The sequence below is a fragment of the Planosporangium thailandense genome, from assembly GCF_011947195.1.
Lineage (GTDB): Bacteria > Actinomycetota > Actinomycetes > Mycobacteriales > Micromonosporaceae > Planosporangium > Planosporangium thailandense.
Window position 1 is genome coordinate 1 of sequence record NZ_JAATVY010000002.1, and the last position, 56,556, is coordinate 56,556.

The window sequence follows — 56,556 nt, forward strand, 5'->3', positions numbered from 1 at the left end:
ATGCCGCCGTTGACGGTAGCGGGCGAACTCCAACTCCCGCCAGCCCAGGTTGATGTATGTGGATAAATTCCGGCACTTCGGACGGTTACCAGGTAGCGGAATCCGACCCACCTAGGAGCCGGCGGCCTGCTGCGCATCCTCCGGATCCAGGGCCGGCCCGACCGGCAGCAGCGCGACCAGCTCGGCCGGCATCGCGGCCGGGGTGACTCCGTCGTAACCGAATTTGGCCAGCACGTCCCGGCTGCCCAGCGGATACCGGACACCGAGGTCGGAGATGATGCTCAGCGCACCGCTCGGGTCACCCGGCGACGCGACGGCCGTCACGAGCGCGCCGCGACCCGCGACCACGACCTGGTCGGCCAGGAGCACGCCGCTGCCGGTACGTGTCGGCGTCGTCGCCGCGCCGCTCTGGTCGGGCAGCCTGGGATCGACCAGGACCTTGCTGACGCCCTTGGCGTCCGGGATCGACGCGCACACCGAGCCGGCGGTCCGGATCTCCGGGGCCACCGTGAACGGCGGGGCGGAGGAGAGCCCCGTATGGGACTGGACCGCCGAGCTGTAGTCGGGCAGTTCGGTGTCGAGGCCCTGCGGGCCCTTGGGCGTCTCCGGGTCGGCGAGGAGCAGCTTCGCCTGCGCGTCGGTGATCTCGGCGAGCCCGTCGGCGAGCGCGACGGCGTACCGGACCGCCTGGCCGTTGTTCCTGAGGTGGTACACCTGGCCCACCTTCGCGCCGGGCAGCGCCGGCGACTTCCCACCGCGCCCCGGGATCGACGGCGGCCGCAGGTCGGGACCGGACGGCAGCACGTTGATCAGGGCGGGCGAGACCGGCAGGACCGGCTTCGCGCTCCAGAAGAACGCCTTTGCCACCAGCTCGGGCTGTACGAGCTGGTAGCGGTGGTTGTCGTACACGAGATAGCGCCGGCTGTCCGGAGTGGAGACCAGCAGCCCGTCAGGTGAGTTCCCGCCGCGGGCGGGCGCCAGCGCCTGGCCCCCGTCGACCGCCCCGCCGACGTACAGCACCGACCGTGGGCTCGCGGCACCGGTGTTCCCCGCCGCGTCCGACGCCTTCTGCGAACACAGCGTCCACGGCGGCCGGGCGAGGTGATGCTGGTCGGGCAGCGAGTCCGGCGCGCCCTGGATCCCCATGGGCGCGCCGAGCTGGGCCCGGTCGATCGCGGAACGTGACCAGGTGACGACGGTGGGACGGGCGGCGTCGGCGAGCAGGAGCGCGGAGGTGTAGTTGATGACCGGATGGAGCTTCTGGTCGCCTTTGTAGTAGACGTACCGCGCGCCGGAATCCTTCTCGATGATCACCTGGCCTGCCTTGCGCCAGTCGCCGCCGCCTCCCGCGTACACCCCGTACAGGGCCGCACCGGCCAGCGCGAGCGCCGCGACGATCGCGCCCGCCATGGTCGCCCCGGCAACCCGGCGAAAGGGCGACTGTGCGGGGTCGGTCTCCCGCATGACGAGTGCCGCAACGACGCGCTGCACCGAGAACTGGTAGGAGTGCAGCTGATCCTGGCGCGATGGCATCGATCCTCCCCGTAGGCTCGCCCCCTCTGACAGACGGCCGAGCCATACGATAAGCGCCCGGGTGAGATGGCGGGAGGTCGCACGGTGTCGATGGGTGCCGGCCTTCGTGCGCCCCGCCGTCATGGCACCCTGTTCGGGCTGGGTGGCGGCCAACTGGTGGCGGTCGAGATCGCGGCCGCGCTGGTGCTCGCCACGGTTGGCGCGGCGCCCTGGCTGCTGGCCGCCGCTCCGGTGGCGCTCGTCATTCTGGTGGCGGCCCTCGGCCGGTTCAGGGAGCACTGGATCTACGAGTGGCTGACCCTCGGCACGCGTTATCTGGGCCGCCGACGTGTCCTGGCGCCGGGTGCCGACGCCCGGGCCCTACTCGCTCTGGTCCGCCCGGACGCGATCGTGACCAGCATCGACGCCGATGGCGCCAGAACGGGGGTCATCGAGGACGCGTACGGCCTGACCGCCGTGCTCGAACTCGGCGACCCGGCTGCCCTGCTCGGCGAGGCCGCACCGCTGGCCCCGCCGCCGGCGGAGCTACTGCACCCGCCGAACGCCGACCAGCCGCGGGTACGGCTGCAACTGCTCCTCTCCGCGCTTCCGGCTCCGGGGCCGCACACCGGACCGGGCTCGCCGTCCACCTCCTACCGGCAGCTCACCGAGGGCCGCGTACCCGCCTCGCAACGGGCGTTCCTGGCCGTCCAGGTCCGTCGCGTCGGCGGCTTCGGCGAGGCCGATCTGCGCCGCGCGCTGTCGAGCGCGGTCCGTCGGGTATGCCGCCGGTTCGCGCACGACGGCCTGCCGTGCCGGGCCCTCAACCCGGAGGCCGCGCTGCGGGCGCTCGGCGAACTGGCCCATCTCGGCGGGGCCGACGGGCTGCGGGAGGAGTGGGCGGCGGTGGGCACGGGTGGCCTGCGTCAGGTGAGCTTGCTGCTGCGCCGGTGGCCGGACGTCGGCGGTGATCCGGGACGTTCGCTGCTGGCCCACGTGCTGGCCCTGCCGGGCGCGGCGACGGCCGTCTCGCTGGCCGTCGAGCGGCCGGACGCCGACGAGGTACGGGTCGAGCTGGTCGTTCGGCTCGCCTCCCCCGGACCGCAGAGCCAGGCGGTCGCGCTGGCCGCCCTCCGGCGACTGCTGAGAGCATCCGGTACGCGGGCCCGACGGCTGGACGGAACGCAGCTCGCCGGCCTCGCCGCGACCCTCCCCCTCGGCGGCGCGGTCGATCCGGCCACCGGCTTCCTGGCCGATCTGTTGGACCGGTCAGCAGGCGCGGCGGTCGCCGACGGCGTGGGGCTGCGGACCTCGCCTCAGCTGCTCGCCGGCCTGGAGCTGCCGCCGTGCGGCGACGGACTGGCGATGGGTGTCAACCGGCACGGCGAGCCCACTCCCGTCCGCCTGTTCCGGTCGGAGCCCACCCGGGTGGCCCTGTTCGGATTGCGCTACGCGCAACTGCTGGCGCTACGGGCCCTGGCGCTCGGTGCCCGGGTCGTGGTGTGGACCGGCCGGCCGCAGGCCTGGGAAGCGTTCGCGCGCGGTGTGAGCGGGTCCGGCGACGCCCTGGCGGTCCTGCCCACGAACCGGGCGCTCGAGCTGGGGCCGGCGAGCCCGCTGCTGCCCCAGCTGGTCATTGTGGATGCCGGCGGGACGGACAGCGTCGGCGCTGCCGTCAGGTAGGGCTCCTGGCGCGCCGTGATGCTGCTGCGAGACGAGCTCACACCGCAGGACGCCGACGTCCTGGCCCGCGCCGACGTGGCGCTGCTGCCGCCGCTGTCGGCGCCGGAGGCCGAGGTCGCGGCCCGCGCGCTGGGGCGGGACCAGCTGGCGGACCACCTGCCCCGGATACGCCCGGACCTGATCGGCGTCGTCGCGGGCAGGCAGGCGCTTCGATGGACTCAGCTGTCGGTGACGGCGATCGAGCATCAGTTGATCGGTCCGATCAGCCGCTGAGCAGGAGGATGTGTCGGTGTCGGCACCGCGCCGCTGGCGCGGACATGCGACGATCACCGGCATGGGCATCCTCATCCGGCTCGCCGTCAGCGCGGCGGCGCTGTGGGTCTCGACACTGCTCCTCAAGGGCATCACCCTCGGCCAGGTCAGCACGGTGAAGAAGATCGGCGTCCTGCTCGCGGTCGCGGCGATCTTCGGCTTGATCAACGCCGTTCTGCGACCGATCATCAAGACGGTCGGCTGCGGGGTGTACGTGCTCACCCTGGGCCTGGCCGCCCTCGTGGTCAACGGGCTGTTGTTCCTGCTCACAAGCTGGATCGCCGGCCGGCTCGGCCTGCCGTTCCACGTTGACAGGTTCTGGCCGACGGCGGTGGTGGGCGCGCTGCTCGTCAGCGTCATCAGCTGGGTGCTCAACCTCGTCATCCCCGACGGCCGCGAGGACTGACTCACAGCCTTGTCATTACCGATTTTGATTCGCGCCCCTTACCGATACGGTTGACGCGTGAATCAGGTGCGCCGGGGCTACATCTTCGGATTTCTCGCATATGCGGCCTGGGGCTTCTTCCCGCTGTACTGGAAGCTCCTCAAGCCGGCCGGTGCGCTTGAGATCCTGGCGCACCGGGTCGTGTGGTCGGCGGTGTTCGTCACGCTCCTGCTGGTGGCGATGCGCAACTGGCGCTTCGTCGCGGTGCTCGCCCGTCGCCCGCGTACGCTCGCCGGCATCGCCGGGGCCGCCGTGTTCATCGCGATCAACTGGGGGATGTACATCTACGGCGTGAACTCCTCCCACGTGGTGGAGACGTCGCTCGGCTACTTCATCAACCCGCTCGTCACCGTGCTGCTCGGCGTCGTCGTGCTACGCGAACGGCTCCGGCCGACGCAGTGGATCGCCATCGCCGTCGGCGCCGTCGCCGTGATCGTCCTGACCGTCGACTACGGCCGGCCACCGTGGATCGCGCTGACGCTCGCAGCCAGCTTCGCCCTTTACGGGCTGATGAAGAAGAGCCTGGCGCTGCCCGCGGCGGAGGGGCTGTTCCTGGAGTCGTTGACGCTCACCGTCCCGGCACTGGTCTACCTGGGCTGGCTGGTGAGCCGCGACCGCTCGACGTTCGGGCACGTGTCGGCGCTCCAGACCACCATGCTGGTCCTCGCGGGCGCGGTCACCGCGATCCCGCTGCTGCTGTTCGCCGGGGCCGCCAACCGGATCCCGCTGACCGGGCTGGGCCTGCTGCAGTACCTGACCCCGATCCTGCAGCTCGGCTGCGGCGTGTTGGTCTTCCACGAACCGATGCCGCCGGCCCAGCTGGCCGGGTTCGCCCTGGTGTGGCTGGCGCTCGTCGTGTTCACCTGGGACGGGATCCGCCACGCCCGGCGCACCCGCAAGCGGGCCGGCGCGGATACCGAGACGGCGGCGGAGGCGGTCGCCACGACGGCAACCACCTCCTGACGCCGTCAGGCCTGCTCGTACACGAGCAGGGACGTGTTGTCCCCCTTGCTGATCTCGACCTTGCCGATGTCGGACGGGGCGTACCGGGTGGCGGCCGAGAGCGTGACGTCGTCGCCGTGCGCGGCCGTCCACGTTGACACCTGCTCCGGCTCTCCGCCGCTCTTCGGGTACACGACCATCTTCAGCCACCACCGGTGGCCGGGGGTGCCGCCGCTGTAGGCGCAGTGCATCCGGATCTCGGTGCCGCCGACGAACGGGGTGAGCCCCACCTGGGCGGTGATGGGCACCGAGTCCGCCACCGGTCGCATGGCGGCCATCTGCGCCGGGCGCGGCTCGGAGGCCACGCCGAACACCCTGGCCCCGACCAGCACTCCGAGCGCCAGGCAGGCGGCCGCGGCCAGGCCGGCGGTGACGGCCCGCCAGCGCTGTCGCCTGCGCTGGGTACCCCGCTGCTGCGAACGGCTGCCGGAGTACGCGGGAGCCCGTTCAGCGGGGTTGGAGCGGGGCACCGACGGCAACGGGCGCACCGGTGCGGGCCTGTCGTAACGGGTACCTACGGGCATCTCGGCCGGGTGCGGGCCGACGGTGCGCCCGATCGCCTCGACCTCGGCGGGCTCGAGCTGAGCGAGCATGTCGGGCAGGCCGGCGAAGTCGGCCACCTCCCGCCGGCAGACCGCGCAGATCTCGAGATGCCGCTCGTACGCCGCGTGGTCTGCGGGGTCGAGAATGCCGAGGACGTATGCGCCTGACTCGATCACCTGGTCACACGTCACGACGTCACTCCCAGTTCTTCGAGAATGAGCTTGAGCGAGCGCAGCGCGTAGTACGTACGGGACTTGACGGTGCCGGGAGGCACGCCCAGGCGGCTCGCCGCCTCGTTGACCGACCGCCCCTGGTAGTAGCACTCCACGAGGACCTCCCGATGCTGCGGTGAGAGGCGGGCCAGCGCCTCCGACACGATCCACGAGTCGACCGCACGGTCGGTCTCGTCCGTTGTCGGCAGCTCCGGTGGCGCGTCGGTGATGACCTCACCGACCCGCGCCGACCGCCGCCGCCAGTTGTCTATCGCCAGGTTGCGGGCCGTGGTGAACAACCAGGCCCGCACCGAGCCGCGCGTGGGATCGAGCGCTTCGGGATGCTGCCATGCTCGCAGCAGCGTCTCCTGCACCAGATCCTCCGCACGCTGTCGGTCTCCCCCATTCAGGCGGAGAGCGTGCGCGTACAACGCCTCGCCATGCTCAGCGTGCAGCGCGCGTAGCTGATCGGCGTCCTCGTCGCCCACGCCAGGCATCCTTCCACCCTCGTCTTCAAGCACGTAGGTAGCGCCGGATCGGTTCAACGTGGAGTAAAAGTTCTCCACGCCTTCCCTTAAGCTTCCGAGCGCACTCGGTCGCAAGGAGTCTTCCAGGTCTCGCCGATCTTCGGCAGTGATGGCGATCGCTGGCGTGCGCGAGGCGGAACTCGCCCCGATCCTTGCGCGAGACGGAAGGCGCCCCGGTCCTTGCGCGGGGTGGACGCCGCTCTAGTCCTTGAGCACCTCGGCTACGGCGGCGGCGGTCGCGAGCAGGCGCGTACGCACGATGCGGGCGGACGTCATCAACTCCCCGGCGGGCAGGGTGCACTGGAGCACCACCCTGCGCTCCGGGTCCCGGTCGCTGACGGCGAGCACGGCCGCACAGGCCAGACCGTTGCGGTACTGGTTGATCTCGATCTGCATTCCGCGCCGCTCACCGGCCGTCAGGTCGGCCTCGAACGCCTCGGGCGAGGTGATCGTCTGCGGGGTGTAGGCCGGCATGCCGGCCTCCTTGAGGAACCTGGCGCGCTGCTCGCTGCTCAGCGTCGCGAGCAGCGCCTTCCCCATGGCGAGGGCGTGCGCGCCGTCGTCGAATCCCGGGATGAGGTCGTCGACGTACGGTGAGCGCGGCCCTTCGGCCGCGGCCGTGATGGTCGGCCGGTTGCCGACGAACCTGGCCAGGTGGTGGCTGTAGCCGGTCTCGGCGGCCGCCCGCCGGAGCGCCTCGCTCACCGCGGCCGGCCCGCGGAACGCCACGACCAGTTCCCGGAACCGGTCGGCGACCTCCAGGCCCACCACGTACGTGCCATCCTCACGCCGGATCACGTACCCCTCGTACGCGAGGGTGCGTACAAGGTGGTAGGTCGTCGCGACGGTGAGCTGACAGCGACGTGCCACCTGCTTGACAGTGAGCCCTCGTTCGGACTGGCCGACCGCCTCGAGGACCCGCAGCGCGCGCGACACGCTGCGGATCAGATCCGAGGGCTCCGCCTGTGGATCTCGCACCGCTCCGCCTCCCCAGCCGCAGCAGCAACAGGATTTACACCATATGAAATTGGTCAGCGCACCGGAAACCTTTCGGCCGACAAAAGGGTGAGGTACAGGGACCTAAAGGGCCAGAAAGTTCCGCAACCAGGTGACAGAGCAGCCAATACTCAAAGCGACACGTCAGGAACACCGTGTGCACATCTGCGAAATCGCCTTCACGGCCGCAGCCGTTTAGGTAACGGCGATCTCGCTCGTGAGTGACCCTCGTCAGCCGCCAGTATGCGTCACGATCGCTTGCACTGCGCGGCGTTCAACCGCGCCGGCGCCCGGCCGCAGACGCGAAGCTGGCCGGACCACGGCGGTCCGGCCAGCTTCGATGTGGACATCGTGGACGGCTACGGGCCAGTGCAACCCGACCGTTCCACAGTGGATCAGCCCGTGCGCTCCACGATGAAGTCGCACAGCGACTCGAGGGCTCGGCGCGCCGGCTCGTCCGGCAGCACCGCCAGCGACGAACGGGCGCGATCGGCGTACGCGCGGACCGTGTCGCGGGCCTGCGCGAACGCGGGAGACTCCCGCAGCAGTCGCAGCGCCTCCGCGTGCAACGCGTCGTCGGTGATCGGGCCGGTCGCCAGGATCTCGCGCAGCCGGACGGACGGCCCGTCCCGGTCGGTGGACGCCAGCGCGTACAGCACCGGAAGCGTCGGCACGCCTTCCCGCAGGTCGGTGCCTGGTGTCTTACCCGACTGCTCCGACTCCGAGGCGATGTCGAGCAGGTCGTCGGAGAGCTGGAAGGCGACGCCGATGGTCTCGCCGTACTCCGCCAGGGCCTCGACCTGCTCCGGCGTCACGCCGCCGAACATTCCGCCGAACCGGGCGCTGGTCGCGATCAGCGAGCCGGTCTTCTGCGCGATGACGCGCAGGTGGTGGCGGAGCTTGTCCTCCCCGCCGTGCGGGCCCGAAGTCTCGGCGATCTGGCCGTGCACCAGCCGGGAGAACGTCTCCGCCTGGATGAGCACCGCCTCCGGGCCGAGCTCCGCCGCCACGCTGGCCGCCCGGGAGAACAGGTAGTCCCCGACGAGGATCGCCAGGGCGTTGCCCCAGCGGGAGTTGACCGACGGCGCGCCCCGGCGTACCGGCGCCTCGTCCATGACGTCGTCGTGGTACAGCGAAGCGAGGTGCGTCAGCTCGACGACGATCGCCGCCTTGACCACCTCTGGCGAGGTCGGGTCGCCGAAATGGGCGGCGAGCGCCACCAGCAGCGGCCGGAACCGCTTGCCGCCGGCCTCGACCAGGTGCCGCGCGGCGGTCGACACCAGCGGATCCGCGCTGACCACCGCTTGGCGGAGCTCGCCCTCGACAGCCTCCAGGACACGGCCGACGCCGGCCTCCAGGCCGGCGTCGGCGAAATCAACGCCGATAGACGTTCGTGCCGTCCGTTCGGTTTCCGTACCCGCCACGCCCATCACGATCCCACACCACTCCCCGTACCCCGTGCTCGCACTCAGCGAATGAACTCGGCCGCTTTTGTCGTGATTGGGAGCAGCAACGTCGGCGCAACACCCAGCACCAGCGTCGCGAGAGTACCGATCATGAGCGCCGCGGACGTCAACGCGCCCGGGATGGACACGGTCGGCGTCGTCTCAGCCGGCTCCGACAGCCACATCAGCACGACCACCCGCAGGTACGGGAAGGCCAGGATCGCGCTCGACAGGACACCGGCGATCACCAGCCACGCCTGTCCGCCGCTGATGCCCGCCGCGAACACGCCGAACTTCGCGGTGAAGCCGCTGGTGAGCGGGATGCCGGCGAAGGCGAGCAGGAGGAACGTGAACACGCTGGCAAGCAGCGGGGAGCGCTTGCCGAGCCCGGCCCACCGCGACAGGTGCGTCGCCTCGCCGTCGGCGTCACGGACGAGGGTGACGACCCCGAACGCGGCGAGCACGGTGAAGCCGTAGGCGACCAGGTAGAACAGCGAGCTGGACAGGCCGTCCTTGTTCAGCGCCACGGCGCCGATCAGCAGGTACCCGGCGTTCGCGATGGACGAGTAGGCCAGCAGCCGCTTGATGTCGGTCTGCGTGACCGCCAGGATCGCGCCCACGAGCATCGTCAGGACCGCGATCGTGCCGATCACCGGCTGGAAGTCCCACTGCGCCCGCTGGAACGCCACGTACAGCACCCGCAGCAGCCCACCGAACGCGGCGACCTTCGTGCACGCGGCCATGAGCGCCGTCACCGGCGTCGGCGCGCCCTGGTAGACGTCCGGCGTCCACAGGTGGAACGGCACCGCGGCCGCCTTGAACAGCAGGCCGATCGCGAGCATCGCGATGCCGACGTACAGCAGGACCGGGCTCATCGACGAGCCGATGATCGCCTGGTCGATGCTCTTGAAGTCGACCCGGCCGGCGAAGCCGTAGATCATCGCGATGCCGAACAGGAAGAACGCCGAGGCGAACGAGCCGAGAAGGAAGTACTTCATCGCCGCCTCCTGGCTGAGCAGGCGCCGGCGGCGGGCCAGCGCGCACAGCAGGTACAGCGGCAGCGAGAAGACCTCGAGGGCGACGAACATCGTCAGCAGGTCGTTGGCGGTGGTGAAAAGCATCATGCCGCCGAGGGCGAACAGCGTCAGCGGGAAGACCTCGCTGGCGCCCTCCGCCGTGGCGGCCTGCGCCCGGTCGGCCTCGGTGTTGGCGGTCACCGCCGCCTGCGCCACGAACGGCCCACCGCGCTCCAGCGTGCGCTCACCGATGAGCAGCAGCGCCACGATGCCGAGGACCAGGATCGAACCCTGCAGGAACAGCGACGGGCCGTCGACCGCGATGGCGCCGCCCGCGGTGAGGGTCCGCTTGCTCGCCGTCCAGATCACCACGACCAGCGCGGCGACCAGGCCCATCAGGGTCAGCGGCAGCTGGATGCGGGCCCGGCGGAAACGCCGGAACACGGCCTCCACGAGCACGCCCAGGCACGCGACACCGAACAGGATCAGCATCGGCGCGAGAGCCGCGTAGTCGATCGGCGGGAGTTGGAACGGCTGGTCCTGCCCTGGCGTCTGGGCCAGCGGTACGAGCGCGTGAACCGGGCTCACTTGCCCGCCTCCTTGTTTACTGCGACCGCGGTCGGAGCCGGGTCGCTCTTACCGACATCGGAGAGCGTGGCCTTGACCGCCGGGTTGATGACGTCGAGCACCGGCTTCGGATAGAAGCCGAGAACCAGGATCAGCGCGATCAGCGGGGTGACCACCACGGCCTCCCGCGCCGACAGCCGCCGCTTCATGCCCTCGACCTGCTCGAGAGCGGGGTTCGGGGTGCCCTGGATGGTGCGCTGGTACATCCACAGCACGTACCCGGCGGCAAGGATGATGCCGAGCGTGGCGATGACGGCCACCGTCTTGTTGACGGTGAACGTGCCGACCAGCACCAGGAACTCGGACACGAACGGCGAGGTGCCGGGCAGGGCGAGCGAGGCCATGCCGGCGAAGAAGAACACCCCGGCGAGGACCGGCGCGTACCGGCCGGCGCCGCCGAAGTCGCCGATGAGGGCGCTGCCCCGCCGGGCCACGAGCATGCCGACGACGAGGAACAGCAGGCCGGTGGCGAGGCCGTGGTTGAACATGTACAGCACCGCTCCGCTGGCCGCCTGCGTGGTGAACGCGAAGATGCCGATGCCGATGAAGCCGAAGTGGGCGATCGACGTGTAGCTGACCAGGCGCTTCAGGTCCTTCTGGCCGATCGCGAGCAGGGCGGCGTAGACGACGCCGACCAGCGCGAGCGCCATGCCGAGCGGCGCGAAGTACTTCGAGGCGTTCGGGAACAGCGGCAGGCAGTACCGCAGGATGCCGAAGGTTCCGACCTTGTCCATGACGCCGACGAGCAGGGCCGCCGCACCGGCGGGCGCCGCGCCACCGGCGTCCGGCAGCCAGGTGTGGAATGGGAAGAACGGCGCCTTGATCGCGAACGCGAGGAAGAAGCCGAGGAACAGCCACCGCTCGGTGCCGGTCGCGAACGTCGCGTGCCGCAGGGCCTGCCAGTCGAACGTGTGACCGCCGACGACCCACAGCCCCACCACGGCGGCGAGCATGAACAGGCCGCCCGCCAGCGAGTACAGGAAGAACTTCACCGCCGCGTACTGCCGCTGCTGGCCGCCGTAGGAGCCGATGAGGAAGTACATCGGCACGAGCATGACCTCGAAGAACACGTAGAACAGGAAGACGTCGGCGGCCGCGAAGACGCCGATCATCGTGCTCTCCAGGAACAGGATCAGCGCGAAGTACAGCGGGACGGACCGGCGGCTGCCCTCCGCGTCGTGCCAGGAGGCCAGGATCACCAGCGGTACGAGCAGCGCGATCAGCGCGAGCATGACCAGCGCGATGCCGTCGGTGGCGAACGTGAAGCGCACGCCCCACGTGGGGATCCACGGGTACGACTCGCGGAACTGCATCTGCGGGCCGCCGGCCTTGAAGGCGACCCACATCGCGACGGCCACCGCGAAGACGGCCACCGACCAGACGAAGGCCACGCGCTTCACCAGCGCGGGCTTGTCCTTGGGCAGCAGCGCCACGACGAGGCCACCGACGGCCGGTGCGACCGTCAGGACGGACAAAAACGGAAACGTGCTCATGCCACCGCTCCACCGCTTTTGACAGCACTGCGCTCCGCGGTGCCATGAGGCACAACCGCACTGAGCTTCAAGATTCGCTCGCTACGCTCACTCATCCGAGCGTCACCGCCAGCATGGCCGCTACCACGAGCAGCGCACCTCCGAGGATCGACATGGCGTACGACCGGACGAAGCCGGTCTGGGTGCGGCGCAGCCGCCCGGAGCCGCCGCCGACCGCCGCGGCCAGCCCGTTGACCAGGCCGTCGATACCGCGGTTGTCGAGGAAGACGAGCGCACGGGTCAGGTACTTGCCGGGCATTTCGAAGACGGCCTCGTTGAAGGCGTCCGTGTACAGGTTGTTGCGGGCGGCCGTGACGACCGGGCCGGCCGGCTGCTCCGCCAGGGCCGTGCCCTTGCTGAACAGCGCCCAGGCCAGACCCACGCCGGCGAGGGTGACCAGGATGGTGAAGCCGGTGACCCACCAGTTCTCGCCGTGTTCGACCTGCTCGCCGAAGACCGGGGTCAGCCAGCCGACGACCGAGGTCGCGAGCAGCCCACCGGCGGCGACCGAGCCGACCGCGAGGACGATCAGCGGGATCGTCATGATCTTCGGCGACTCGTGCGGGTGCTTGACGTCCTCGGTCCAGCGCTTGGGCCCGTGGAAGGTCAGCACGAACAGCCGGGTCATGTAGAACGCGGTCAGACCGGAGCCGATCAGCGCGGCGGTGCCCAGCACCCAGCCGAGCCAGCCTTCGTGGTGGTAGGCCGCCACGATGATCGGCTCCTTGGTGAAGAAGCCGGACAGCGGCGGGATACCGATGAGCGCGAGGTACCCGAGGCCCGTCGTCGCCCACGTGATCGGCATGTACTTGCGCAGGCCACCGAAGCGGCGCATGTCGGTCTGGTCGTTCATGCCGTGCATGACCGAACCGGAGCCGAGGAACAGCCCGGCCTTGAAGAAGCCGTGCGCCAGCAGGTGGATCAGGGCGAGCGCGTACGCGACCCCGCCCAGGCCGACGCCGAGGAACATGTACCCGATCTGGCTGACCGTCGACCAGGCGAGCACCCGCTTGATGTCGTCCTTGGCGCAGCCGATGACGCAGCCGATCAGCAACGTCAGCGCGCCGACGCAGACGACCACCGTCTTCGCCGCGTCCGAGGCGTCGAAGATCGGGTGCGAGCGGGCGATGAGGTACACGCCGGCGGTCACCATCGTCGCGGCGTGGATGAGCGCCGACACCGGGGTCGGGCCCTCCATGGCGTCGGGCAGCCACGCCTGCAGCGGGAACTGGCCGGACTTGCCGCACGCGCCGACGAGCAGAAGGATCGCCACCGCGGTCACCGTGCCGGCCGAGAGCTTGTTGACGTTGTTGAACACCTGGTCGTACTGCACGGTGCCGAGCGAGGCGAAGAGCAGGAAGATGCCGATCGCGAAGCCCGCGTCACCGACGCGGTTCATCAGGAAGGCCTTCTTGCCGGCCGTGGCCGCCGACGGGCGCAGGTACCAGAACGAGATGAGCAGGTAGCTGGCGAGGCCCACGCCTTCCCAGCCGAAGTACAGCATCACGTAGTTGTTGCCGAGCACCAGCAGCAGCATGGCCGCGACGAACAGGTTGAAGTACCCGAAGAAGCGCCGCCGGCCCGGGTCGTGCTCCATGTACCCGACCGCGTACAGGTGGATCAGGAAGCCCACGCCGGTGATCAGCAGCACGAACATCGCGGACAGCGGGTCGTACAGCAGGCCGAAGTCGACCCTGAGCCGGCCGACCGGCATGAACTGGAACAGGTTGAGCGACACGCCCTGCCTGTTGTTCATCCCGTGCAACTGGAAGAAGTAGACCAGGCCGAGCACGAACGCCACGCCGACGCTCGCCACGCCGAGGAGGTGTCCCCACTTGTCGGCCCGACGGCCGGCAAGGAGCAGGATCGCGGCGCTGACCAGCGGGATCGCGATGAGTAGCCAGAAGCTGGACAGCGCGCCGCTCGGGGACGCGAAGCTGACCGCTTCAGCCAACGACGTCGTCGGTTGCACCGGTGCCCTCTCAGTACTTCAGCAGGTTGGCGTCGTCAACGCTCGCCGAGCGTCGAGTACGGAAGATCGACATGATGATGGCGAGCCCGACCACGACCTCGGCGGCCGCCACGACCATGACGAAGAACGCCATGATCTGGCCGTCGAGGGTGCCGTTGATGCGGCTGAACGTGACGAGCGCCAGGTTGGCCGCGTTGAGCATCAGTTCGATGCACATGAACAGCACGATGGCGTTGCGCCGGATCAGCACGCCCACGGCGCCGATCGTGAACAGGATCGACGACAGGATGATGTAGTTCGTGGCCGTCACTTTTCCGTACCCTTCGGTGCCGCCTCGGCGGAGGTCAGCTCGCGCGTCGGCAGGATCTTGAAGACGCTGCGGTCGGTCGGTGTCCCGTCGGGCAGCTTGGCCGGCGTGGCGACCGAGTCGGAGGTGGCGAAGACGCCCGGGCCGGGCTTCGGCGCCGGGTAGCTGCCCGGCGCGAACCGCTCGCGCATCAGCTCCACCTGGGTCTTGCGGTCTTCCTTGCGCCGCTCGATGTGGGCCAGCAGCATCGCACCGACGGCCGCGGTGATGAGCAGCGCCGAGGTGACTTCGAACGCGAAGACGTACCGCGTGAACAGCAGCTCCGCCAGGCCCTGCACGTTGCCGCCGCGCTTGCTGTTGGCGCTGGCCAGACCGACCGAGTCGACCGTCCCGAGCGCCCGGAACAGGCCGGTCCCCACCAGGCCCGCGAACCCGATGCCGAGGATGATCGCCGCCATCCGCTGGCCGCGCAGCGTCTCGATCAGCGAGTCCGACGCGTCCCGGCCCACCAGCATGAGCACGAACAGGAACAGCATCATGATCGCGCCGGTGTAGACGATGATCTGCGCGAAGCCGATGAACGGACCGGCCTGCACGATGTAGAACACGCCCAGGCACATCATCGTCACGACCAGGAACAGCGCCGAGTGCACGGCGTTGCGCGCCGCCACCATCCCGATCGCGCAGAGCACGGCGATCGGGGCGAGGATCCAGAAGGCCGTCGCCTCGCCGCCCTTCATCGCGTCCGAGGCCGCGGCGAGGACCAGTTGCTGGGTCATCACTTCTTCCCCTCGTGCGCGGCCTGCGCCGTCTCGATCTGCGCCGGGAAGTCCGACATCGAGTTGCGGACCCGCTCCGCGCCGGCGGACATGCCGGGGTTGGTCAGCGCCCCGACGTAGTAGTCCTTCTCGGACTCGCCCAGCCGCATCGGGTGCGGCGGCTGCTCCATCCCGGGCAGCAGCGGCGCGAGCAGCTGCTCCTTGGTGAAGATCAAGTCCTTGCGGTTGTCGCGGGCCAGCTCGTACTCGTTGCTCATGGTCAGTGACCGGGTCGGGCAGGCCTCGATGCACAGCCCGCAGAAGATGCAGCGGGCGTAGTTGATCTGGTACGTCGCCGCGTAGCGTTCGCCGGGCGAGTACCGCTCCTCGTCGGTGTTGTTGGCGCCCTCGACGTAGATGGCGTCCGCCGGGCAGGCCCACGCGCACAGCTCACAGCCGACGCACTTCTCCAGCCCGTCGGGGTGACGGTTGAGGATGTGCCGGCCGTGGTAGCGGGGAGCCACCGGCTTGCGCTTCTCGGGGTACTCCTCGGTGACGACCTTCTTGAACATGTGCGAGAAGGTGACGCCGAAGCCCTTCAACGTGCCTGTGAACGCGCCCACGACTTATCGGCCTTCCTGCTCGGTGGCGCTGGAGTCGCCGCCCGCGGAGCCGACGGGTACCGGCTCGCGTTCGGCGGTGAGCCTCGGGGCCCGCGGGCTCGGCGGGACCTCGAGGTTCAGCGGTGGTACGGGGAAGCCCTCGGCGCCGCCCACGCGTCCGGCCGGGTCGAGACCCTCCAGGCCGGTGGGTGTCGCCGGCTTCTCCTTGGCCGGCCACAGGACCCAGACGGCCCCGAGCACCACGATCACGGCGGCCGCGATGAACAGCTTGATGTTGGTCTCCAGGCTGGCCCGCTGCAGGGTGCGCAGGCCGGACAGGACCAGGATCCACACCAGGTTGATCGGGATGAGGGCCTTCCAGCCGAACCGCATGAACTGGTCGTAGCGCAGCCGGGGCAGGGTGCCGCGCAGCCACACGAAGACGAACAGCAGGAGCAGCACCTTGATGGTGAACCACAGCACCGGCCACCAGCCGGAGTTGGCGCCCGCCCACACCGTCGTGATCGGCGCGGGGGCCCGCCAGCCGCCGAGGAACAGCGTCGTGCACAGGCCGGAGACGGTGACCATGTTGATGTACTCGGCGAGGAAGAACATCGCGAACTTGAACGACGAGTACTCGGTGTGGAAGCCACCGACCAGCTCCGACTCGGCCTCGGGGAGGTCGAACGGGGCCCGGTTGGTCTCACCGACCGCGGAGACGAAGTAGATCAGGAAGCTGGGGATCAGCAGGATCGCGTACCAGCTCGGCCCGGTGGTGTGCCAGCCGAACAGGTTGATCGCGTTGCCGTGCGCCTGCGCGTCGACGATCTCGCTGGTCGACATGCTGCCGGACTCGACGAAGACCGCCACGATCGACAGGCCCATCGCGACCTCGTACGAGATCATCTGGGCGCTCGAACGCAGACCGCCGAGCAGCGGGTACGTGGAGCCCGAGGCCCAGCCGGCCAGCACCACGCCGTACACGCCCATCGACGAGCAGGCGAGGATCAGCAGGACAGCGACCGGGACGTCGGTCAGCTGGATCGGCGAGTGGTGGCCGAACCATGACACGCTCGGACCCAGCGGCATCACCGCGAAGGCGGTGAAGGCGCAGGTCGCGGAGATGACCGGGGCGATGAAGTACACCACCTTGTCGGCCATCTTCGGGATGATCTCTTCCTTGAGCCCCAGCTTGAGGCCGTCGGCGAGCGACTGCAGCAGACCGAACGGGCCGTTGCGGTTGGGGCCCGGGCGGTGCTGCATGTACGCGACGACCCGGCGTTCGTACCAGATGGTGAACAGGGTCATCACCACGAGGAACGCGAAGATGCCGACGATCTTGACGAGAACCAGCCACCACGGGTCGTGGCCGAACTGGTCCAGTGAGCCGGCTGCGAGCATCACTCGGCACCTCCTGTACTGATCTCGACCTGGGCGCCTGCGGTCACGCCGAGCGTGCGGCGGACCGTGGAGCCGGTCGAGTTGGTCGGCACCCACACCACGCCGTCGACCATGTCGTCGACGAGCAGGGCCGGGAGCGTGATCGCGCCCTGGGCGGAGCGGACGGTGACGGGGTCACCGTCGGCCAGGGCGAGGCCGCTCGCGGTCGCCTTCGACAGCGCGGCCACCACCGGCCGGGCGGTGCCGGCCAGGTACTCGTCGCCGTCCTGCAGCGAACCGAGGTCGAGCAGCTGGTGCCAGGTCGCGAGGACGGCCCGGCCGGAGCCGGCTGCCGGTACGGAGACCTCCGCGGGCGCCACGCGCGGCGGCGCGGGCTGCTCGACCCGGGTGTTCGCGAGGGCGGCGAGCTGGCGGCGCACCTCGACCACGTCGCCGCAGCCGAGCTGGATGCCCATGTCGGCGGCGAGCGCGTCGAGCACGCGGGCGTCGCTCATCGCGGCCGTGCGCAGGACGGCGTCGAACGGGCGGATCCGCCCCTCCCAGTCGACGTAGGCCCCGGCCTTCTCCACGGCGGGAGCGATCGGGAAGACCACGTCGGCGCGCTCGGCCACCGCGGTGCGGCGAAGCTCGATGCTGACCAGGAAACCGACCCGGTCGAGCGCCTCGTCCGCGACCGCCGGCTGCGCCAGGTCGCCGGGGTCGACACCCGCGACGACCAGACCGGCCAGCGCGCCACTGTGCGCCGCCGCGATGATCGCGTCGGCGTCCTTGCCCGGCAGGCTCGGCAGCGTGCCCGGCTCGAGGTCCCAGGCCTGGGCCAGCTCGGCCCGGGCGCCGGTGTCGGCGACCGGACGGGCGCCGGGCAGCAGGTTGGGCAGGCAGCCGGCCTCCACCGCACCCCGGTCGCCGGCGCGACGCGGCACCCAGGCCAGCCGCGCGCCGGTCTCAGCCGCGAGCTTGGCGGCGGCCGACAGGCCACCGGGCACCTCGGCGAGCCGCTCACCGACGAACAGGATCGCACCGGGCTCGCTGAGCGCGGTGCGGACCGCGGCGCTCTCGAGGAGGGCCTCTGCCTCGGTACCAGGGACGGTCGGCAGCACGGTGGCGCCGAACTTCGCATACCCCCGGGTGGTGAACGGGGCGATCGCGATGGACCGCAGCTTGTTCTTGCGCCACGCCTTGCGCAGCCGCAGGAACAGGATCGGGCACTCCTCTTCGGGCTCCAGGCCGACGATCACCGCGGCCGGGGCCTCCTCGACCTCGGCGTAGGTGACCTCGACCCGGCCGGCGACGGAGCTGGCCAGGAACGCCGTCTCCTCGGCCGACAGCGGGCGGGCCCGGAAGTCGATGTCGTTGGTGCCCAGGGCGAGGCGGGCGAACTTGGAGTACGCGTACGCGTCCTCGACGGTGAGCCGGCCGCCGGTGAGGACGCCGACACCGCCGTTGTCGCGGGCCCGGGCGAGCCCCTCGGCCGCCACGCTCAGCGCCTCCGGCCAGCTCGCCTCGCGCAGCTCACCGGTCTTGGCGTCACGCACCAGCGGCACCGTGATCCGGTCGAACGCGTTGGCGTACTGGAAGCCCCAGCGCCCCTTGTCGCAGCTCCACTCCTCGTTGACCTGCGGGTCGTCGCCGGCCAGCCGCCGCATCACCTTGCCGCGGCGGTGGTCGGCGCGCATCGCGCAGCCGGCCGAGCAGTGCTCGCACACGCTCGGCGTGGAGACCAGGTCGAACGGCCGGGCGCGGAAGCGGTACTGCGCGCCGGTCAGCGCGCCGACCGGGCAGATCTGCACGGTGTTGCCGGAGAAGTACGAGTTGAACGGCTCGTCCGCCGCCTCCTCGTCCCCGTTGAAGATGCCGATCTGCTCCGCCGCGCCGCGCTCCATCAGGTCGATGAACTTGTCGCCGGCGATCTCCTCGGAGAACCGGGTGCAGCGCTGGCACAGCACGCACCGCTCCCGGTCCAGGAGCACCTGCGACGAGATGGCCAGGGGCTTTTCGTACTCGCGCTTGTGCTCGTGGAAACGCGACTCGGGCCGGCCGGCGGACATCGCCTGGTTCTGCAGCGGGCACTCGCCGCCCTTGTCGCACATGGGGCAGTCGAGAGGGTGGTTGATCAGGAGGAACTCCATGATCCCCTCTTGCGCCTTCTTGGCGACGTCGGAGGTGAGCTGGGTCTTGACGACCATGCCGTCGGCCACGGTCTGGGTACACGAGGCGACCGGCTTGCGCTGCCCCTCCACCTCGACCAGGCACTGCCGGCAGGCACCGGCCGGCGCCAGCAGCGGATGGTCGCAGAAGCGCGGGATCGCGATGCCCATCTGCTCGGCGACCCGGATCAGCAGCGCGCCCTTGGGCGCCTCCACCTCGATCCCGTCGATCGTCAGCTTGACGGTCTCAGTGGGTTTCTCCACGGAGGTCATTTAGTGCGCACCTACCAGTTCACCCGCGCCGAACATCGGAGCCTTCCGGCCCTCGATGTAGTCCAGGTAGTCCTGCTTGAAGTACTTAAGCGACGACGTCACCGGGCTGGTCGCACCGTCGCCGAGGGCGCAGAACGACCGGCCGAGCAGGTTGTCGCAGGCGTCGAGCAGCGTGTCCAGGTCCTCGTGGGTACCGGCGCCCGACAGGATCCGGCGCAGTACCCGCGCCATCCAGTAGTTGCCCTCCCGACACGGGGTGCACTTGCCGCACGACTCGTGGTGGTAGAACTCGATCCACCGGTAGGTCGCGTAGACCGGGCAGTCCTGGTCGGAGAAGATCTGGACCGCCGTGGTGCCGAGCATCGTGCCCGCCGCCGCCATCGACTCGAAGTCCATCGGGACGTCGAGGTGCTCGGCGGTCAGCAGCGGGGTCGACGACCCGCCCGGGGTCCAGAACCGCAAGCTGTGGCCGTCCTGCATCCCGCCGGCCAGGTCCAGCAGCTCGCGCAGCGTGACGCCGAGCGAGCACTCGTACTGGCCGGGGTTGTTCACCCGGCCGGAGATCGAGTAGATCTTGGGGCCGGGCGACTTCTCGGTGCCCATCGTCTTCCACCAGGCGGCGCCGCCCAGCACGATGTACGGCACGCTGCAGATCGTCTCGACGTTGTTGACGACCGTTGGGGAGGCGTACAGGCCGTGCGTGGCCGGGAACGGCGGCTTGAGGCGGGGCTGACCCCGGTAGCCCTCGAGCGAGTCGAGCAGCGCCGTCTCCTCGCCGCAGATGTACGCGCCGGCGCCGCTGTGCACGACCAGGTCGAGGTCGAACCCGGAACCCAGGATGTTGCGGCCCAGGTAGCCGCGCCGGTACGCCTCGTCGACCGCGTTGCGCAGCCGGCGGGCGGCGTGCATCGCCTCGCCCCGGATGTAGATCGCGGCGAAGTTCGCGCGGATCGCGTACGCGGCGATGATGATGCCCTCGACCAGCGAGTGCGGGTCGGCCATCATCAGCGGCAGGTCCTTGCACGTGCCCGGCTCGCCCTCGTCGGCGTTGACCACCAGGTAGTGCGGCTTGCCGTCGTTCTGCGGGATGAAGCCCCACTTCATGCCGGTGGGGAAGCCGGCGCCGCCGCGGCCGCGCAGTCCGGAGTCCTTGATGAGCTGGATCAGCTCGTCCGGGTGGGCCGCGAACGCCTTGCGCAGGGCGGTGTAGCCGTCCAGCCGCTCGTACACGCCGATCTTCCAGGCGTCCGGCGACAGCCAGCGCTTGGTGAGGACCGGCGTGAGCTTGGCGAGAGCGCCCTGGGATGGGTTACTCACTTGGACTCCTTACCAACCGTCGGCGCATCGCCAGCGGGCTTACCGTCAGAGGCCGGCTTCGGCGCCGCGGGCGGCACCGAGTTACCGGGGCCGGCGCCCTTGTCGTCGCGGCGGGCGATCGGGGTGTTCGGGTCGAAGCCCGGCACCGAGACGCCGAAGCGCTCCGCCAGCCGGCTGCCGGCGAGGGTCGGCTCACCGGCCGGCCCCTCCCCGACCGCGCCGTCGCGGTCCTCGCTCCAGCCGGCCAGCTGCAGCTCGGCCTCCTTGAACGTGCAGAGCCGCGGGCCGCGCGTGGGCTGCGGGCGTTCGCCGTTCTCGAGCTGCTTGACGATCCCCAGCGCCTGGTCGGCGTCGATCTTGTCGAAGAACTCGTAGTTGACCGTCATGACCGGCGCGTAGTCGCAGGCTGCGAGGCACTCCGCGTGCTCCAGCGTGATCCGGCCGTCCTCGGTCGTCTCGTCGTGGCCCACGCCCAGGTGCTCGCTGAGCGCCTGGTACGCCTTGTCGCCGCCGAGCACGCCACACATCGTGTTGGTGCACACGCTGACCAGCCAGTCACCGACCGGCCGGCGCTTGTACATCGTGTAGAAGGTGGCGACCGCCGCGACCTGGGCCTTCGTGATGCCCAGCATCTCGGCGCAGAACGCCATGCCCTCCGGCGAGACGTACCCCTCGACCGACTGCACGAGGTGCAGCATCGGCAGCAGGGCCGAGCGTTCCCGGCCGGCCGGGTAACGGGCCATGATCGCCCGGGCGCGCTCGCGGGTCTCTTCGGTAAAGATGTCGCTCATCGGTCACATCCACCCATCACGGGGTCCAGCGAAGCGCCGCCGGCGATGACGTCGGCGATCAGGGCACCCTCGGCCATCGCGGGGATGGCCTGGAGGTTGACGAAGCTGGGCTCCCGGTAGTGCACCCGGTACGGCCGGGTGCCGCCGTCGGAAACGGCGTGCACCCCCAGCTCGCCGCGGGGCGCTTCGATCTGTACGTACACCTGGCCGGCCGGCACCCGGAAGCCCTCCGTCACCAGCTTGAAGTGGTGGATGAGGGACTCCATCGACTGGCCCATGATCTTGGCGACGTGCTCGAGCGAGTTGCCCATGCCGTCGACCCCGATGGCCAGCTGCGCCGGCCAGGCGATCTTTCGGTCGGCCACCATCACCGGGCCGGGCTCGAGCCGGTCCATGGCCTGCTGGACGATGCGCAGGCTCTGCCGCATCTCGTTCAGCCGGACCTGGTAGCGGCCCCACACGTCGGCGTCGGTGCTGGTCACCACGTCGAAGTCGTAGGTCTCGTAGCCCGCGTACGGCATGGTCTTTCGCAGGTCCCACGGCAGGCCCGCCGAGCGCAGCACCGGACCGGTGACGCCGAGCGCCAGGCAACCGGCGACGTCGAGGACGGCCACCCCCTGGGTCCGCTCCTGCCAGACCTTGTTGCCGGACAGCAGGTCCTCGTACATGTCGATCCGCTTCGGCATGAACTGCAGGAGGTCGCGGATCCGGGCGATCGCCTCGTCCGGCAGGTCCTGCGCCAGCCCGCCCGGCCGGATGTACGCGTTGTTCATGCGCAGTCCGGAGGCGAGCTCGAAGATGTCGAGGATGTACTCCCGCTCGCGGAAGCCGTAGATCATCATCGACAGCGCGCCCAGCTCCATGCCGGTCGTCGCGAGCCACACCAGGTGCGACGAGATCCGGTTGAGCTCCATCATCAGGATCCGGATCGTCTTGGCCCGGTCCGGGATCTGGTCCTCGATGCGCAGCAGCTTCTCCACCGCGAAGGCGTACCCGGCCTCGTTGAACAGCGGAGCCAGGTAGTCCATCCGCGTGACGAACGTGGTGCCCTGCGTCCAGTTGCGGAACTCGAGGTTCTTCTCGATCCCGGTGTGCAGGTACCCGATGACCAGGCGGCACTCTTTGACCGTCTCGCCCTCGAGCTCGAGGATCAGCCGGAGCACGCCGTGGGTCGACGGGTGCTGCGGACCCATGTTGACGACGATCCGCTCGTCGGACAGCGGGTCGGCGCCGCTGACGACGTCGTCCCAGTCGCCACCGGTGACGGTGAAGACCTTGCCTTCGGTCGTTTCACGCGCGCTCGCGTAATCAGTACTCATGCCGTCACCTCGCTTCGCTCGGCGCCGTCATGAGGCACCGAGACACTGAGCTTGCTGGTTCGCTCGCTCCGCTCGCTCACTGGTAGCTCCTGCGCTGGTCGGGCGGCGGGATCTCGGCGCCCTTGTACTCGACGGGCACGCCACCCAGCGGGTAGTCCTTGCGCTGCGGGTGGCCCTCCCAGTCGTCCGGCATGAGGATCCGGGTCAGGTTGGGGTGGCCGTCGAAGACGATGCCGAACATGTCGTAGGTCTCCCGCTCCTGCCAGTCGGCCGTCGGGTAGACGCTGGTCACGCTCGGCAGGTGCGGGTTCTCGGCCGGCACCGCGGCTTCGAGCCGGATGCGGCGGCGGTAGGTCATCGAGGTCAGCTGGTAGACCGCGTGCAGGCGCCGGGCGTCCGCGCCGAGGTAGTCCACGCCGGAGACCGACGAGCACAGCTCGAACCGCAGCGCCGGGTCGTCGCGCAGGGCCTGGGCCACCTCGGCGATCCGCTCGGGCTTGACGTGGAGCGTCAGCTCGCCCCGGTCGACGATGACCTTCTCGATCGCGTCGTGGAAGCCGGCGTACGCGGCCTCGAGGGCGTCGACGACCTCGTCGAAGTAGCCACCGTACGGGCGCGGGGTGTCGAGCGCGACGCTGCGGCGACGGACGAGGCCGCCGAACCCGGAGGTGTCTCCGGAGCCGCTGACGCCGAACATGCCGACCCCGGCCAGGGTCGCCGGCGGGTAGTCGGCCGGCGCGCCGGTGTAGGCGCCCTCCGGCTCCGCCGCGACCGGCACGGCCCCGTCGCCGCCGGGAACGTCGACCACCGGCTTCACGCCCGCCGGCCCGCCCGCGGCCGGGCTGGCCTCTTCGATGTTGGACCGGGTGACGGCGTCCGGGTCGCTCGTCGGACGGTGACCGCCGGGGTTCGCCTGGCTCACCGTGATCCTCCGTTCCTACCCGAGGCCGCGGCCGCGATCCGCGCCCGCTCCTCCATCCACTTCTCGATGCGCAGCTGCTCCTCGCGGCCCTGGGCGGCGGCCTTCAGCCACTCCGCCTTGCGCGCCTTGTCGAAGCGGTAGCTCGACGGCATCGCACCGGGCTCCACGACCGGCGCGCCTTCGCGCTCGCGCTTGGCCTCGAGCTGCTTGCGGCGCTTCTCACCGAGCGGCTCGTGCTGGATCTTCTCGTGCAGCCGCAGGATCGCGTCGATGAGCATCTCGGGGCGGGGCGGGCAGCCCGGCAGGTACATGTCGACCGGCACGATGTGGTCGACGCCCTGGACGACGGCGTAGTTGTTGAACATGCCGCCGCTGCTCGCGCAGACGCCCATCGACAGGACCCACTTGGGCTCGGCCATCTGGTCGTAAATCTGGCGCAGCACCGGGGCCATCTTCTGGGTCACCCGGCCGGCCACGATCATCAGGTCGGCCTGGCGCGGGCTGGGCCGGAAGACCTCCATACCGAAGCGGGCCAGGTCGTAGTGGGCGCCGCCGGAGGCCATCATCTCGATGGCGCAGCACGCGAGGCCGAACGTCGCCGGCCACAGCGAGGCCTTACGGGCCCAGTTCACCACGCCTTCGACGGTGGTGAGCAAGATCCCGTTGGGAAGCTTCTCTTCGATACCCATGATCAGTCCCAGTCCAGCCCGCCGCGCCGCCAGACGTAGGCGTACGCGACGAACACGGTCACGATGAAGAGCACCATCTCCACGAACCCGAACACCCCGAGCAGGTTGAAGGACACCGCCCACGGGTACAGGAAGATGATCTCGATGTCGAACACGATGAAGAGCATCGCGGTCAGGTAGAACTTGACCGGAAAGCGACCGCCGCCGATGGGTTGCGGAGTCGGCTCGATGCCACACTCATACGCGTCCATCTTGGCTTTGTTGTAACGGCGGGGGCCGGTGAACGGTGCGACCGACACCGAGAACAGCGCGAACGCGGCCCCCAGGGCCATCAGCCCGAGAATGGGTATGTACGCCGAGAGCGACATGGCTTGCGTCTGCTCCGTCCTTTCCCTGTTCCGGTGTCCCTTGCTGCCGTGTCTCGGCTTGCGAACCGATCACGCTATAGGGGACTTCACACTATTCCTGGTCTTGTCGGACCTTCGGTCCGGGTCTCTGATACGACCTTCGATCGGGGTACGTCATGCGGCCGGCGCCACCTTCGTGAGCGCATTGATGATCCGGTCCATGGCGTCGCCCCCGCGCGGGTCGGTGAGGTTGGCCAACAGCTTCAGAACGAACCGCATCAGCATCGGGTGCGGCATGCCGTGTTTCGTCGCCACCCGCATCACCTCGGGGTGCCCGATCAACTTCACGAACCAGTTACCTAGCCGGTAGTAGCCGCCGTAGCGGGCCTTGAGCTCGGCCGGGTACGCGGCGAAGGCCCGCTCCCGGTCCGGTCCGGCCGGCCGCGCGAGCGCCTGCCCGACGATCTCGGCAGCGAGCTCGCCGGACTCCATCGCGTACGCGATCCCCTCGCCGTTGAAGGGGTTGACCATGCCACCGCAGTCGCCGGCCAGCAGCACGCCACGGGTGTAGTGGGGGACCCGGTTGAAGCCCATCGGCAGCGCCGCGCCCTGGATGCCGCCGTCGGCGTAGGCCTCGTCGTTCATCTGCCACTCGTCCGGCGTCGACGACAGCCAGTCGGTGAGCAGCGTGCGGTAGTTGGTCTTGCCGAAGGCGACCGACGAGTTCAGTACGCCGAGGCCGACGTTGACCCGTCCGTCACCGAGCCCGAAGATCCACCCGTACCCCGGCAGCAGCTTGTCCGGGTGCTCCTTGCTGCGCAGCTCCAGCCACGACTCCAGGTAGTTGTCGTCGTGCCGGGCCGCGCTACGGTAGTACCGGCGGACGGCCACGCCGAGCGGCCTGTCCTCCCGCTTGGTCAGGCCGAGGGCCAGCGCCAACCGCCCGGAGACGCCGTCGGCGGCGACCACCACCGGCGCGCGGAACTCCTGCGGCTCGCCGTCCCCGCCGGTCGCCTTCACGCCGACCACCCGGCCGGAGCCGTCGAGGATCGGGCCGGTGACGTTGGTGCTGGTCTTCAACACGGCGCCGGCCTCGGCGGCCCGGGCCGCCAGCATCTGGTCGAAGTCCATCCGGGTGCGGGTCAGCCCGTAGTTGGGGAAGCTCGCGAGGTCGGGCCAGTCCAGCTCCAGGCGGATGCCCCCACCGATCACGCGAAGCCCCCGGTTGTGCAGCCAGCCCGCCTTCTCGGAGGTATCGATACCCATCTTGACGAGCTGCTTAACGGCGCGGGGGGTCAATCCGTCGCCGCAGACCTTCTCACGCGGGAACTCGGTCTTCTCCAGCAGCAGGACGTTGAGACCCTGCTGCGCCAGATGGAAAGCGGCCGAGGAGCCGCCCGGCCCAGCGCCGACGACAATGGCGTCCGCGTCGCTCACAGCCACCTCCCGGCCTCTTTCTTCGGCCTGTCGTACTTGTTCCCGAAGCGCTCGTGAAACTCTTCACAAGCGGTCCGGCGTGAAGTGTAGAACCGTGACGGGGGCAACCGCTCGTTAGGCATGCCTAACCAAGGACGGAATTTTCGCGGTGCCCACCCGGAGGGGTCGAGGCATCGACGCAGCTCTACGGCCGGATGGCCCGGTGCAGGGCGACGATTCCTCCGGTGAGGTTGCGCCAGGCCACCTTGCCCCACCCGTTCTCGCCGATCCGGGCCGCCAGCCCCGCCTGGTCCGGCCAGGCCCGGATGGACTCGGCCAGGTAGACGTAGGCGTCCGGGTTGCTCGACACCCGGCGCGCCACACCGGGCAGCGCCCGCATCAGGTAACCCATGTACGTCGCGCGGAAGGGCGCCAGCGTGGGATGACTGAACTCGCACACCACCAGCCGGCCACCCGGCCGGGTGACCCGGGCCATCTCCCGCAGCGCGCCGTCGACGTCGGCGATGTTGCGCAGCGCGAACGAGATGGTGACCGCGTCGAAGCTCGCGTCGGCGAAGGGCAGCGCCAGGGCGTCGGCGGCGAGCAGCGGCACCTGCGGCCGGCGCTCGTGGCCGGTGCGCAGCATGCCGAGAGACAGGTCGGCGCCGACCGCGTACGCCCCGGACAGAGCCAGCTCCTCGGTCGACACGCCGGTGCCGGCGCCGAGGTCGAGCGCCCGTTCGCCGGGCTGGAGGTCGAGGGCCAGCCGGGTGGCGCGCCGCCAGCCCCGGTCACGGCCGAACGACAGGACGGTGTTGGTCAGGTCGTACCGCCCGGCCACCCCGTCGAACATCGCCGCCACCTCGTGCGGCTGCTTGTCCAGATGGGCACGTGTCACGGGGTACCACTGTGCCAGCCCGTCCCCGACGATCTCGCGCGACCCCGCCCACCGACGACCACGGGGGCCGGCGCACGCGCGCCGACCCCCGGGTTCTATGTGGTGGTGCACTAGTCGATGGGCGGCATAAAGCCTTCCCGCCGACGTCGCGCCAAAACCATGAGCACGCCACCAACCGCGGCCACGCCGAGGCCGAGACCGCCGATCAGGAGCACCGGGGTACCGGTCACGGGCAGCCCGCCGCCGGTGCCACCCCCGCCGCCGCCCGTGCCCGGCGTCGCCGAGGCGGACGGTGCCGCGCTGGCCGACGGCGAGGTGCTGGGCGAGGTGCCCGGCGACGGCTGGGTACCGGTGAGGACGGTCACCTTGATCGCCCCGACGTTGTTGCCCGGCTTGGGGTCGGGGGTCGAGCTCGACACCTCGACCTTGCCGTCGGACACCCGATCCGAAAGGATCTTGAGGCTGAAGGTGTTGCTCGCGCTCGTGTGCGCCGGCCCGAAGCCCAGGTCACAGCTGTACACCTTGCCGGCGGTCGTGGCGGTGCACAGATCCGGGTCGACCGAGACGAACTCGGTGCCGGCCGGAGCCGTGAGCGTCACCGTCCCGTCCATCACGTCGGCCGGGCCCCCGTTGGCGACCGTCACCTTCACCTTGACCGTGTCACCGACGTGCCCGCTGACCGGCGTCGCCGAGATGCTCAGGTCGGCCGGGTTCGCCGCGGTGAACGCGGAGAACAGCGTCATGTTGTCCGCCGGGTCGGCGTCGGGAGTGACGTCGCTGCTCTTGAGAGTCTTCTTCAACTCGGCGGCCTGGGCTGCCGAGATCACGCCGGCTCGGCTGGTAGCGGCGCTCGCGCGCTGGGCGAGCGCCTGGACCGGCGCCGGACCGTCGCCGAAGCCGATCACGACACCCGGGCCGAGCGCCACCGGCCCGGGCGCGTTCGCGGCCAGCTTCACCTTGACCGGGTCGGGCAGGAATGGCTGGTTGCCGTCAGGGTCGGGCTTGACGCTGCCGTAAACGTCCCCCTGATACACGATCGCGTCCGGGTCGTGGCAGATGGCCACCGAGTTCTCGGCCTCGTAGCTGCACTCCGGCCGCTGGGAGGCGAAGGTCAGGTACGGCGGCAGGGCGATCATGTACGACACGCCTTTGACCGGTCCGGCCTGGTTGAGCAGCATCCACATCAGCTCACCGGTCTGGCCGGGCTTGATCCGCTCGGAGCCGCCCGCCTTGGCGTAGACGTCACTGCTCCAGGCGACCAGGTCGACCTGCTGCGGCGCCTCCGGGTTGTCGGCGACCACGGTGACCCGGCCCGTCGCCTCGTTGTTCGACAGGTCCGCGTCGGGCGTGTCCGACGTGACCTTGACATCGAAGCTGCCCGCGTCACCCGGGTCGCCGATCGACAGCACGGGCAGCGCGCTGGCTGCCTGCTCGAACGCGTTGTAGTTCCCGCCGGCCGGCAGGTCGGGCACGGCGCACGTGATGGTCGTGCCGTCGACGGTGCAGGAGCGGGAGTCCGACTCCAGGACCTCGAGCTTGGTGGTGTCGAGCTTGCTGATGTCGATGGTCAGCCTGATGCCGGTGGCCGTTTCGGGGCCGTCGTTGTGCACGCTGATCGCGAACGGCTTGCCCGCACCCTGCACGACGGCGGTGCTGGCGGTGGTCACGGAAAGGTCGGCGCCGGTGTCCGCGGCACGCGCGGTGCCCGACATGGCGACGACCGATGTGGCGGCCGCGGCAGCAACCGCGCCCGCACCGAGCCGGAACAAGGCACGGCCTTGGTGCAGCCTCATACGTCCCCCGGGGGTGTGCAAAGGATCACGGACGGCCGCAAGCTAGCCAGCGGATTACCGCTCCGCGATTCCTCTGCAACACCCCCACGCAGGACGTTTATGGGCGAATGCCGCCGCCCGACCTCGTTGATCGGGCAACAAAACCGGTCAAAACTCAGCCGCGACCGTTATGCAACCGAAATACAACTCGCCTGCAACGGATTACGGACTTGTCATATCCGAAAACACACGGTATTTGACCGAGCGCGTACAGCTATCTAACGGGTCTCCACCAGCGGCAACGACTTCCCGGCACCGCCACCCGGAAGGGCGATCGACGAGAAGTGGGAGACCACCCGCTCGTCGGTCGGATCGTCGGCCGGCGTCCAGTGCACCTTGATGTGGTTGTACAGGGTGTCGCGCTGCGCCGGGATCCGCCCGGCCGTACGGATCATCTCCACCAGCTCGGTCAGCTTCGAGCGGTGCCGGGCGCCGGCGGAGGAGATCACGTTCTCCTCCAACATGATCGAGCCCAGGTCGTCGACGCCCATGTGCAGCGAGACCTGACCCACGTCCTTACCGGTGGTCAGCCACGACGCCTGCAGGTGGGCGACGTTGTCGAAGAACAGCCGGGCCACCGCGATCAGGCGCAGGTACTCCAGCGACGTGGCCTGCGTACGGCCCTTGAGGTGGTTGTTCTCCGGCTGGTACGTCCACGGGATGAACGAGCGGAAGCCGCCGGTGCGGTCCTGGACGTCCCGGATCATCCGCAGGTGCTCGATCCGCTCAGCGTTGGTCTCGCCGGTACCCATCATCATCGTCGCCGTCGACTCGATGCCCAGGTTGTGCGCGGTCTCCATGACCTCGAGCCAGCGCTCACCCGACTCCTTCAACGGCGCGATCGCGGTGCGCGGGCGCGCCGGCAGCATCTCCGCCCCGGCCCCGGCGATCGAGTCCAGGCCCGCCGCCTTGATACGGCGCAGCGCCTCCTCGATGGACACGCCCGACACCTTGGCCATGTGCAGGACCTCGCTCGGCCCGATCGAGTGGATGACCAGGTCCGGGAAGTCCCGCTTGACGCCGCTGAAGAGCTCCTCGTAGTACTCCACGCCGTAGTCCGGGTGGTGGCCGCCCTGCAGCATCACCTGCGTGGCCCCCAGTGCGACCGCCTCGGCGCAGCGGCGCAGGATCTCGTCCATCGAGTGCGACCAGCCCTCGGCGTGCTTGGGAGCGCGGTAGAACGCGCAGAACTTGCACGCCGTCACACACACGTTCGTGTAGTTGATGTTGCGATCGATGATGTACGTGACGATGCCGTCCGGGTAGCGGCGGCGGCGCACCGCGTCCGCGGCCTCGCCGAGCGGGTGCAGCGGCGCGTCGGTGTAGAGAAGCAGCGCCTCGTCGGGACTGATCCGTCCACCGTCGGCGGCGCGCTGAAGAATGTCGTCAAGCTCCCGGTTCCCACTCACGCCTTGAGGGTACGCAATGCCTGGCGCGGCCGGAGCACCGCAGTGATGTGCTCCGCACCGTGTCCGCAACCCACACCGCGCCGGGGATAGGGTTTCGATCATGGCTGACATGCGCTTTCGTCGCCTCGGCGACTCCGGTCTCGTCGTGTCCGTCGTGGGCATCGGCTGCAACAACTTCGGTGCCCGTATCGACGCCGACCGCACCCGGGAGGTGGTACACGCCGCGCTGGATGCGGGCGTGAACCTGTTCGACACCGCCGACATCTACGGCAACACTCCCGGAGCCTCGGAAGAACTGCTCGGCGCGGCACTGGGCAACCGACGCGCCGACGTGGTCGTGGCCACCAAGTTCGGCATGGACATGCGGGGCGCCAACGGCCCGGACTGGGGCGCCCGCGGTTCCCGTCGCTACATCATGCGCGCGGTCGAGGCGTCGCTGCGCCGGCTGAACACCGACTACATCGACCTGTACCAGATGCACCAGCCCGACCCGGGCACGCCGATCGAGGAAACTCTGTGCGCCCTCGACGACCTGGTACGGGCCGGCAAGGTGCGGTACCTCGGAAACTCCAACTTCGCCGGCTGGCAGGTGGCCGACGCGGAGTGGACCGCCAACACCGGCGACCTCAACCGCTTCATCAGCGCACAGAACGAGTACTCGCTGCTCAATCGCGATGTGGAGCGCGAACTGGTACCCGCCTGCGAGCGCTTCGGCCTCGGCGTGCTCCCCTTCTTCCCGCTCGCGTCCGGCCTGCTGACGGGCAAGTACAAGCGCGACCAGGCCGCGCCGGCCGGCACCCGGCTGGCGGCCGACCGGTACGCCTCCCGGCTCGCCGCCGCGCCGTGGGACGCGATCGAGAAGCTCGAAGCGTACGCCGACAAGCGCGGCCTCTCCCTGCTCGACGTCGCGATCGGCGGCCTCGCCGCGCAGCCGGCCGTCTCGTCGGTCATCGCCGGCGCGACCAGCGCCGAGCAGGTACGCGCGAACGTGGCGGCCGTCCGGTGGGAGCCGACCCGGGAGGATCTGGCCGAGCTGGACGAGATCACCAAGCCGTAACCCCTGCGATCTTGGACACCTGGCGGGCCTATGACCCCGCCAAGTGTCCAAGATCGCGCAAAACGTCAGGCGTCGTAGTCGATCCGCAGCTGGTCGGTGACGGGGCTGGCCTGGCAGGTCAGCACGTACCCGGCGGCCAGCTCGTCCGGTTCGAGGGCGAAGTTGCGGGCCATCGTGACCTCGCCCTCGACGACCTTCGCCCGGCAGGTCGAGCAGACGCCGCCCTTGCAGGCGTACGGCAGCTCGGACCGTACCCGCAGCGCCGCGTCGAGGACCCGCTCATCGCGGCGCATGGTGAACGTGGAGGCCCGGCCGTCGAGGAGGATCGTGACCTCGGCGACCGGCGCCGGCTCCGCGGACGAGGCGGACGAGGTGGACGAGGCGGCCAACTCCCGCCGCGGAAGCGGCGCGTCCTCGACGTGGAACAGCTCGGTGTGCACCGCCCCGTCGGCCACGCCGGCCGTCGCCAGCACCGCCCGGGCGTCGACGACCAGACCGTACGGGCCGCACAGGAACCACTCGTCGACGCTCTCGGCCGGCAGCAGCGCGTCCAGCAGCCGGCGCAGCCGGTCGGCGTCGATCCGTCCGGACAGCAGTTCGGCGTCCTGCGGCTCGCGGGAGAGCACGTGCACGACGTGCAGGCGGTCCGGGTACCGGTCCTTCAGGTCGGCCAGCTCCTCGGCGAACATCACGCTCCGGGCGTACCGGTTACCGAAGATCAGCGTGAACCGGCTCGCCGGCTCGGTGGCCAGGGCGGTGGCGATCAGCGAGAGGACCGGGGTGATGCCCGACCCGGCGGCGACCGCGGCGTAGTGCCGGATCCGCTCGGGGTCGAAGGCCGTGGTGAAGTGCCCGAGCGGCGGCAGCACCTCGACGGTCTGCCCCTCGGTCAGGTTCTGCGCGTACGTGGAGAAGGCGCCGCCGGCCACCTGCTTGACGCCGATGCGCAGCCGGCCGTACTCGGCCAGGTCGGCCGGGGTCGAGCTGATCGAGTACGACCGGCGCACGTCGACCTCCTCGACGACCCGCCGGACCGTCAGGTGCTGGCCGGCGGAGAAGGCGAAGACCTCGCGCAGCTTCGGCGGCACGACGAACGTGACGGCCACGGCGTCATCGGTGAGCCGCTCGACGGCGGCCACCCGTAGCTCGTGGAAGACCGGCCGGCGCCGCTGCGGGCGCTTGATGGTCACCGTGGTCATAGCGGTTTCACCCGGTCGAACGGCTCCGCGCAGGCCCGACAGCGCCACAGCGCCTTGCAGGCGGTCGAGCCGAAGCGCGACAGCTCCTCGGTGTCGCAGCCGCCGCACCGGGGGCAGCGCACCCGCAGCGTCAGGGCGACCGGCCCGCCGGCCGGTCCGGGTGGCGCGATTCCGGCCGCGGCCAGTTTCGACCGGCCGGACTCGCTGATGAGGTCGGTGCTCCACGCCGGCCGCAGCGCCGTGACGATCTCGACGTCGTCATGGCCGGCCGCGGCCAGGGCGCGCCGGATGTCGGCCCGGATCACGTCCATCGCCGGGCAGCCCGAGTAGGTGGGCGTGATGGTCACGGTGACGCGTCCGGCGTCGACCGTCACGTCCCGCAGGATGCCGAGGTCGGCGATGGTGACCACGCGGAGCTCCGGGTCGACCACCGCCGCCGCGACGTCGAACGCGCTCACCATCGGGCCCCCGGGTGCGCCCGGTGCACCACCTGCATCTCGGCGAGCAGGTACGACAGGTGCTCGGTGTGCAGGCCCTGACGGCCGCCGCCCGGCGTCCAGCCGCCGTCGGCGGGCCGCGTCAGCGTCGCGTCGGCGAGAACGGCCTCCACGGTCGCCAGCCACTGCGCGCGCAGGTCGGCGTGCTCGCCTTCGAAAAGCTCGTGGGTGTACGGCCAGAGCCGGTCCACGGCGTCCTGCATGCGCCGGTGCGACTCGTCCGTGCCGTCGCCGAGCCGGACGGTCCACAGTGACGCGTGGTCGAGGTGGTACGCCGACTCCTTGCGGGCCTTGGCGGCGATGGCCGAGAGCCGCTCGTCGCCGGAGTCGGCCAGCCGGTCGTAGAGCGGCTTCTGGTAGGCCGACAGGAACAGCAGCTTGGCCATCGTGACGGCGAAGTCCTGCTCCGGCAGCTCGACGAGCAGGCAGTTGTGGAAATCACGGTCGTCGCGCAGGTAGGCGAGGTCGTCCTCGGTGCGATCCGCGCCCTCCAGCTCCCCCGCGTACGTGAGCAGCAGGCGTGCCGTGCCCAACTGGTCGAGCGCGATGTTGGCCAGCGCGATGTCCTCTTCCATCTCGGGCGCCCGGGCCGCCCACTGCGCCAGCCGCTGCGCCGCGACGAGCGCGTCGTCGCCCAGCCCCAGCACGTACTCGAAGTCGGTCATAGGTGGCCGGCGCCTTCCGGTACGTCGTAGAAGGTGGGGTGCCGGTAGACCTTGTCCGCCGCCGGGTCGAAGAAGGCGTCCTTCTCGTCGGGGCTGCTCGCGACGATCGCGGCCGACGGCACCACCCAGATCGAGACGCCCTCCTGGCGGCGGGTGTACAGGTCGCGCGCGTTGCGCAGGGCAAGCTCGGCGTCGGGGGCGTGCAGGCTGCCGACGTGCGTGTGCGCCAGCCCGCGCCGGGGCCGCACGAAGACCTCCCAGAGCGGGGTATCAGACACCGGCCGGCTCCCTCACAGCCCGCTTCGCGGCGTAGGCGGCCGCGGCTTCACGTACCCAGGCACCTTCGGAGTGTGCCCGGCGGCGGTGTTCGATGCGCTGCCGGTTGCACGGGCCGTTGCCCTTGACCACCTGCATCAGCTCGTCGAAGTCCGGCTGGGTGAAGTCGTAGTGCTCACGCTCGGCGTTCCAACGCAGGTCCGGGTCGGGCAGCGACAGCGTGAGCACCGATGCCTGCTGTACGCACATGTCGACGAAGCGCTGGCGCAGCTCGTCGTTGGAGAAGCGCTTGATCTTCCAGGCCATGGACCGTTCGGAGTGCGTGGAGTCGCTGTCGGGCGGACCGAACATCGCAAGCGACGGGTACCACCAACGGTTGACGGCGTCCTGGGCCATCTCGCGCTGGGCCGGCGTGCCGTGGGCCAGGGTGTGCAGGATCTCGAAGCCCTGGCGCTGGTGGAACGACTCCTCCTTGCAGATGCGGATCATCGCGCGGGCGTACGGGCCGTACGAGCAGCGGCACAGCGGCACCTGGTTGACGATCGCCGCGCCGTCGACCAGCCAGCCGATGGCGCCGACGTCCGCCCAGGTCAGGGTCGGGTAGTTGAAGATCGACGAGTACTTCTGCCGCCCGGACAGCAGCAGCTCGACCAGCTCGTCACGGGAGACACCCAGCGTCTCGGCCGCCGCGTACAGGTAGAGCCCGTGCCCGGCCTCGTCCTGCACCTTGGCCAGCAGGATCGCCTTGCGCTTGAGGCTGGGCGCCCGGGTGATCCAGTTGCCCTCCGGCTGCATACCGATGATCTCGGAGTGGGCGTGCTGGGCGATCTGCCGGACCAGGCTCCGCCGGTAGTCGTCGGGCATCCAGTCCCGCGGCTCGACCTTCTGGTCCGCCTCGATGATCGCCTCGAAGTAGCCCTGCAGGTGGTCGTCGCCGGCGAGCCGGCGCTCGGCGGCCGACCTCAACTCGCGCTCGGCCGCCTCCACCTGATCGAGCAGGCTCTGGCCGGCCGGGTCATCCGGAGCGCCGAAATCGTTGCCGTACACCCCATCAGTGTTACAGCTAGCTTCGCCACAGGCAATGTCCTGTAACAAGCAACGTTCCGCCTGGGCCACCGCGTCTAGTCAGATACCTGGACCGATCCCGTCGGAGGGTCGGTACACCAAGAAAAGGGACATAAGAGTGATAAGTGGCCACACAGGCCGCCACCGCGCCGCCAAAGTCGGCTACGCTGCCGACGGACCCTTCCACCAGTACCGGCCCGCAGCCCGTCACACCGGCTCGGCCCAGCTTTCCGGGAGCATTCCGTGCGTCTCCGCGTGACCGTGCCGACGGCGCTGGTCGCGCTCACCGTCACTGCGCTGTCCGCCATCTCCTTCACGCCGAGCCTGCGCGGCCGCGTGATCGACGCGCTGCATCTGCGTGACGCCGCGGCCGGCGCCGCGCCGATCCTCCCCGACGGGACCCTCAAGGGCCACGCCAGCCTGCGCATCGCCGCCCAGCCGGCCCCGACGCCGCCCCCGACCCTCGCCGCACACCAGGTCAATGTGAGCGTGACCGGCTTCTACTCGTGGGCCCTGCTCGACCGGCACACCGGCACGATCACCGGGTCGTCCAGCTACGCGTCGGAGACCAACAGCACCGAATCCATGATCAAGATCTGGATCACCTCGGACTACCTGCGCATGCTCGGCGCCAAGCAGCCGACCGCCCAGCGGCTGTCCGAGCTGAGCCGCATGATCCGCAGGAGTGACGACGCCGCCGCCCAGGACATCTACCAGGTGGACGGCGGCAACGCGGTGATCCGACGAATGATCAGCATGTGCGGCCTCACGGAGACCACCGTGGTCAGCGGCTGGTGGAGCAAGACCGAGATCAGCGCGCGCGACGCCGTACGGCTCGGCCAGTGCGTGGCCAACGGCAAGGCTGCCGGCCCCAAGTGGACCAGCTGGGTACTCAACGAGATGCGCAACGTCACCGGCGGCGTGGCCGAAGAGCCCGACGGCGGGCGCTGGGGCATCATCGACGGCCTACCGGCCGAGCTGGCCGACGGGGTCGCCATCAAGAACGGCTGGACCCTCCTGTACGACGACGGCGACTGGCACGTCAACTGCCTCGCGGTCCAGTCCGACTGGGTACTGAGCGTCCTGACCCGCTACCCGGCCAAGCTCGGCAAGCAGTACGGCGCCAACGTCTGCAAGCAGGTGACGCAGCAGTTGGTGACGCCCAGCGGCGCGTGACGCGTCAGCCCTCGAAGAACCGCGGCCCGTCGGCCGGCAGCTCGGGCACCTCGCCCAGGGCGGCCGCGCGGCGCGCGAACTCGCGTACCCCCTCCACCTGGCGCGCCCCGAGCGAGAAGTCCAGGGCCCGGAAGTACTCCGCGAGCGTCGCCGCGTCGAACGGCTCCCACCGCGCCGCCGCGGTCGCCACCTCGTCCAGCTCACGCAGGGACAGGTCGCGCGACCGCAGGAAGGCCTCGTGCACGTCCTTGACCCGGCCCGGGTTGGCCTGGGCGTAGTCGCGTCGGGCCGCCCAGACGGCGAAGACCATGGGCAGGCCGGTCCAGTCGCGCCAGGCCTGACCGAGATCGGTGACGGTGAGGCCACGGGTCGGCGCCTCGTACAGCGCCCGCAGCGCCACGTCCCCGATCAGCACCGCCGCATCGGCCTCCAGCAGCATCGCGGTGAGGTCCGGCGGGCACCGGAAGTACTCCGGGTTCGCGCCGTAGCGGCCGGCCAACAGCAGGCGGGCCAGCATCACTCCGGTACGCGACGTGGAGCCGAGCGCGACCCGGCGGCCGTCGAGCTCCTCCAGCGGCAGCGTGGAGACCAGGTTGACCGACAGCACCGGGCCGTCGCTGCCGACCGCGAGGTCCGGCAGCAGGAGCAGCTGGTCGGCGTTGCGCAGGTACTCGACCAGCGAGATCGGACCGATGTCGAGGTCACCGGCGACCAGCGCGCTGTTGAGCCGGTCCGGGGTGTCCTTGTGCAGGTCCACGTCGAGCAGGGCGCCCGAACGCATGAGCCCCCAGTACAACGGGAGGCAGTTGAGGAACTGGATGTGCCCGACTCTGGGCCGCTGGTCGACAGTCACGATTGCTCACCGTAACTCCGCCCGGTCAGGCCGTCGTCGGCACGGTGGGTCTCTCGGCTGTCCGGGCCCGTTCGCGGCGGACCGCCCGCAGCGCCGGCAGCAGGCACACCGCGACGGCGAGCACGCCGAGGGACCCGCTCGCGACGAGCAGCGTCGCGGGCGTGAACCGCTCGACGAGGACGCCGGCCGCCGCGAACCCGCCGATGCTCGCGGCGCTGTTGACCGCGCCGTAGTACCCGAACGCACGGCCCCGGACGGCGCTGGGCGCCCGCCGGGAAAGCAGGACCCCTCCGGTGCTGTTGAGCGCACCGTTGCCGATCCCGCCGAACGTGTACAGGACAGCCAGCCAGCCGGCGTTCGGCACCAGGCCGCAGGCGGCGACAACCGCGGAGGTGGCGCCGAGCGCCCCGGCCGTGAGCAGCGCGTACCCGGTGTCGTCGGCGCGCAGGTGGGCGACCAGCCAGGAGCCCAGGACCATGAACCCCGTCCAGACGGCGCCGACGAGGCCGTACACGACGGTCGACGCGTGCAGGGTCTGCCGCACGAAGAAGATCTCGACCACGTTCGCGCCGCTGACAACCACGATCACGAGCCCGACCATCAGTACGATCGGCGCGAGCAGCGGGTCGCGCCACAGGCTCCAGGAGGCGGTGTGCCGGGCGGCCGCGGTCTCCCGGCTCGGGGAGCCCCGGCGGGTGGCGATGAGCATCCCGGCCACGCTGATGCCGACGAACGTGGCGGCGTCGACCAGGAGCGGGACGCGCAGGCCGTACGCGCCGAGCAGCAGGCCGGCGACGGGCGGACCGGCCAGCATGCCGACCGAGGAGGCGGCCTGCATGGCGGCCATGGCCCGCGGCAGGTGGTCGCGTCCGACCATCTCGGGCAGCAGGGCCGCGAACGTCGGCTGGACGACCGATGCGCCGGCCGCGACGACGGCGACCAGCGTGACGAGGACCGCGGTCGAGTGGGCCCACGCCATCCCCACGCAGCAGGCCGCCTGTGCGAGACCGACGACGGTCAGCAGCAGCCTGCTGTCCACCCGGTCGACCAGGCGGCCGCTCAGCGGCGCAAGGAGCGCCAGCGGGGCGCTCGCCGCGACGAACACGGCGGCGACGGCGAGCCCGCCTTCGCCACGACCCTGCAGCGCGAGCAGCAGTGCGGTGGCTGCCAGCAGGTCACCGCCGACGGAGGCGCCACGGGCTAGCGCGGCGATGCGTACGTCGCGCCAGCGCGGCCCGGAGGGGGCCGGCTCAGCCGTGCCGCTCCGGCGGGCCCCGACAGCGCCCGGCGCAGACGTGAAAGACATGTTTCGAAGTTAAGGCTTCGAATCTTCCGATGCAAGACGATCGATAGGAAACGCCCGGTAGTTGATGGCGACCGGCCGGGCGCCCGCCGGCGGGTCGAGGCGGCGCATGAACGAGTACGGCTTGATCAGCTCCTCCACCGCCTCGTTGATCTTCTGCAGCTCCTCGGCGGTCACGAGGATGTAGTTCTTGCTGATCCGGGACGCGTCGTACCACTCCGGCTCGTCGAAGGCCGCCGCCTCCGCCCACTGCCGGGCCTGGGCGTCGTCACGGTCGAGCACCGCGTCGACGAGCGCCTGCCCGGCCTCCCGCACCTCCGGGGAATCGTTCGGCCCGGCCTCGAACCGGAGCGGACCACTGACGCGCTGCCACACCCGCTCCCGACCGTCACCCCGGCTCGGCGCATCCTCCACCAGCCCGTACTTCGCCAACGCTCGCAGGTGGTAGCTCGTCGCGCTCGGTGACAGCCCGACGACCTGGGCGAACTGGGTCGCAGTGCCGGTCTGCCCGGTCGCCAGCGCATCGATGATCGCCAGCCGGGCCGGATGGGCCAGCGCCCGCATCACCCGCGGATCACGGATCTGGAGTGGGGGTCGTTCCTCGGTCACGTAAACAGCGTGCCTGGTCACCCCGGCCCGCGTACACATTCCGTGCGCCGCGCCGGCACGGGCCGCGCCGACTGGGCACAGCCCGGTACCGGGCAGTGTGGCGCATTTTGCTGCTATGCCGCGGCGGCTAGCAGCAATATGCGCCACATTGTGTGGGTCTTGACTCGGCCACAAACAGCCTGCGCAGTGATCGGATGCCGCGTACACTCTCTTCTCCGCGCGTCAGTGGACGCGCCCGCACCGCTCGACGGCCGAGGTGAAAGCACCGCAGCGGACGTCATCGCGCCGACGACCACGACCTCGTCGGATACGCAGGCGGCACGCATCCTCTCTGGCGAAAGGCATAGCGGATGACCCTGCCCGCACTCGAAACCGAACTCCAGGCCGAACGCGCCCACCTCACCGCCTCCCGTGCCGCGCTGCGGCGCATGCGCGAACGCGCCGAACACCTCTTCGCCACCGGCGAGCAGGTAAGCGGGGATCCGTTCAGCGCCGAGTCGCTCGGGCGCACCCTCGCCAACCGGGTCGCCGAGCTGGCCGACAACCCGAACACCCCGCTCTTCTTCGGCCGGCTCGACTTCGGTACCGGCGAAGGTACCGGCGAAGGCACCGGCGAACACGCCGGCCAGCGGTACTACGTGGGCCGCCGACACGTCACCGACGACGCCGGCGAGCCCATGGTGCTCGACTGGCGGGCCCCGATCTCCCGCGCGTTCTACCGGGCCAGCGCCGCCGACCCGCAGGGCGTGGCCGTACGCCGCCGCTTCGGCTGGGCCGCCCGGGCCGGCGAAGCCGCCGGCGAGCTGACCAGCTTCGAAGACGAACACCTCGACCGGGGCGAGGAGCTGGGCACCGCCAGCCGGATCCTCACCGCCGAGATCGAGCGGCCCCGCGTCGGCCCCATGCGCGACATCGTCGCCACCATCCAGCCCGAGCAGGACGAGCTGGTCCGGGCCGAGCTGGACGAGTCCATCTGCGTACAGGGTGCGCCCGGCACCGGAAAGACCGCCGTGGGGCTGCACCGGGCCGCGTACCTGCTCTATCTGCACCGCGACCGGCTCAAACGGGCCGGGGTGCTCATCCTCGGCCCCAACCGGTCGTTTCTGAACTACATCGCGGCGGTCCTGCCGGCCCTCGGCGAACTCGACGTCAAGCAGATGACCGTCGACGACCTCGTGGCCCGGGTGCCGGTCCGGGGTACGGACACCCCGGCCGCCGCCACGGTCAAACAGGACGCCCGTATGGCCGCGGTCCTCGCCGACGCACTGCACGGCCGCATCCGCCGGCCGAGCGAGCCCATGATGGTGCCGGACGGGTCCTACCGGTGGCGGATCTCGACCGACGCGCTGCGGCGCATCGTCGACGAGGTACGCCTCGAAGCGCCTCCGTACGGCATCGGCCGCGAACGGGTCCGGGCCCGCGTCGTCGCGCTGCTGATGCGGCAGGCGGAGTACACCAGCGGGGAGTCGCCCAGCGAGGCCTGGCAGCGCAGGATGGGAAAGTCGAAGCAGGTCAACGAGTTCCTGGACGCGGTGTGGCCGGCGATCACGCCCGAACAGCTCGTCTTCGACGTCCTCTGCGACCCCGACCCCGACGGCAAGGTGCTCACCGGACCGGAACGGGATGCCGTCCGGTGGGTCAAGCCCGCGAAGACCGCGAAGTCGGCCCGCTGGTCGGCGGCGGACGCGGTACTCATCGACGAGGCCGCCGGCCTGATCGACCGGGTGTCCAGCTTCGGCCACATCGTCATCGACGAAGCCCAGGACCTGTCACCGATGCAGTGCCGGGCGATCGCCCGCCGGAGCGTGCACGGCTCGATCACCCTGCTCGGCGACCTCGCCCAGGGCACCGCGCCGTGGGCGGCCCGTGACTGGCGGGACACGCTGGCCCATCTCGGTAAGCCGGACGCCCGGGTGGTGCCGCTGCGCACCGGATTCCGGGTACCGGAAGTGGTGGTGGACCTCGCCAACCGGTTGCTGCCGGCGCTCGAGGTGGAGGTGCCGGAGGCGGTGTCGCTGCGGCGCGACGGCGCGCTGCGGATCCGCGAAGTGTCCGATCTGGACGCGGCGACGGTGGCGGCGGTACGTGCGGCGCTCGAGTTCGACGGGTCCGTCGGCGTCATCGCGGCCGACGCGGCGGTCCCGCGCCTCGCGGTCGCGCTGGCCACCAGTGGGCTGGCGGCGGGTGGCCCCGACGACGACGAGCGGGTCACGGTGATGCCCGCGACCCTGGCCAAGGGCCTCGAGTACGACCACGTGATCGTCGTGGAGCCGGCCGACATCGTGGCCGCCGAGCCACGAGGACTGCACCGGCTGTATGTGGTCCTGACACGTGCGGTGTCCAGATTGGACGTCATCCACCGCGCACCGCTGCCGCCGGCGATCGTCGACGCCGTATAAGGAAAATTTCATCGAAGGGAGTGAGATTTCGTCGGCTCGGTGCCGCATTATTGTCTGCCATGCGCATCAGAGGATATCCAGCTGGATCGCTGTGCTGGACCGATGTCTCCACGCCCGACCCGGACGCGAGCCGGGAGTTCTACGGATCCCTGTTCGGCTGGACCTCCAGCGCCGGATCCGTCGACGGGTACGTGAACTTCTACCTCGACGATCGGGCCGTCGCCGGGCTGCGGGTCGGTGAGCAGGGCAGCCGGGCGGGCTGGCTGCCGTACGTCTCAACCGACGACGCGGACGCGACGCTCGGTATGGTGCGTGACAACGGGGGCGCGGTGCTCGCCGGCCCGACGGAGCTGGGCGACGCGGCCCGGATCGCGATCGTCGCCGACCCGGGCGGCGCGGCGTTCGGCGTGTGGCAGCGACTGCGGTTCCCCGGCGCGCAGGTGGCCGACGAGTTCGGCACCGTATCCTGGTCGGAGCTCGCCACCGGCGACCCGACGCGGGCAAAGACGTTCTACGGCAACGTGTTCGGCTGGTCTCACCGTCCTATGGAGACCTCCGACGGTACGACCTACACCGAGTGGTACCGCGACGACCGGACCCTGGCCGGCATGATCGAGCTGAACCCGCGGTCGGGCGGGGCGGTCCCCGGCCACTGGACGGTCATGGTGCTGGTCGAGGACTGCGCGCTGAGCACCGCACGGGCCCTCGATCTCGGCGCGAAGGCGCAGTTGACGCCCACCGACATCGGGCTGGGCACGTACGCGCAGCTGACCGATCCGCAGGGCGCCGCCTTCCGGGTCCTGCAGCTGGCCCCTGCGCTACTGGCCTCCCTGTAAGCGCCCGTAGGAACGCCCTAGGAACGCCCGTAGGAAATGGAAACGGCCGCCCGGCCCCGGCTGTGATGCCGGGCGCGGGCGGCCGAATTCAGAGTGCTATGCGGCGCGTCGCCGGGAGAGGCGGACGAGCACCACGCCGAACGCCAGCACCAGCAGCGCCGTCACCACCAGCTTCGGAACCGACTGACCGGTGATCGGCAGGCCCCCGCCGGTACCACCCGTACCCGCCGCGCTGACGGTGACCGGGAGCGTCAGGTACCGGTACGCGCCATCCGGGCCGACACCGCCGGCCACCAGGGTGTGCGAACCGGTCAGCCCCGCCGGCAGCGTCACACTGACCGAGAAGGAACCCGTACCGTCGGTCGTGACGGTCTTGAGCACCTTCGGCGACGAGTACACCACGATCTGCACCGGGCTGTCGGGCGCATACCCGCTACCGGACAGCGTCACCGACTTTCCGCTCGTCAGTGAACTGCTCGGCGCGGTCACCTTGCCCGCCGACGACGGCACCGACGCCGGCGGGGTCGGCGGACTGGTGACCGGGGCCAGCGGCTTGACGTTCTGGAGCTCGGCCGGCTCAGGGTCGTGGTCGCCCTGCGCGCCGACCGAGAAGACCCAGACGTCGTACGACGTGCCGGGGTTCAGCCCCTTGATAGTGCAGGTCAGCTGAGCCGTCTCACAGCTGCCGGCATCCGCTTGACCGTTTACGAGGACCGCCTCGGCGTGATACTTCGCTACACCGTCGCCCGGATCCGCCGGCGGCTGCCAGGACACCACCAGTTCGTTCGGCCCCGGCAGCGCCTTGAGGTTCTGCGGCTTGCCGGGCGCGAAGACGGTCTGCTTCACCGTCACCGATTCGGTCGCTGACTCGGTACTGGTGCCGACCGGCGTCTTGGCCGTCACCTTCACGGTGTACGTGCCGTCGATGCTGCCGACGAACGAGCAGTCGTTGAGCCCGCCGCTGTCCTCGACCTCACCCACGCAGGTGTTCTCAGTCACCGTCGCGCCCTTGGGCGTTGTCAGCTGGATCACCCACGTGTGCGGCGTACCCGTACCCCAGTCGACCTCTCCCGCGGGATGCCACATGAAGTACGCCAACCGCGACGCCGGCGAAGGCTGCGTCCCCTCCGTGATGAGCGGCTTGCCCGTCGGTGGCTGTGGCGAGTTGGGCGGCGGAGCGGCGAACGCCGCGGGCGCCGCGAACCCCAGGGACGCGACCGCGGCGAGTGCCGTCACGGCTCCCGCCCGAGCGCGGCGACGCCCCCCACCACGTTTGTGGAACCCAACACCGACCATCGACGTGACTCCCCCCGTATTGCCAGCAACCTGCCGGCATGAACTGCCGAGGGCCGCACCATATACCGGCCAGAACCGGACATTCCGGAGAAGTCGGGCGCGGTTCGGGTGCAAATCGAGAGCAGCGACGTTGCGAACGTCGCCGCCGCTACCAGCGAACCGGGACCACCAGGGGGCCGTGCTCGCCGGGCAGTACCCGGACCCGGGCCCCGTAGTGGCGCGACAGCAGCTCCTCGGTCAGCACCTCGGCCGGCGCGCCGGCGGCCGCCACCCTGCCCTCGGCGAGCAGCACCAGGCGGTCGGCGTACTCGCCGGCCACGGACAGGTCGTGCGTGGTCGCCAGCACCGTGAGGCCCTGATCGCGGCGCAGTTCGTCGACGAGGTCGAGCACTTCCTGCTGATGGCCGATGTCGAGCGCGGTCGTCGGCTCGTCGAGCAGCAGCAGGGGCGCTTCCTGAGCGAGCGCCCGGGCCAGGAACGCCCGCTGCCGCTCCCCACCCGACAGCCGCGCCAACGGCCGGGACGCGAACCGGGTCAGGTCGAGCCGTTCGAGGACACGGTGGACCACCGCGCGGTCCGCCGCCGACTCCCGGCCCAGCGCCGGGATGTACGGGGTACGCCCGAGCAGCACGTAGTCCTCGACCACCATGCCCGGCGGCACGGTCGGCTGCTGCGGGACCGTGGCCACGAGCCGGGCCCGCGCGCGACGGGCGAGGTCGGCGGTGGAAGTACCGAAGATGGTGACCGACCCGGTGAAGGACAGCGCGCCGCCGACCGCGCGCAGCAGCGTGGACTTGCCGGCGCCGTTCGGTCCGATCACGGTGAGCCACTCGCCGGCACGGGCGTCAAGGTCGACCCCGCTAAGCACCGTCCGGCCGTCCAGCGCGACCGTCACACCCCGGACCTCGACGGTGTTCCCACCGGACGCGGCGGTGCTCATACCGAACCCTGGCGCACGGTACGCAGCACCACGATGAAGAACGGTGCGCCGAGGAACGCCGTCACCACCCCGATCGGGACCTCGGCCGGTGCCAGCACCAGTCGCGCGGCGAGGTCGGCGAGCGCGAGAAAGGCACCGCCGAACAGGGCCGACAGCGGCAGGATCGCGCGGTAGCCGGTGCCGACCAGCAGCCGCACGGTGTGCGGCACGATGATCCCGACGAACCCGATGAGCCCCGACACCGCCACGGCCGCGGCCGTACCGAGCGACGCGGCGACGATGAGAAGGACGCGGGTGCGCTGCGGGTTCGCGCCGAGGCTCGTGGCCTCCTCGTCGCCGACGGCGAGCACGTCGAGCGAGCGGCCATGTACGAGGATCACCGCCGCCGACACGGCCGCGTACGGCAGCATCAGGAGCACGTCGTGCCAGCCCGCCGTACTGAGCCGGCCGAGCAGCCACGAGTACACCTCGCGGATCGTGCCCGCGTCGCGCTGTTGCAGATACGTCTGCCCGGCCGTGAGGAAGCTGGTCACCGCCACCCCGGCCAGGATCAGCGTGGCCGGGGTGCGGTAGCGGGTACCGGTGGCGCCGAGCACGTACGTGAGGGCGACGGCGACCAGCGCACCACCGAAGGCCGCCGGCGGGACCGCGAGCGACCCGGCGTTGTGCTTGACGGCGATGACCGCCGTGGCGCCGAGGCCCGCGCCGGCCGCCACGCCGAGCAGGTACGGGTCGGCCAGCGGGTTGCGGAAGACCCCCTGGTAGCAGCCGCCGGCCAGGGCGAGGGTGGCGCCCACGAGCAGGGCGAGCACCACGCGTGGCAGCCGCAGCTCGGTGACGATGGCCGCCTCGCGGGGCGTCAGTCCACTGTGCAGGTGCAGCAGTTCGAGCGCGACGCCGACCGGCGACAGCCGCACCGGCCCGAACGCGAGCCCGGCGACGGTCGCCACCGCGACCGCCGCCAGACCAGCGGCGAACCAGCGTTTGCGCAGGGTCACGCCGCGGGGACCTTGGCCACCGCGTCGGCGACGTCACGCAGCAGGTCGACGGTACGCGGACCCCACCGCGAGGCGACGGAGTCGTCGAGGCCGTACACGCGGCCGTTCTTGACGGCGGCGATCTCGGCCCAGCCCGGCCGCGCCTGGACCGTCGCGGTGCTCTGCTGGCAGCACTTCGTGTCGGCCAGGAAGATCAGGTCGGGGTTAGCTTTGACGATGGCCTCGGCGGACAGCTGCGGGTAGTCGTCACCAGCGGAGTCCGCGATGCTCGTCAGCCCGGCCAGGCCCAGCACCGAGCCCATGAAGGTCCGCGAGGTGGCCGAGTAGTACGTCGGGTCGAGCTCCCAGTAGTACGTGAGCTTCTTCGACCGCTGCGGCAGGCTCTTGGCGATCGTGGCGACGTCGTTCTTCATGCCGGTGACCGTCTTCGCCGCCTCGCTCGCGTGGCCGGTCTGCCGGCCCAGCTCGGTCAGCTGCGCGTACGTGTCGTCGAGCGTCTTGGCCGCCGGCGCCACGTACACGTCGATCTTCAGCTGCTTCAGCTGCTCCACGATCTTGTCGGTGTCGTCGGACACCACGACGAGGTCCGGGTTACGGCTGGCGATCGCCTCCGCGTTCGGCTTGAGGCCGGACAGGTCGGTCTTCGGCACGCCGGCCGGATAGTCGGACTGGTCGTCGACCGCGACGACCTGCTTGCCCGCACCGATCGCGTACAGCATCTCGGTGGCCGTCGGCGACAGCGAGACGATCCGTGCCACCTTCGGCTCGGCCGCCTTGGGCGTGGTTTTCGGCTGGGAGCCCCCGCACGCCGTCAACGCGAGCGCCGCGGCGGTCACGATGGCGATCAGGGATGTTCGGCGGTGCATCAGTCCTCCTGTGGTACGAGGACAGACGCTTCGCCGGCCGGGCGCCGGAGCGTCCCGTCCGCGAGGCGCCCTTCCTCGAGGGCGCGGATCGCGACCGGCTGCGCAGGCGACCTGGCTCGTCCCGCCGGGACCCGATCGGCCCGGCGGAGCATCACAGTTGCGGGACAGCGCCGGGTTCACACCGGCTTCGCTGCGGCGGCGGTCTCGCGCAGGACAGTAACACCATGGACATATCACCCTGGACACCGCCTGCTCGCCCGCCCGGGCGGTTACTGTGCGGCCATGGACCTGGACGCCATCGCACGGGACGCGCAGCTTCAGGTGGACCGGATAGTCCGGATGCAGACGGATCTCGCGGAAGCGACCGCGGCCGCCTCGTCGCGGTCCGGGCTCGTACACGCCCGCACCGGGCCCGGTGGCGGAGTGCTCGGCCTGAGCATCGCACCGGCGGCGATGCGACTGTCCCCCGAGGATCTCGCCGCCGAGGTGATCGAGGCGATCACCGCCGCCCAGCGCTCCTACGGTGCGCTCGCCGACAAGATCATGGACCCGGTACTGGGTACGGGCGGGCCGGAAGCGTTCGGGTAGCGGGAGCTACTGGGTGTCCGTCTCCTGGTCGCCGTGCGCGTCGCGGCGCGCCTCCCCGGCCGCGTCCGGGCGCTCGTCGTCACCGGACAGCGCGGCGCGCAGCCGCGCCTTCTCGTCGGAGCGCCGCTGTGCCGCGCCGGCCATCTGCGCGGCCACCTGATCGCGCATGCCACGCAGCAGGACCAGCGCGAGCAGCGCCGAAATGATGATGGCGATCATCAACTTCAGCAGCGGGTTGAGCGGAATCGGAAGCGCGATCAGAATCGCCGCCACCACGACGAACAACCCGACGCGGGCGAACGAGTACTTCATCATGGGACTCACCGCGGGACACCCCTGTCTGCTAGCCACCTGATCCCGGTGTACCAGAGCGCTCCGTAGAGGAACGCGCTGATGGCGGCGCCGATGGCGCCCGAGCCGAGCGGCGGCAGCGCGATGCTCACCGCCAGCGCCGCCGCGAACCCCAACACGACCGCCAGCACGCCGGAGACGAGCGCCGCCCCGACCCGACCGGCCACCGAGTGCCAGGCCCGGAACTCCTCGACGAACAGCCAGACCGGCAAAATACCGGCCAGCCAGCCCGAAAGCTGACCGAAGCGGCCCAGACGGAGCAGGCTCGACAGGCCGTCGATCAGGAGCAGCACCACGAACCCGATGAGCAGACCGACCGCCACCCACGCGAGCAGCTCGGTCAAGCGGATCACCCGACCGTCGGAGTCGCGGCGCGGGAACGTCGTCTCACTCATGCCCAGACGAGGGTACGCGACCGCGGCCATCCGGCCGCCGGCACCCTTGTCAGCCCCCGACGGCCCCATCCTTCAAGATCCACCTCGGGTCTGCGTTACGAAGGCCTCGGGGCGATTGAGACTTCAGTAACGCGGACGCCGACAGGATCTTGGCGTTACCCACAGGGTGAGCATGTTTTCCACAGCGTCTTCCACAGCTGCCGGGCCGGTTATCCACAGGGTGGGCCAGCCCCACGGCCGGCGGTGCACCCTGACCGGATGCCCACCCGAGCCCAGGTTCCATGGCGACTGCGCGGCACCCCCTTCCGCGGGAGCGTCGCCATCCGCGGCGGTCTGATCACTCGAGCCCGGCTGACCGGATCCGCGTGGCAGCGACTGTTCCGCGACGTGTACCTGTCCGCCGACACCGTGCTCGACCACCGCATGTGGTGCCGGGCCGCGGCGCTGCTCCTTCCACCGGGCGCGGCGATCGCGCGGACGTCGGCCGCCTACCTCCACTTCGCCGACGTGCTGCCCCTGGGACAGCCGCCGGTCGACGTAGCCGTGCCGCGGTCGGTCTCCCTACGTCCCCGGCCCGCGCTCCGGGTGGAACGCGTGAATCTCCCGGCCAGCGACATCGAACAGCTCGCCGGAATGCCGGTCACCACGGTGCTGCGCACCGCATTCGACCTTGCTCGCACCCCGGACCTGGTATCGGGCGTCGTCGCGGTCGACGCCCTGCTCAACACCGGGCACCTCAGCCTCCCGACGCTCATCCGGTACGCCGAGGAACGGCGGCACTGGCCGGGAGGCGCGCAGGCCCGGAGGGCGCTACGGCTGGCGGTACCCGGGGCGGAGTCCCCGATGGAGACCAGGCTGCGCCTGATCCTCGTACTCGCCGGACTGCCGGAGCCGCTCACGCAGTACCCGGTGCCTATGGCGAACGCCCGGCTCGATCTCGCGTACCCGGAGCTCAGGCTCGGCATCGAGTACGACGGGGACCACCACCGCGACCGTCGGCAGTTTCAGCGGGACGTCGCCCGACTCAACCGGCTGCGACTGCTCGGCTGGACGGTCCTCCGCTTCACGGCGGACGACGTGTTCAGAAACCCCGACCGGGTGGCCACGCAGGTACGGGCAGCGCTACGCCCACACGTCCTGGGGAACTGAGCGCCGCTCGGCCTGCGGGACCGGCGCGTCGTACTCGCGGACGACCTCGTACTTGGTGTTGCGCTCGACGGGCCGGAAACCCGCGTCCTGGATGAGCTGCAGCAGGTCCTCGCGGTGCATCGTGTTCGGCGTGCCGTAGCTGTCGGCGTCGTGCGTGATCTTGTACTCGACGACCGAGCCGTCCAGGTCGTCGACGCCAAAGTTGAGCGACAGCTGGGCCACCGACAGCCCGTGCATGACCCAGAAGCACTTGACGTGCGGCACGTTGTCGAACAGCAGGCGGGACACGGCGAACGTCTTGAGCGACTCCGCGGGCGACGCCATGGTCGTCTTCGCCTGGATCCGGTTACGGATCTTGCCGTCCGCCGAGTCCACGAAGTCGTGCTGGTAGCGCAGCGGGATGAAGACCTGGAAGCCGCCGGTCTCGTCCTGCAGTTCACGCAGTCGCAGCACGTGGTCGACCCGGTGGCGGGGCTCCTCGATGTGGCCGTACAGCATCGTGCACGGGGTCTTCAGGCCCTTCTGGTGCGCCAGGCGGTGGATCCGCGACCAGTCCTCCCAGTGGGTGTTGTGGTCGACGATCTGCTGGCGGATCTCCCAGTCGAAGATCTCCGCGCCGCCACCGGTCAGCGACTCCAGCCCGGCGTCGATCAGCTCGTCGAGGATCTGGTCGGCGGGCAGCCCGGAGATCTTCTCGAACCAGTGGATCTCGGTCGCCGTGAAGGCCTTCAGGTTCACGCCCGGCAGGGCCGCCTTGAGCTCGCGAAGCACGCGGGGGTAGTACTTCCAGGGCAGGGTCGGGTGCAGGCCGTTGACGATGTGCAGCTCGGTGAGCTGCTCACCCTCCATCTGCTGGGCCAGGCGGACAGCCTCCTCGACGCGCATCGTGTACGCGTCCTTCTCGCCCGGCTTGCGCTGGAACGAGCAGTACGCGCAGGACGCCGAGCACACGTTGGTGAGGTTGAGGTGCCGGTTGACGTTGAACATCACCCGGTCGCCGTTCTTCTCGGTCCGCACGTGGTGGGCCAGACGCCCCAACCACACCAAATCATCCGATTCGTACAGAGCGATGCCGTCTTCGCGCGTGAGCCGCTCACCCGCGTACACCTTGGCTTCGAGTTCGCGTCGCAGCCCAGCGTCCACCACAACCTCCTGCGTTCCCCCAGAGACCCAAGCCTGGAGCCGGCGTCCCGTAACCGAGCGTACGTCCTCCGATCGGACAGCTCCACGGGGGAGGTGACATGGTCACTCCGGCCACAAAGTACTGGGATTCACCGCCAAGTTTCGATCTGTTGCCCCGGGGCGGGTTCACAAGCGTCACTGGCTTCAGGTAGACACCAGTGAGGGGAGGCAGCATGGCACACCATCAGGCACCAACCGGCAGTAAACGCCGTTTCGTATGGTCGGCGGCGATTTGCACTGCACTGTGCCTGTTAACCCCCCGGCCCGCGTTCGCCGACCCCGTACCCCCGGGAGTGCCCGACGCCGGCTCACGGCCGGTCGCCGGGGGCGCCCTCCAGCCGCCCGGCACGTCCCCGAACGGCACCGAGGTCGCCACGGGCGGCACGGCCGCCGCCGCACCTCAGGTAGCCGAGCCCGGACCGCGCGGCCAGGAGATCCTGACCCAGAGCATCGCTTTGGAGACCGTCGGGCAGCAGCTTCGCAAGTACGACTCCGACCTGGCCGCGGCGCAGGAGACTGTCGAAGCCACCCACGCCGCGTGGACCAGGGCCACCGACGACCTGGCCGTCCTGCGCGACCAGGTCGGGCAGGAGGCCGGCGAGGCGTACAAGGCCGCGGCAGCGCTCGGCCCGCTCGACCGCTTCGCCACCGACCTCCACCAGCTGTCCGTGCTCGCACCCGGACTCGGCCAGCAGCCGGGCGGTCAGGCAACCGCCCGCGAGCTGGAACGCGCCGAGGCGAACGAGCGCGCGGCCCTCGCGGCGTACCAGACAGCGGCCGACAGAGCCAACCAGCTGACGGGTACGCGCGACAGCGCCAAGGCCGACTACGACAAGCGCAACGCCACACTCACCGCGCTGCGCACCGAGAACGCCGCGGCGTACCAGCAGGAGCTGGCGGCCCTCGACACGCAGCAGGCAGCCCTCGGCGCCGGGTTGAACATCGGCACCGCGGTCAAGGGCATGGATGCCAACCCGAAAGCGAAGCGGGCCCTACAGCACGCCCTCGACAAGCTGGGGTCGCCGTACGTGTGGGGTGCCGAAGGCCCCACCACCTTCGACTGCTCCGGGCTCGTGCTGTGGTCGTACACCCGGCCGGACGTCGGCGCCAACCTGCCCCGGGTGGCCAACGACCAGTACTACGCCACCAGGAGCAAGGAGGTGCCGGTCGACAGCCTGCTGCCGGGCGACCTGCTCTTCTTCGCCACCGACAAGTCGGACTGGCGCACCGTGCACCACGTGGCGATCTACGTCGGGAACGGGAAGATGGTCCATGCGCCGACGACCGGTGACGTCGTGAAGGTCTCGCCGGTCTGGTGGTCGGAGTTCTACAAGGCGACGCGGGTCTTCGACGCCGTACCCGCGCCCGGCACGTCCCCGACCCCGTCGCCGCGTCCCACACCGCCCCCGGCCCCGTCGCCCTCGCCCACACCCACACCCTCGCCGTCGGGCTCGCGGTCGCCCTCGCCCACCCCCTCGCCGTCGGGTTCACCCTCGCCGTCACCGTCGCCGTCGGACCCGCCGTCGCCGTCGCCGTCACCCACACCCTCGCCGTCGGACTCGGCCTCGTCCCCCGCGCCGGCGAAGAACCCGCCGCCGAACTCGACACCGGCGGACCCGACGGGTTCGACGTCGCTGAGTCCAACGCCGAAGCCGTCGTCGAGCCCCTCGACGACGGCATCCGCCCCGACCACGACGTCCAAATCGGCCTCCGCGCCCACGTCGGCCACCGCCTCCGCCTCGCGGTCGACCGGAACGTCGCCGACCGGTTCGAACGCCGCGCGACCGTAGCCGCACGCTCCCCCTCCTGGGTGGTGACCGTGGTAAAGGGGACATCATCCGGAATGCCGCTCATGCATCACGTGCACCGATGTGCGACCGTGAAGATGGGCAATCTCTGGGGCCGGTACGCCGCCCCGGGGCGTAGGCCTGGGAGGCATACATGGACGATCGGGAAGCTGTGACGGCGCGCGAGGGTCGTACCGCGCTCGACCAGGGGGAGGACGAAGTCCCCCAGGTCGATCACGTGCGCGCTGGTCAGGGGACCGTCCCCGCCGACCTGCCGACGCGCATACCGGGTCAGAACCGCACCGGAGACACCTGGAACGCGTTCGACCAGCCACGGCGCGAAGAGCAATCCGCGACGCAGATCCCTGAGCAGGCGGCCCCCGCCCGGCAGGCCCCGAAACGGGCACGGCCAGTGACGCGGGCGCGGGCATCCGTGCCCGGCGCCGTCCAGCTCACGCCGTCCGAGCTGGCCGAGGCCGCGCGGCGGAGCAGGCCGGAGCCCCGGACGTACCGGGTCGGCGCGACCGACACGGCAGGTCCGACTCGGGGCGGCGCACCCGGGCCCGGCGCACCAGCCGAACCGCCGTCGCCACCCGAGCCGGTCTCGCCACCAGCGCCGCCGTCGCCACCCGAGCCGGTCTCGCCACCAGCGCCGCCGTCGCCACCCGAGCCGGTCTCGCCACCAGCGCCGCCGTCGCCACCCGAGCCGGCCGGACCGCCGCCTGGTCCGTCGCCGTTCCCGTCACCCGCGCCGGTACCCACACCGCCTCATCCGGTCCCGCCGGAGCCACCAGCGCCCCAGCCGGAGCCGGGCCCCCCGTACCCGCCACAGCCGCCGGTGCCACCGCCGCCCACGCCGCCCGGCCCGGCCCCGGTCCCGCCGTTCCCGCCGCCGCCACCTTCGGTCGCGGGCACGACGGCCCAGGCGGCTGCCCCGGCGCCGTCGCTGCCGGCATGGCCGCCGTCGGTGCTGTCCGGGCCCGCGCAGGGGACGGTGTACGGCAGCAGCGTCGTGACGGGCGAGCCGCCGGTAATGAGCCCGTTGGAGGTTTCCGGCTCGCTGACCGGCCACATCCTCAGCCAGGGCATCGCCGCGCCCCCGCCGAAGTCCCGTACGACCCGGGTGGTGGTGATCATGACGGTCGTCATGACCGTGGTGGTGATCACGGGGTTGACGGTCGCGGTGTTCGCCCGCAACGCCCTGCTCGGCATCCTCAAGGGCGGCTGAAAGGGCGGCTGGGGCGGTTGAAGGACGCCTGAAGGGCGGCTGGGGCGGTTGAATGACGCCTGAAGGGTGGCTGAGCGCACGGGCCGCTCGGCCGCACCGACGTGAGACTCGCCACCGGCGCCCCGGTCGCGGCCACCCGCCGGCTACTCTTGATCGTTCATGCACGGCACGCGAACGCGGCGTGCCCGGGCGCCGACCGGCCAGAGCCGGAGAGGAGCGCCCCGCTCCCACTCCGGAAGGTCTCACTTGTCCGCTGACTTCAGCGCGTACCCCTCCATGTTCGATGCCCCGGTCGACCTCGACGTCGACCAGGCGACGTTCGCGACCCTCGGCCTGCCCGGCGCCCTCGTCCGGGCGCTCGCCGCGGACGGGATCGTCAGCCCGTTCCCGATCCAGCAGGCGGCGATCCCGGACGCCCTCGCCGGACGCGACCTGCTCGGCCGGGGCCAGACCGGCTCCGGCAAGACGCTCGCGTTCGGACTGCCGCTGCTCGCGCGCCTGGCGCAGACCGGTCAGCCTTCGCCCCACCGCCCGAAGGCGCTCGTCCTCGTGCCCACCCGCGAGCTGGCCATGCAGGTCAGCGACGTCCTGGCACCGCTGGGCCGGTCGATCGGCCTGCGACTGATGACGGCCTTCGGCGGCGCGCCGTACGACCGGCAACTGTTCGCCCTCGAACGCGGCGTCGACGTCATGGTCGCCACGCCGGGTCGGCTGGGCGACCTGATCCGCCGCGGTGCGTGCTCGCTGGCGGCGATCGAGGTCACCGTGATCGACGAGGCCGACCAGATGGCCGACATGGGCTTCCTGCCCGAGGTCACCGAACTGCTCGCGCAGACCCCGTCCGATGGCCAGCGCCTGCTGTTCTCGGCCACGCTGGACAACGACGTGGACAAGCTCGTCGAGCGCTTCCTGACCGATCCGGTCACCCACGCCGTGGCGCCGGCGGTCGCCGCCGTCGACACGATGGAACACCACCTGCTGCACATCCCGGCGCAGCAGAAGTTCGCCGTCACGGCGGCGATCGCCGCCCGGACGGGCCGGACGATCCTGTTCGTGCGGACCCAGCTTGCCGTGGACCGGCTGACCGACCAGCTCACCGAGGTCGGTGTGCGGGCCGGCGGGCTGCACGGAGGCAAGACCCAGCGGGTACGGACCCGGACGCTGGCCGCCTTCCGGGAAGGCGCCCTCGACGTGCTCGTGGCGACCGACGTCGCGGCGCGGGGCATCCACGTCGACGGGGTCGACCTCGTCGTGCACGTGGACCCGCCCAAGGATCCCAAGGACTACCTGCACCGGGCCGGCCGCACGGCCCGCGCCGGTGAGGCCGGCACCGTGGTCACGCTGGTGCTCCCCCGGCAGCGCAAGAGCACCGCCATCATGATGAAGAATGCCGGCATCGAACCCGGCCAGCTACGGGTCCGCCCCGACGATCCGGAGCTGGCGGAGCTGACCGGCGCGCGGCAGCCCAGCGGCGTGCCGGTCGTGGTGGAGGTGACGCGCCCGCCCAGGCGGCCGTACCACCGCACCGGCCCTCGGGACCGGGCGCGCCCCGCCCGCCATGCGGGCGGTGCACCACGTCGCTAACCTGTCGGGCATGACTGTGCTGCCACGGACGCTGCTGTGGCAGCGCACCGACGTGCACGGAGCCGAGCACGTCGTCTTCGACGACCGGCGCGGGCTGACCGCGCGCGGCGTCGCGCTCGCCGCCGGGCCCGTGCCGTACGAGTGCAGGTACGAACTGGACACCTCCCCGGGCTGGCTCACCACCCGCTTCGACGCGGTGGCCGAGGGCGGCGGCTGGCAGCGCAAGCTGCACATGGAGCGGGTCGACGGGCGGTGGCGGGTGACCGCCTCCGAGCTGGGCGACCTCACGGCGGCCGGTCAGCCCAACGCGCTGCAACCGGGCGCCGAGGACCCGGACCTGCTGGTGGACGTGCTCGACATCGACCTGCAGAACTCGCCGTTGACCAACACGTTGCCGCTGCGCCGCCTCGGATTGATCACCGGTACGGTCGAGATCGTCGCCGCCTGGGTGCTGCTGCCGAGCCTGACGGTGATCGCGAACGCGCAGACCTACACCGCGTTGGGGCCCGGCCGGGTGCGGTACGCGTCGGGCTCGTTCACCGCCGACCTCGAGCTTGACGAGGACGGGTACGTCGTCCGGTATCCCGGGCTCGCCACGCGCTAGGACGGCTCCCGGGTGGCCTGGGGGCGTCCCTCCCACTTCGTCGACAGCGCGACGGCGGTACGGGTACGCGCGATGCCGGGCGTGCGGTTGAGCCGCACGATCAGGTGCTCCAGCTCGGTGATCGTGCCAACCCTGGCCTTGAGCAGGAAAGACTCTTCGCCTGCCATGAAGTAGCAGGACTCGATCTCCGGCATGTCCCGTACGGTGTCGAGCACGTCGTCGATGTCGCCGCTGCTGCTGTCCTGCACGACCCCGATCAGCGCGGTCACCCCGAGCCCCACGGCCTCCGGGTCCACGTCGGCGTGGTAGCCGCGTACCACCCCCGACGCCTCCAGCTTTCCCACGCGTTCGTGCACCGCGGGGGCGGACAGCCCGACCTGGCGCGCGAGCTCGGCGTACGACAGCCGGGCGTTACCGCGGAGTAGTTCGACGAGTTGCCGGTCGATTGCGTCCACGTCCGTACCCTAGTCGGTTGCCCGCCGGGTGCTGCGAATTGCTCAACGGGTGCGATTTCTCTGTTTCTCGGACACGACACGCTCGCGGTGCTCTAATGGGCGTACGTCCCAACGAGGGCTTGACCAGGGGATATCGGGGGCGAAGCCTTCGCAGACGTAAGGAGGGGGCCGTGGAGGCGGCAGATCGTCTACTCACGCCGGGTGAGGTGGCCGCACTGTTCCGTGTGGATCCGAAGACCGTCACGCGGTGGGCGGCCGCTGGCCGCATCAGCAGCATACGCACACCCGGTGGGCACCGGCGCTTCCGTGAGTCCGAGGTTCGGGCTCTGCTGGAAGGCGAAGCGGCGCTCAACGCCTAGTCGGCTTCGGGCGACCGGACTGTCCGGTCGCCCGAGGCCCCACCCAGCTTGCCGCTCCACCGCGTGAACAGCGTGTGGGGCACCCCGATCGCATCGAGCACCTTGCCGGCGACAAAGTCGATCAGTTGCTGGGCCGACGCGTTCGCGCCCGCGGCATAGAACCCCGGACTGGCGGGGAGCACGGTCGCGCCGGCGTCGTACAGCGCGATCAGGTGTTCCAGGTGGCTGCGGGTCACCGGGGTCTCGCGGGGCACTACGACGACGGGCCGGTGCTCCTTGAGGTTGACCTCCGCTGCGCGCTGAAGCAAGTCCTTGGACAGGCCGATCGCGATGCCGGCGCACGACGCCGTGCTCGCCGGCACCACGACCATGCCCTGGGCCGGGTACGAGCCGCTGCTCGGTCCGGCGGCGAGGTCACCGGCGGACCAGTACGTCACGTCGCTCCCGGACAGGTCCCGGCCGCCCAGCCAGGCGGCGAGGTCGTCCTTCCAGTGCGCGTCCCGGAACGGCCGCCCGGTCTCGTCGAGCAGGGTCAGCCGGGCGGCGCGGGAGACGATGAGGTCGACCGGTTCGCCGGCGTCGAGCAG

General features: G+C 70.6%; 53 protein-coding genes, 2 pseudogenes and 1 riboswitch (1 of these 56 only partly in view). Of the genes and pseudogenes, 14 read left to right on the plus strand and 41 right to left on the minus strand.

What is annotated here, in order from left to right:
• Positions 1 to 111: 111 nt before the first annotated feature.
• Entirely contained in the window at positions 112 to 1,533 is a 1,422-nt protein-coding gene (gene eccB, locus HC031_RS02775; RefSeq protein ID WP_167923576.1) for a type VII secretion protein EccB, read from the minus strand.
• 90 nt (positions 1,534 to 1,623) lie between these two features.
• Here eccB and eccE point away from each other — a divergent pair, with 90 nt between their 5' ends.
• The 4 genes from eccE (at position 1,624) to rarD (ending at position 4,915) form a co-directional block, all read left to right on the plus strand.
• A complete protein-coding gene (gene eccE / locus HC031_RS02780; protein ID WP_240942094.1) occupies positions 1,624 to 3,195 on the plus strand; it encodes a type VII secretion protein EccE in 1,572 nt (523 codons plus the stop codon).
• A gap of 18 nt (positions 3,196 to 3,213) precedes the next feature.
• Complete coding sequence (locus tag HC031_RS02785) at positions 3,214 to 3,468, plus strand: hypothetical protein (RefSeq protein ID WP_167923578.1); 255 nt, start codon at positions 3,214 to 3,216, stop codon at positions 3,466 to 3,468.
• A gap of 61 nt (positions 3,469 to 3,529) precedes the next feature.
• Positions 3,530 to 3,913 carry a phage holin family protein gene (locus HC031_RS02790; protein WP_167923995.1) on the plus strand — a complete coding sequence of 128 codons (384 nt, stop codon included), beginning with the start codon at positions 3,530 to 3,532 and terminating at the stop codon, positions 3,911 to 3,913.
• A gap of 57 nt (positions 3,914 to 3,970) precedes the next feature.
• A complete protein-coding gene (rarD, locus tag HC031_RS02795; protein WP_167923579.1) occupies positions 3,971 to 4,915 on the plus strand; it encodes an EamA family transporter RarD in 945 nt (314 codons plus the stop codon).
• Between the two features lie 5 nt (positions 4,916 to 4,920).
• On the opposite strand, the gene HC031_RS02800 is transcribed toward rarD, so the two are convergent.
• The 22 genes and pseudogenes from HC031_RS02800 to mqnC form a co-directional block, all read right to left on the minus strand.
• Positions 4,921 to 5,688 (minus strand): zf-HC2 domain-containing protein, encoded by a 768-nt coding sequence (locus HC031_RS02800; protein WP_167923580.1) that lies wholly within the window; start codon positions 5,686 to 5,688, stop codon positions 4,921 to 4,923.
• The gene (locus HC031_RS02805; RefSeq protein ID WP_338090452.1) at positions 5,685 to 6,197 is read right to left on the minus strand and encodes a sigma-70 family RNA polymerase sigma factor; all 513 of its coding nucleotides are present in this window, start codon (positions 6,195 to 6,197) and stop codon (positions 5,685 to 5,687) included. The genes HC031_RS02800 and HC031_RS02805 overlap by 4 nt, the downstream gene beginning before the upstream one ends.
• Positions 6,198 to 6,437: 240 nt before the next feature.
• Positions 6,438 to 7,214 (minus strand): helix-turn-helix domain-containing protein, encoded by a 777-nt coding sequence (locus tag HC031_RS02810; protein ID WP_167923582.1) that lies wholly within the window; start codon positions 7,212 to 7,214, stop codon positions 6,438 to 6,440.
• A gap of 413 nt (positions 7,215 to 7,627) precedes the next feature.
• Entirely contained in the window at positions 7,628 to 8,662 is a 1,035-nt protein-coding gene (locus HC031_RS02815) for a polyprenyl synthetase family protein (RefSeq protein ID WP_167923996.1), read from the minus strand.
• Between the two features lie 38 nt (positions 8,663 to 8,700).
• Positions 8,701 to 10,281 carry an NADH-quinone oxidoreductase subunit NuoN gene (gene nuoN, locus HC031_RS02820; RefSeq protein WP_167923583.1) on the minus strand — a complete coding sequence of 527 codons (1,581 nt, stop codon included), beginning with the start codon at positions 10,279 to 10,281 and terminating at the stop codon, positions 8,701 to 8,703.
• Positions 10,278 to 11,813: an NADH-quinone oxidoreductase subunit M gene (locus HC031_RS02825; RefSeq protein WP_167923584.1), complete on the minus strand. Its 1,536-nt coding sequence runs from the start codon at positions 11,811 to 11,813 to the stop codon at positions 10,278 to 10,280. Before HC031_RS02825 ends, nuoN begins: the two co-directional genes overlap by 4 nt.
• Positions 11,814 to 11,904: 91 nt before the next feature.
• Positions 11,905 to 13,773 (minus strand): annotated as a pseudogene (gene nuoL, locus HC031_RS02830) (NADH-quinone oxidoreductase subunit L); the annotation flags it as partial.
• A gap of 61 nt (positions 13,774 to 13,834) precedes the next feature.
• Entirely contained in the window at positions 13,835 to 14,134 is a 300-nt protein-coding gene (gene nuoK / locus HC031_RS02835; RefSeq protein ID WP_167923585.1) for an NADH-quinone oxidoreductase subunit NuoK, read from the minus strand.
• On the minus strand, positions 14,131 to 14,910 hold the full coding sequence (locus HC031_RS02840; protein WP_167923586.1) for an NADH-quinone oxidoreductase subunit J: 780 nt from the start codon (positions 14,908 to 14,910) through the stop codon (positions 14,131 to 14,133). The genes nuoK and HC031_RS02840 overlap by 4 nt, the downstream gene beginning before the upstream one ends.
• Entirely contained in the window at positions 14,910 to 15,512 is a 603-nt protein-coding gene (gene nuoI / locus HC031_RS02845; RefSeq protein ID WP_167923587.1) for an NADH-quinone oxidoreductase subunit NuoI, read from the minus strand. Before nuoI ends, HC031_RS02840 begins: the two co-directional genes overlap by 1 nt.
• A gap of 3 nt (positions 15,513 to 15,515) precedes the next feature.
• The gene (gene nuoH / locus HC031_RS02850; protein WP_167923998.1) at positions 15,516 to 16,892 is read right to left on the minus strand and encodes an NADH-quinone oxidoreductase subunit NuoH; all 1,377 of its coding nucleotides are present in this window, start codon (positions 16,890 to 16,892) and stop codon (positions 15,516 to 15,518) included.
• A complete protein-coding gene (locus HC031_RS02855) occupies positions 16,892 to 19,312 on the minus strand; it encodes an NADH-quinone oxidoreductase subunit G (RefSeq protein WP_167923588.1) in 2,421 nt (806 codons plus the stop codon). Before HC031_RS02855 ends, nuoH begins: the two co-directional genes overlap by 1 nt.
• Positions 19,313 to 20,629, minus strand: a complete 1,317-nt coding sequence (gene nuoF / locus HC031_RS02860) for an NADH-quinone oxidoreductase subunit NuoF (RefSeq protein ID WP_167923589.1) — start codon at positions 20,627 to 20,629, stop codon at positions 19,313 to 19,315. It lies immediately after the preceding gene.
• Complete coding sequence (gene nuoE, locus HC031_RS02865; protein ID WP_167923590.1) at positions 20,626 to 21,420, minus strand: NADH-quinone oxidoreductase subunit NuoE; 795 nt, start codon at positions 21,418 to 21,420, stop codon at positions 20,626 to 20,628. The genes nuoF and nuoE overlap by 4 nt, the downstream gene beginning before the upstream one ends.
• Entirely contained in the window at positions 21,417 to 22,739 is a 1,323-nt protein-coding gene (locus HC031_RS02870; protein ID WP_167923591.1) for an NADH-quinone oxidoreductase subunit D, read from the minus strand. Before HC031_RS02870 ends, nuoE begins: the two co-directional genes overlap by 4 nt.
• Before the next feature lie 76 nt (positions 22,740 to 22,815).
• Entirely contained in the window at positions 22,816 to 23,547 is a 732-nt protein-coding gene (locus HC031_RS02875) for an NADH-quinone oxidoreductase subunit C (RefSeq protein ID WP_167923999.1), read from the minus strand.
• A 110-nt stretch (positions 23,548 to 23,657) separates the two neighbouring features.
• Positions 23,658 to 24,350 (minus strand): NuoB/complex I 20 kDa subunit family protein, encoded by a 693-nt coding sequence (locus tag HC031_RS02880; RefSeq protein ID WP_167923592.1) that lies wholly within the window; start codon positions 24,348 to 24,350, stop codon positions 23,658 to 23,660.
• Positions 24,351 to 24,352: 2 nt separating this feature from the next.
• Entirely contained in the window at positions 24,353 to 24,718 is a 366-nt protein-coding gene (locus HC031_RS02885) for an NADH-quinone oxidoreductase subunit A (RefSeq protein WP_167923593.1), read from the minus strand.
• Between the two features lie 153 nt (positions 24,719 to 24,871).
• Positions 24,872 to 26,134 (minus strand): geranylgeranyl reductase family protein, encoded by a 1,263-nt coding sequence (locus HC031_RS02890; RefSeq protein ID WP_420813589.1) that lies wholly within the window; start codon positions 26,132 to 26,134, stop codon positions 24,872 to 24,874.
• A gap of 184 nt (positions 26,135 to 26,318) precedes the next feature.
• Positions 26,319 to 27,011 carry a demethylmenaquinone methyltransferase gene (locus tag HC031_RS02895; protein ID WP_167923595.1) on the minus strand — a complete coding sequence of 231 codons (693 nt, stop codon included), beginning with the start codon at positions 27,009 to 27,011 and terminating at the stop codon, positions 26,319 to 26,321.
• Between the two features lie 110 nt (positions 27,012 to 27,121).
• A complete protein-coding gene (locus HC031_RS02900; RefSeq protein WP_167923596.1) occupies positions 27,122 to 28,804 on the minus strand; it encodes a DUF11 domain-containing protein in 1,683 nt (560 codons plus the stop codon).
• 257 nt (positions 28,805 to 29,061) lie between these two features.
• Positions 29,062 to 30,252: a cyclic dehypoxanthinyl futalosine synthase gene (gene mqnC, locus HC031_RS02905; RefSeq protein ID WP_167923597.1), complete on the minus strand. Its 1,191-nt coding sequence runs from the start codon at positions 30,250 to 30,252 to the stop codon at positions 29,062 to 29,064.
• A gap of 109 nt (positions 30,253 to 30,361) precedes the next feature.
• Here mqnC and HC031_RS02910 point away from each other — a divergent pair, with 109 nt between their 5' ends.
• The gene (locus tag HC031_RS02910; protein WP_167924000.1) at positions 30,362 to 31,309 is read left to right on the plus strand and encodes an aldo/keto reductase; all 948 of its coding nucleotides are present in this window, start codon (positions 30,362 to 30,364) and stop codon (positions 31,307 to 31,309) included.
• A 65-nt stretch (positions 31,310 to 31,374) separates the two neighbouring features.
• Here the strand turns inward: HC031_RS02910 and paaE are convergent, their stop codons facing one another.
• From paaE to paaA, 5 genes are read right to left on the minus strand one after another with little or no spacing between them, the layout of a single operon-like run.
• Positions 31,375 to 32,508 (minus strand): 1,2-phenylacetyl-CoA epoxidase subunit PaaE, encoded by a 1,134-nt coding sequence (gene paaE, locus HC031_RS02915; protein ID WP_167923598.1) that lies wholly within the window; start codon positions 32,506 to 32,508, stop codon positions 31,375 to 31,377.
• Positions 32,505 to 32,969: a 1,2-phenylacetyl-CoA epoxidase subunit PaaD gene (gene paaD, locus HC031_RS02920; RefSeq protein ID WP_167923599.1), complete on the minus strand. Its 465-nt coding sequence runs from the start codon at positions 32,967 to 32,969 to the stop codon at positions 32,505 to 32,507. The genes paaE and paaD overlap by 4 nt, the downstream gene beginning before the upstream one ends.
• The gene (gene paaC / locus HC031_RS02925; protein WP_167923600.1) at positions 32,963 to 33,670 is read right to left on the minus strand and encodes a 1,2-phenylacetyl-CoA epoxidase subunit PaaC; all 708 of its coding nucleotides are present in this window, start codon (positions 33,668 to 33,670) and stop codon (positions 32,963 to 32,965) included. Before paaC ends, paaD begins: the two co-directional genes overlap by 7 nt.
• Entirely contained in the window at positions 33,667 to 33,948 is a 282-nt protein-coding gene (gene paaB, locus HC031_RS02930; protein ID WP_167923601.1) for a 1,2-phenylacetyl-CoA epoxidase subunit PaaB, read from the minus strand. The genes paaC and paaB overlap by 4 nt, the downstream gene beginning before the upstream one ends.
• Positions 33,941 to 34,993 (minus strand): 1,2-phenylacetyl-CoA epoxidase subunit PaaA, encoded by a 1,053-nt coding sequence (paaA, locus tag HC031_RS02935; RefSeq protein ID WP_167923602.1) that lies wholly within the window; start codon positions 34,991 to 34,993, stop codon positions 33,941 to 33,943. Before paaA ends, paaB begins: the two co-directional genes overlap by 8 nt.
• Before the next feature lie 261 nt (positions 34,994 to 35,254).
• Between paaA and HC031_RS02940 the strand changes: the two genes are divergently transcribed.
• Entirely contained in the window at positions 35,255 to 36,187 is a 933-nt protein-coding gene (locus HC031_RS02940; RefSeq protein ID WP_167923603.1) for a serine hydrolase, read from the plus strand.
• Positions 36,188 to 36,191: 4 nt separating this feature from the next.
• Here HC031_RS02940 and HC031_RS02945 read toward each other — a convergent pair whose 3' ends face one another.
• From HC031_RS02945 to HC031_RS02955, 3 genes are read right to left on the minus strand one after another with little or no spacing between them, the layout of a single operon-like run.
• Entirely contained in the window at positions 36,192 to 37,040 is an 849-nt protein-coding gene (locus tag HC031_RS02945; RefSeq protein ID WP_338090455.1) for a menaquinone biosynthetic enzyme MqnA/MqnD family protein, read from the minus strand.
• A gap of 25 nt (positions 37,041 to 37,065) precedes the next feature.
• Positions 37,066 to 38,346, minus strand: coding sequence for an MFS transporter (locus tag HC031_RS02950; protein ID WP_167923604.1), 1,281 nt, complete (start codon positions 38,344 to 38,346; stop codon positions 37,066 to 37,068).
• 9 nt (positions 38,347 to 38,355) lie between these two features.
• Complete coding sequence (locus tag HC031_RS02955) at positions 38,356 to 38,952, minus strand: ArsR/SmtB family transcription factor (protein WP_338090456.1); 597 nt, start codon at positions 38,950 to 38,952, stop codon at positions 38,356 to 38,358.
• Positions 38,953 to 39,302: 350 nt separating this feature from the next.
• Here HC031_RS02955 and HC031_RS02960 point away from each other — a divergent pair, with 350 nt between their 5' ends.
• Positions 39,303 to 41,351 carry a HelD family protein gene (locus HC031_RS02960; RefSeq protein ID WP_167923606.1) on the plus strand — a complete coding sequence of 683 codons (2,049 nt, stop codon included), beginning with the start codon at positions 39,303 to 39,305 and terminating at the stop codon, positions 41,349 to 41,351.
• 59 nt (positions 41,352 to 41,410) lie between these two features.
• The gene (locus tag HC031_RS02965; RefSeq protein WP_167923607.1) at positions 41,411 to 42,187 is read left to right on the plus strand and encodes a VOC family protein; all 777 of its coding nucleotides are present in this window, start codon (positions 41,411 to 41,413) and stop codon (positions 42,185 to 42,187) included.
• 96 nt (positions 42,188 to 42,283) lie between these two features.
• Here HC031_RS02965 and HC031_RS02970 read toward each other — a convergent pair whose 3' ends face one another.
• The 4 genes from HC031_RS02970 to HC031_RS02985 all read right to left on the minus strand — a co-directional run bounded on the left by HC031_RS02970 (position 42,284) and on the right by HC031_RS02985 (position 46,287).
• Complete coding sequence (locus HC031_RS02970; RefSeq protein WP_167923608.1) at positions 42,284 to 43,423, minus strand: fibronectin type III domain-containing protein; 1,140 nt, start codon at positions 43,421 to 43,423, stop codon at positions 42,284 to 42,286.
• Between the two features lie 208 nt (positions 43,424 to 43,631).
• Positions 43,632 to 44,423, minus strand: coding sequence for an ABC transporter ATP-binding protein (locus HC031_RS02975; RefSeq protein WP_167923609.1), 792 nt, complete (start codon positions 44,421 to 44,423; stop codon positions 43,632 to 43,634).
• Positions 44,420 to 45,421, minus strand: a complete 1,002-nt coding sequence (locus HC031_RS02980; protein WP_420813591.1) for a FecCD family ABC transporter permease — start codon at positions 45,419 to 45,421, stop codon at positions 44,420 to 44,422. The genes HC031_RS02975 and HC031_RS02980 overlap by 4 nt, the downstream gene beginning before the upstream one ends.
• Positions 45,418 to 46,287, minus strand: coding sequence for an ABC transporter substrate-binding protein (locus HC031_RS02985; protein ID WP_167923610.1), 870 nt, complete (start codon positions 46,285 to 46,287; stop codon positions 45,418 to 45,420). Before HC031_RS02985 ends, HC031_RS02980 begins: the two co-directional genes overlap by 4 nt.
• Positions 46,288 to 46,397: 110 nt before the next feature.
• Positions 46,398 to 46,473: riboswitch (cobalamin riboswitch) on the minus strand.
• A 96-nt stretch (positions 46,474 to 46,569) separates the two neighbouring features.
• Here HC031_RS02985 and HC031_RS02990 point away from each other — a divergent pair.
• Positions 46,570 to 46,875: a YbaB/EbfC family nucleoid-associated protein gene (locus HC031_RS02990; RefSeq protein ID WP_167923611.1), complete on the plus strand. Its 306-nt coding sequence runs from the start codon at positions 46,570 to 46,572 to the stop codon at positions 46,873 to 46,875.
• Between the two features lie 6 nt (positions 46,876 to 46,881).
• Here HC031_RS02990 and HC031_RS02995 read toward each other — a convergent pair whose 3' ends face one another.
• Both HC031_RS02995 and HC031_RS03000 read right to left on the minus strand, forming a co-directional pair.
• A complete protein-coding gene (locus HC031_RS02995; protein WP_205862247.1) occupies positions 46,882 to 47,190 on the minus strand; it encodes a DUF4229 domain-containing protein in 309 nt (102 codons plus the stop codon).
• A gap of 5 nt (positions 47,191 to 47,195) precedes the next feature.
• On the minus strand, positions 47,196 to 47,621 hold the full coding sequence (locus HC031_RS03000; protein ID WP_167923613.1) for a hypothetical protein: 426 nt from the start codon (positions 47,619 to 47,621) through the stop codon (positions 47,196 to 47,198).
• Between the two features lie 258 nt (positions 47,622 to 47,879).
• On the opposite strand from HC031_RS03000, the gene HC031_RS03005 reads away from it, so the two are divergent.
• Complete coding sequence (locus tag HC031_RS03005; RefSeq protein ID WP_167923614.1) at positions 47,880 to 48,770, plus strand: DUF559 domain-containing protein; 891 nt, start codon at positions 47,880 to 47,882, stop codon at positions 48,768 to 48,770.
• Here the strand turns inward: HC031_RS03005 and mqnE are convergent.
• On the minus strand, positions 48,744 to 49,913 hold the full coding sequence (gene mqnE, locus HC031_RS03010; protein ID WP_167923615.1) for an aminofutalosine synthase MqnE: 1,170 nt from the start codon (positions 49,911 to 49,913) through the stop codon (positions 48,744 to 48,746). The genes HC031_RS03005 and mqnE overlap by 27 nt on opposite strands.
• 332 nt (positions 49,914 to 50,245) lie before the next feature.
• On the opposite strand from mqnE, the gene HC031_RS34235 reads away from it, so the two are divergent.
• Positions 50,246 to 51,742 (plus strand): NlpC/P60 family protein, encoded by a 1,497-nt coding sequence (locus HC031_RS34235; protein WP_167923616.1) that lies wholly within the window; start codon positions 50,246 to 50,248, stop codon positions 51,740 to 51,742.
• A gap of 765 nt (positions 51,743 to 52,507) precedes the next feature.
• Here the strand turns inward: HC031_RS34235 and HC031_RS32825 are convergent.
• Entirely contained in the window at positions 52,508 to 52,888 is a 381-nt protein-coding gene (locus HC031_RS32825) for a hypothetical protein (RefSeq protein WP_240942075.1), read from the minus strand.
• A 355-nt stretch (positions 52,889 to 53,243) separates the two neighbouring features.
• Here HC031_RS32825 and HC031_RS03025 point away from each other — a divergent pair.
• Both HC031_RS03025 and HC031_RS03030 read left to right on the plus strand, forming a co-directional pair.
• Positions 53,244 to 54,548 (plus strand): annotated as a pseudogene (locus HC031_RS03025) (DEAD/DEAH box helicase); the annotation flags it as partial.
• Between the two features lie 13 nt (positions 54,549 to 54,561).
• The gene (locus HC031_RS03030; protein ID WP_205862207.1) at positions 54,562 to 55,155 is read left to right on the plus strand and encodes a putative glycolipid-binding domain-containing protein; all 594 of its coding nucleotides are present in this window, start codon (positions 54,562 to 54,564) and stop codon (positions 55,153 to 55,155) included.
• Here HC031_RS03030 and HC031_RS03035 read toward each other — a convergent pair.
• Positions 55,152 to 55,610 carry an AsnC family transcriptional regulator gene (locus HC031_RS03035; protein WP_167923617.1) on the minus strand — a complete coding sequence of 153 codons (459 nt, stop codon included), beginning with the start codon at positions 55,608 to 55,610 and terminating at the stop codon, positions 55,152 to 55,154. The genes HC031_RS03030 and HC031_RS03035 overlap by 4 nt on opposite strands.
• A gap of 170 nt (positions 55,611 to 55,780) precedes the next feature.
• On the opposite strand from HC031_RS03035, the gene HC031_RS03040 reads away from it, so the two are divergent.
• Entirely contained in the window at positions 55,781 to 55,969 is a 189-nt protein-coding gene (locus tag HC031_RS03040) for a BldC family transcriptional regulator (RefSeq protein WP_167923618.1), read from the plus strand.
• Here HC031_RS03040 and HC031_RS03045 read toward each other — a convergent pair.
• Positions 55,966 to 56,556: the 3' portion of a UbiX family flavin prenyltransferase gene (locus tag HC031_RS03045; protein ID WP_167923619.1), read on the minus strand. The gene runs 72 nt beyond the window's last position; the window shows 591 of its 663 coding nt (coding positions 73-663); its start codon lies beyond the right edge, outside the window — the gene reads right to left on this strand; its stop codon occupies positions 55,966 to 55,968. The genes HC031_RS03040 and HC031_RS03045 overlap by 4 nt on opposite strands.

What these genes read in the sequence shown, in the direction of transcription:
- eccB (WP_167923576.1), bottom strand. Translation starts at nt 1,533, where the DNA reads ATGCCATCGCGCCAGGATCAGCTGCACTCCTACCAGTTCTCGGTGCAG.
- eccE (WP_240942094.1), top strand. Translation starts at nt 1,624, where the DNA reads ATGGGTGCCGGCCTTCGTGCGCCCCGCCGTCATGGCACCCTGTTCGGG.
- HC031_RS02785 (WP_167923578.1), top strand. Translation starts at nt 3,214, where the DNA reads ATGCTGCTGCGAGACGAGCTCACACCGCAGGACGCCGACGTCCTGGCC.
- HC031_RS02790 (WP_167923995.1), top strand. Translation starts at nt 3,530, where the DNA reads ATGGGCATCCTCATCCGGCTCGCCGTCAGCGCGGCGGCGCTGTGGGTC.
- HC031_RS02815 (WP_167923996.1), bottom strand. Translation starts at nt 8,662, where the DNA reads ATGGGCGTGGCGGGTACGGAAACCGAACGGACGGCACGAACGTCTATC.
- HC031_RS02825 (WP_167923584.1), bottom strand. Translation starts at nt 11,813, where the DNA reads ATGAGCACGTTTCCGTTTTTGTCCGTCCTGACGGTCGCACCGGCCGTC.
- HC031_RS02840 (WP_167923586.1), bottom strand. Translation starts at nt 14,910, where the DNA reads ATGACCCAGCAACTGGTCCTCGCCGCGGCCTCGGACGCGATGAAGGGC.
- nuoH (WP_167923998.1), bottom strand. Translation starts at nt 16,892, where the DNA reads ATGCTCGCAGCCGGCTCACTGGACCAGTTCGGCCACGACCCGTGGTGG.
- HC031_RS02855 (WP_167923588.1), bottom strand. Translation starts at nt 19,312, where the DNA reads ATGACCTCCGTGGAGAAACCCACTGAGACCGTCAAGCTGACGATCGAC.
- nuoE (WP_167923590.1), bottom strand. Translation starts at nt 21,420, where the DNA reads ATGAGCGACATCTTTACCGAAGAGACCCGCGAGCGCGCCCGGGCGATC.
- HC031_RS02870 (WP_167923591.1), bottom strand. Translation starts at nt 22,739, where the DNA reads ATGAGTACTGATTACGCGAGCGCGCGTGAAACGACCGAAGGCAAGGTC.
- HC031_RS02880 (WP_167923592.1), bottom strand. Translation starts at nt 24,350, where the DNA reads ATGGGTATCGAAGAGAAGCTTCCCAACGGGATCTTGCTCACCACCGTC.
- HC031_RS02885 (WP_167923593.1), bottom strand. Translation starts at nt 24,718, where the DNA reads ATGTCGCTCTCGGCGTACATACCCATTCTCGGGCTGATGGCCCTGGGG.
- HC031_RS02900 (WP_167923596.1), bottom strand. Translation starts at nt 28,804, where the DNA reads ATGAGGCTGCACCAAGGCCGTGCCTTGTTCCGGCTCGGTGCGGGCGCG.
- HC031_RS02910 (WP_167924000.1), top strand. Translation starts at nt 30,362, where the DNA reads ATGCGCTTTCGTCGCCTCGGCGACTCCGGTCTCGTCGTGTCCGTCGTG.
- paaE (WP_167923598.1), bottom strand. Translation starts at nt 32,508, where the DNA reads ATGACCACGGTGACCATCAAGCGCCCGCAGCGGCGCCGGCCGGTCTTC.
- paaD (WP_167923599.1), bottom strand. Translation starts at nt 32,969, where the DNA reads ATGGTGAGCGCGTTCGACGTCGCGGCGGCGGTGGTCGACCCGGAGCTC.
- paaC (WP_167923600.1), bottom strand. Translation starts at nt 33,670, where the DNA reads ATGACCGACTTCGAGTACGTGCTGGGGCTGGGCGACGACGCGCTCGTC.
- HC031_RS02950 (WP_167923604.1), bottom strand. Translation starts at nt 38,346, where the DNA reads ATGTCTTTCACGTCTGCGCCGGGCGCTGTCGGGGCCCGCCGGAGCGGC.
- HC031_RS02960 (WP_167923606.1), top strand. Translation starts at nt 39,303, where the DNA reads ATGACCCTGCCCGCACTCGAAACCGAACTCCAGGCCGAACGCGCCCAC.
- HC031_RS02965 (WP_167923607.1), top strand. Translation starts at nt 41,411, where the DNA reads ATGCGCATCAGAGGATATCCAGCTGGATCGCTGTGCTGGACCGATGTC.
- HC031_RS02975 (WP_167923609.1), bottom strand. Translation starts at nt 44,423, where the DNA reads ATGAGCACCGCCGCGTCCGGTGGGAACACCGTCGAGGTCCGGGGTGTG.
- HC031_RS02985 (WP_167923610.1), bottom strand. Translation starts at nt 46,287, where the DNA reads ATGCACCGCCGAACATCCCTGATCGCCATCGTGACCGCCGCGGCGCTC.
- HC031_RS02990 (WP_167923611.1), top strand. Translation starts at nt 46,570, where the DNA reads ATGGACCTGGACGCCATCGCACGGGACGCGCAGCTTCAGGTGGACCGG.
- HC031_RS02995 (WP_205862247.1), bottom strand. Translation starts at nt 47,190, where the DNA reads ATGATGAAGTACTCGTTCGCCCGCGTCGGGTTGTTCGTCGTGGTGGCG.
- HC031_RS03000 (WP_167923613.1), bottom strand. Translation starts at nt 47,621, where the DNA reads ATGAGTGAGACGACGTTCCCGCGCCGCGACTCCGACGGTCGGGTGATC.
- HC031_RS03005 (WP_167923614.1), top strand. Translation starts at nt 47,880, where the DNA reads ATGCCCACCCGAGCCCAGGTTCCATGGCGACTGCGCGGCACCCCCTTC.
- HC031_RS32825 (WP_240942075.1), bottom strand. Translation starts at nt 52,888, where the DNA reads ATGACGACCGTCATGATCACCACCACCCGGGTCGTACGGGACTTCGGC.
- HC031_RS03030 (WP_205862207.1), top strand. Translation starts at nt 54,562, where the DNA reads ATGACTGTGCTGCCACGGACGCTGCTGTGGCAGCGCACCGACGTGCAC.